Here is a 57,671-nt window from a genome sequence, read left to right as displayed (position 1 = left end):
ACGCGCCGAGGTGGGATGCCGAGGGGACGGTCCTGGTCACCGCCGACGACCGGGCGCTCGGCATGCTGGTGGCCCGGCATCTGGTGACGGAACGCGGCGCCGGACATGTGCTGTTGGCGGTCGAAGCCGGATCGGCCGGACCCGACGTACCCGAGCCCGATCCCCGGGTGCGCGTCGTCGAGTGCGCGCTGACCGACTTCGACGCCCTGTCCGCGCTGGCGGCCACCATCCCCACCGACCATCCGCTGACCGCGGTGGTGCACACGGCGGGCGCGGCGGAGGACGGGATGGTCGCCACGTCGGCCTCCGATCGGTTCGCCGCGGCCCTGCGTTCGCGAGCCGACGTCGCCTGGCATCTGCACCGCCTGACCCGCGACCTCGACCTGACCGCGTTCGTACTGTTCTCGTCGGCCGTCGGCATGCTGTTCCCGGCCGGTCAGGCCGCCGACGCGGCGGCGAACGCGGCGCTGGACGCGCTGGCCGTGCACCGGCGGGCCCTGGGGCTGCCGGCGGTGTCCGTGGCCTTCGGGCCGTGGGCGGCTCGCGACCGGGCAGCCGAGGTCGACCGGGCCCGGCTGCGCCGGCACGGACTCGACTCGATGTCCGTACCGGAAGGGCTGGCCCGCCTCGACGAGGCGCTGTCCGGCGCCGCGCCGTCGGTGGTCGCGGCCCGACTGGACACCGGTGTGGTGCGCTCGCAGGGCCGAGTGGAGGGCATCCCGGTGTTGTTGCGCGGCCTGGTCCGCGCCCCGATGCGGCAACTCGTCCGCGCCGACGGTGACTCGGTCGCCGGCGCGTTCGAGCGACGGGTGGCCCAACTGTTCGGCGAGGCACGCGATCGCATGCTCCTGGATCTGGTGCGGACGCACGTCGCCGCCGTGCTGGGACACGACTCGGCCGAGACGGTCGAGCCGGAACGGGCGTTCCAGGAGCTGGGGTTCGATTCGCTCGCGGCGGTGGAGCTGCGCAACCGCCTGGGGGTGGTCACCGGTCGTCGGCTCTCCACCACGCTGGCCTTCGACCACCCGACCTCGCGGGCCGTCGCCGACTACCTGGACGGGCTGATCAGCCCCGCCGCCGCAGCCGAGAGCGGAGCGCTGCTCGCCGAGCTCGATCGCCTGGAGGCGGCGCTGGCCGGAGCCGGGGCCGGAGCGGGGGCCCACCCCCGGGTCACCGCGCGCCTGGACGCCCTGGTGCGCAAGTGGCACGCCGCGCACGACGCCGCCGCTCTGGCGGAGTCGGACCCCGTACCGGAACCGGATTTTCACGCCGCCACGGACGACGAGTTGTTCGAGGCCCTGGACGACGAACTCGGCGGCCTCTGAGGCATCGGCCCACAAGATATCCGGGCACCCGCTCACCGCGAGCGGGTGCCCGTCGTCGCTTCGGCACCGGATTCCCCGGCTGTTGACACGCTCTCCGCATCTGCGTATAACATAAACACAAGCGTCTATGGCGTATACAGTTGCCCGATAGATCATGTGGAGAACCATCATGACCAGTCCCTCGGATGGGTCGCAGGCGACCCATATCAACGCACCCTTAATGAGTTCGTCGCGCAGATGGCTGGCTCTGGCGGTTCTGTGCGTCGCCGCGCTCGTCATCAGCGTCGACCTCACCGTCCTCCAGCTCGCCATCCCGTCCCTGACCAAGGAACTGGACCCGACTCCGACCGGCAGCCAGATCCTGTGGATCGCCGACATCTACGGCCTGGCGATGGCCGGTCTGCTGATCACCATGGGTGTCGTCGGGGACCGGATCGGGCGCAAGAAGCTGCTCGTGCTCGGTTCGGTCGGCTTCGCCGGCGCGTCCGCCCTGATCGCCTGGGCGCCGGACGCCAACTGGCTGATCGCCGGTCGCGCGCTGCTCGGTGTCGCGGGCGCCACGATCTACCCGACCACGCTGTCGATCATCCGGAGCATGTTCGCCGACCCGAAGGAACGGACCATCGCGGTCGGTATCTGGACCGGCATGGTCAGTGGCGGCACCGCGCTCGGGCCGATCATCGGCGGCCCGCTCCTGGACAACTTCTGGTGGGGTTCGGTCTTCCTGATCAACCTGCCGCTGATGGGGATCGTCTTCCTCGGCGGTCTGCTCCTGGTGCCGGAATCGCGCAATCCGCAGCCCGGCCGGCTCGACGTGCCGAGCGTGGTGCTCTCGGCGATGGGCATCCTCGGCGTCGTCTACGCGATCCAGGAGTCGGTGCGCGACGGCCTCGACGAGCCGCGCATCCTGATCGCGGGAGCCCTCGGTCTGATCGCGCTCGCCCTGTTCATCTGGCGGCAGACGCAGGTCGAGCACCCGATCATCGAGGTGTCGCTGTTCTCCAACCGGGCCTTCTCGGGGGCGTTCACCGCGAACACGTTCACCATGTTCGCGTCCGTCGGGTCGCTCCTGCTGGTGAGCCAGTACCTGCAGTTCGTGCACGACTGGTCGCCGATGAAGGCGGCCCTGGCGTTGCTGCCACCGGCTGTGATGGGCATGTTCGCAGCGCCGTTCGTCGGCCTGTTGATCCCCCGCCTCGGTCAGGGGCGTGTGGTGGCCCTCGGCCTGGGCCTGCTGGCGCTGGCGATGTTCCTGTACCAGTTGACCGACGTCGACGCGGGCTACTCCGCGTTGCTGATCCCGACGCTGGTCCACGGCGTGGCGGCGGCCTGCATCTTCGCCTGCACGGTGGAGATCATCATCAACAGCGCGCCCAAGGAGAAGTCGGGTATCGCCTCGGGCATCGCCACCACCGGCGGTGAACTGGGCGCGGCGATGGGCATGGCCGTCATCGGCACCATCCTGAACGCCGGTTACCGGCACACGGTCGACCTCCCGAGCGGCCTGAGCGCCAAGGACGCGTCCACCGCCGGGGACTCGGTCGGCGGGGCGATCGAGGTGGCCGCCAACCAGCCGCCCGCGATCGCCGCCGACCTCGTGTCGACCGGCAAGGACGCCTTCATGGACGGCATGCACTACGCGCTGTTGACCAACGGCGTCCTGCTCAGCGTGATCTGCGTCTTCACGCTGATCACCCTGCGGGGTCTGCCCCGGGTCTTCGCGCACGGTGACGAGGAAACTGCTGTGAGCGCGCCCGAAGCAAGCGGTTCCGCGGCTCACGCCTAGCCCCTGTCCGGCGAGTCTCGGCGGGTCCGCGCCGCCTGGTACCGCGCCTCGCCGCACCGGAGAATCGGCCGAACAGAACCACTGTGCGACTGCTTCTCCGGTGCGGCGAGGCACGGCACCGGACGACGCGGGCCGATCCGCCGGGATCCGCCGGCCAGGGCCTGGGAGTGCTGTGGCCGGCGAGCCGCCGACGGGTGAGGCCATCGGCGGCTCGGCCGATTCGGAATTCGACAGCGCACAGGCACGGATCGAGGAAGGGTCAATGCAGTGATGGTGGGTAGGCTGGTTCGTTTCGACGAGGCCCGCGGATACGGTTTCATCACGCCTCACACCGGCGGCAGCGATGTGTTCATGCACGCCAACGAGTTCCTCTCCGACAAGCAGTTCCTGAAGCCGGGGACGCTGGTCGAATTCGACACCGCCACCGGTGATCGTGGGCTGCGCGCCATCGCCGTGCGCACCATCGAAGGCCCGGTGCCGAACGCCGGCAGAGCTGCCCCCACGCCGGAGAAGTCGCCGGCCCGGACCCGGTCGGGCCGGGCCGAGCACGCGGGTACGGAACGCACCGTCACCACGTTCGAGTTCATGCACGAGGTGACCGAGGCGATCATCGAAGGCGCCCCCACCACCACAGCCCAACAAATCGCACAGATCCGCGAGTGCCTCGGCGAAGTCGCCCGAAACCATGGCTGGGTGCTCACCTGAGACCCCCGCGGTAACTGCGGGTGGTGTTCCGGATTAAGGGCCGGAAAGCCGAATGTAGGGGTCACACGCGGTGTCCCCGAACGGGCGTCCGGCGATAGGAAGGGACCTGGCCGACACTTCCTTCCGACAATGCGCGTCGGATGGGTGGCGGTTTTACCGGGACAGTTTTCGAAACAGCCGGCGGAGGCCCCAAAATGCAACGTGTACTGGACAAAGTCGTGGCGATCACCGGCGCGGCCCGCGGGCTCGGACGCAGCCACGCCGTGCGATTGGCCGAGGAGGGCGCCGACATCATCGCGCTCGACGTCTGCGCGGACGCCGCGACCGCCCAGTACGCGGGGGCGACCGTCTCCGATCTGGACGAGACGGTTCGCCTGATCGAGAAGACCGGCCGCCGCGCGGTGGCCAAGCGGGCCGACGTACGCGACCGCGAGGCGCTGCGGACGGCGCTCGACGAGGGCGTGGCCGAACTCGGCCGCCTGGACGTGGTGATCCCCAATGCCGGCATCAGTCCGCTCGGCGTGGACCTGCCGATCGCCGCCTTCACCGAGACCCTCGACGTCAACCTTGTGGGCGCGCTCAACACCGTGCACGCGGCGCTGCCGCACCTGGGCGAGGGCGCGTCGATCATCCTGATGGGTTCGGTGTCGGGGCTCATGCCCCGCTACGACGGCAACGCCGGTGTCGGCCCCGGCGCCGCGGGCTACAGCTTCTCCAAGCGGATCCTGGCCGAGTACGCCGAGTGGCTCTCGGTGCAACTGGCCCCCTCGGGGCGGCGGGTGAACGTGGTGCACCCGACCAACGTGGCCACCGAGCTGATCCAGAACGAGGCCGCCTACCGCACGTTCCGACCGGACCTGGAGGCCCCCACCCTGGCCGACGTCGAAGCGGTGATGCGGCCCATGCACGGCATGCCGATCGCCTACCTGGAACCCGTCGACATCTCGCACGCGGTCGTCTACTTCGCCTCGGACGAATCCCGGTACGTCACCGGCGCGCAGCTCAAGATCGACGGCGGCCTGATCGCCAAGCTCGGTGCCGGGTTCGATCCGCGGGGCTGAGCCTCGATCCGCCGGGGGCGTGCGCACGGTTGACGAACCGTGCGCACGCCCCATCGGCATGCGCGCGTGGGCCCGACCGACACGCAAAAATGATCTCGGGGTCGCAGGCCCGTCGCAGTGCTTCGGGCCCGCCGACCCCGAGATCATTTCGGTCGGGTCACTTCCCGAGTACGACCGGCAGCCGCTCGAAGCCGTGCAGGCCGATCGCGGTGCGGAACTCCGGCGTGCCGCTGACCTCGATGGTGGGGAACCGGCGAAGCAGCGCGGGGAAGACCACCTGGGCCTCCATGCGCGCGAGGTTGGCCCCCAGGCAGTAGTGCGCGCCGCCACCGAAGCTGACGTGTGCGCCGTCGGCGCGGGTCAGGTCCAGTCGGTCGGGGTCGGGGAACTGCTCGGGGTCGCGGTTGGCCCCGGCCGTCATCAGGAACAGCATCTTGCCCGGCGGGATGTGCAGGCCGCCCAGTTCGATCGGCTCCGCGGTGAGCCGGATGGTGCCCGAGATCGGCGTGCCGTGGCGCAGCAGTTCCTCGACCGCGCTCGGGGTGATGTCCGGGTTCTCCCGCCACAGCCGCAGCTGGTCCGGGTTCTCCAGCAGCGTGTACAGGCCCATGCTGATCAGGTTGGTGGTGGTCTCGAAGCCGGAGATGAACAAGAACGTGGCCAGCGCCATCAGATCCTCGTCGTCCAGCCGTCCGGCCTCGTGCTGGTCGACCAGCGCCGAGATCAGGTCCTCCCGTCGCACGGATCGCCGCTCGCGGATCAACTCGTCGAAGTATCCGCGCAGTTCGGTGACCGAGGCGTCCGCCTGGGCGAGGTCCTCGTCGCTGTAGTTGCCGCCGCCCCACACGCGCGTCCAGTCGTTGGCGAGCTTGTAGAAGAGCATGCCCTGGTTGGCCGGAACACCGAGCATCTCGGAGATCACCGCGACCGGGAACGGACTCGACAGGACCTCGACCAGGTCGACCGCGCTGCCGCCGCTCGCGTGCTCGGCCAGGTCGTCGAGATACCGGTCGGCCAGCTGCTCGATCGACGTGCGCATCGCCCGGATGGCGTTGGGCGTGAAGATCGCGGCGGCCACCTCGCGCAGCGCGGTGTGCTCCGGGGCGTCCAGGTTGACCAGGGCGCGCAGGAACAGCCGCAGTGATTCGTGTTCCTGCCAGTCCTGGCGCTGCATCGCCGCGGCGCGCACGCCATTGCGCATGCCGCCCATCTTGGCGGCCGCGGCCACCTCCTTGTACCCGGTCACGGCGTAGGCGCCGCCCAGGGTGGTGCTCTCGAATACCCGCCCGACCCGTCGAATGGTGTCGTAGAGCGGATACGGATCGGGGATCATCGGCGGTGTGGCCAGTCGCTGGATCGCGGCTTCCGCCTCCTGCACGGTGATATCCAAAGTCATCGCGAACTCCCATCTGGGCGGGAAGATTCTCCGCCGGGAACAGCCCCACGGAGCGAGTTCAGTGCCGCTGCGGGCCGGGAAGGTGATCCCGTGTGCCGGGGCAATGGGATGTGCCGCTCGCGCCGGCGAAATCGACATATGCGCGAATAGTGGTCGAGCCTCGGGGGCGGCGGATTCCCCGCGAAACGCTATGCCACGACGCGACCTGCCCGTACCCCTAGCCGCCCCTAAATCGGATTCGGGAACTCCCGTGGTGCACAGGCACGTTGACGTGGCGTGGCGGATCATCATCCGGCTGGTTTGTCCGGTAACGTGTGGCCCGCCGGCCGTCGCCGCAGGTGGGCGGTGTCTCGTCGAACCTGTTCGAGATTGCAATTTCGAATGGACTGCACTACCCGCTGTAGTTGTGAAAGGGCCGAGAAAGCCTAAATCTTATGTTCATGAGGATGACTATCCTTCCAGGTGCCTGCGGGTGGCTCGCGGATTGCGGCGGGGAGATGAGCGGATCTTTGCCGTAACCCTGTTGCATAACGAGGCATATGATTAGGCTGCGCGCAATAGTTGGGTCGATCGAGTGCTGGGAGTGGAGATGGCAGCGGGAAAGGACGGCGGATCACGGGGGCGAGCACGGAGCGTCGAGATGTTGTGGGGCGGCGAGCGGGAACGGCCCAGTCGCGGTCCCAAGCCCGGGCTGTCCACCGCGCGGATCGTCGAGGTCGCCATCGAGGTCGCCGACCGCGAGGGGCTGCCCGCCGTCTCCATGCAGCGGATCGCCAGCGAGTTCGGCTTCACCACCATGTCGCTGTACCGGTACCTGCCGGGCAAGGCGCAGCTGATCGACTTCATGATCGACGCGGCGATCGACGTGTCGCCGAGCCTGGACGACGTCGCCGACGACTGGCGGCCCAAGCTGGAGGAGTGGGCCCGAAGGCTGCGCGGTGTCTACCACAGACACCCGTGGATGTTCGAGCTCGCCGCCCCCGGCCCGATGGGCCCCAACCAGTTGAGCTGGCTGGAAGCCGCGGTCGACTCGCTGTCCGGGACCGGGCTCACCGGCGCGGAGAAGCTGGACGCCGTGTTCGCCCTGACCGGCCTGATCCGAAGCTGGATCTACCGCTCGGTCAGCAAGGAGGAGGAGCAGCAGCCGATCACCTCCGACATGGCCGAGCAGTGGGGCTCGGACGTGGGGGATCTGGTGCGCACGCACCACGACCGCTACCCGGCGCTGCTCGCGGCGATGTCCTCGGGGGCGTTCGATCCCGCCGAGGGGGACGGCGAGGAGTTCGGCCTGCGCTGTGTGCTCGACGGCATCGGCGTACTGATCAAGGAGCGAGCGGCCGCCGCCGCCGAGGCCAACGCCTGAGGTCTGTCCGCCGGCGCGCTTCCATCGGGATTCGCCGGGCCGGTCCTAAGACCCGACCTCGACCCGTGCCGGGCCGGCGGCCAGTTCGGCGAGCCTGCGGCGGTCCACCTTGCGGTTGGGGTTGAGCGGGAACGCGTCGAGATGGTGATAGTGCTTGGGAATCAGGCCGCTGGGCAGAGTGGTGCGCAGGTGCCGGGCGAGGACGGCGGGCGGGGTGGGGGCTCCGGTGTAGTACACGACCAGCTCCAGACCGGACTCGCTCGGCCTGGTCACGGTGGCCGCGTCGACCACCCCCGGACAGGTCCGGACGGCGTTGTCGACCTCGGCGAGTTCCACCCGCCACCCCTGGATCTGGACCTGGGCGTCCAGCCGGCCGAGGTAGGCGAGCTCCCCGTTGGCCAGGCGGCGGACCCGATCGCCGGTCCGATACCAGGTGCGCCCGTCGCGGCGGACGAAGCGCCCCCGGTCGTCGGCCGGATCCAGGTAGCCCGCCGTCGCCTGGGGGCCGGTGATGCACAACTCGCCTTCCGCCTCCCGGGGTTCACCGTCCTCGCCGAGCAGCACGTGGTCGTGCCGCTCGTGCACCGCGCCGATCGGCACGATGCCGTTGACGCTCAGCCCCAAAGACACCTCGGGCGACCAGCGGTGGCCGGTGACGGTGATGGTCAGCTCGGTCGGGCCGTACAGGTTCTCCACCACCGAACCCGGGGCGGCGGCCTGCCAGTCCGCGGTGTCTGCGCACAGCAGCGCCTCGCCCGCGAAGAAGCTCCAGCGCAATGACGGCAGCGCGCCGGGGGCGAGACCGCCCAGGCGGCGGACCATGGCGATGCCGCTGGGGGTGGAGAACCAGACGGTCATTTTCCGCTCGGCCACGAACGCGGGCAGGTCCAGGTACGCCTGCGCGGGCACCGCGTGCACGCTCGCGCCCGCGCCCCACGCGCAGAACAGGTCGAACGCGGCGCAGTCGAAGTTCAGCTCGGTGGCCTGGGAGAACACGTCCTCGGCGGTGAAGTCGTAGCGCCGGTCCATGAGTTCGAAGTAGTGATGCAGGGCGGCATGGGTGATCGGCACACCCTTGGGGCGACCGGTGGAGCCGGACGTGAACAGCGTGTACGCGACATCGGACGGGTCGGCCCACACCGGTTCGTCGAGCGCGTCGCGCGCGTGCACCGCGATCCGACGCGACCGTCCGTCGTCGGCGCAGGCCGGCGCGAGCACGGGCAGATCCGACTCGGCCCCGGCCAGCGCGGCAAGGCCCGCGCCGTCGGCGATCACCGCGCCCGCGCCGGACGCCGCCAGCATGTGCCGGGTGCGGCTCGCCGGGAAGTCCGGATGCAGCGGCACCACCGTGGCCCCGCTGTACAGCGCCGCCAGGATCCCCACATAGCTCTCGAAGCCCTTGTTCGCCAACACGGCCACCGCCCCCGGTGGCTTCGTCGTGCCGGCCGTCAGCGCCCCCGCCCACCGCAGCGCCTCCGCGTGGGCGCGCGCGTAGCCGACGGCGTCGGCGCCGACCCGGAACGCGGTCCCCTCCGGGGCGATGGCGAGCCCGCGCAGAAAGCGCGCGTGCAGTGCGTGCGCAGGTGCTTCGGACATGGTCTCTCCCAGGAAAGAGGGGTCGTTACGGGTTGGGGCGCCTTCGCGGGCCGACCTACGTTGTCGGCGAGGAAGACACCGGGACAGCAGTCCTCGAAACGTGGAGGTTCGCCGTGTGGGACGACCAGTTCGAAGCTATCGTGCGACGGTATGTACCGTTCCTCGGGCCGGACGAGCGGCTCGGCGGCGGGTCGGAACTGCGCGACCTCGGCCTCGACTCGATGGGCACCGTCGAGCTGTTGGCCGCCCTGGAACAGGCGTACGGCGCCCGATTCGTGGACGACGCGCTGAACATGGAGAACTTCGCCACTCCCGACGCGTTGTGGGCGACGCTGTCCAGAATGATCACGTCCGCCGCGTGAACGGGTGCTACGCGGCGGTGAGCCGGCGTCGGGGGCGCATGGCGGTCTGCGGCTTGAGCGGGACGACCTCGAAGCTTCGGGTCGTGCACGGCACCCGGCCCCACAGACTGTCCGGCCCGGCCACGTAGGCCTTGACCACCCCGGCCCGGCGCAGGGTGGCCACCGCGGTCGGCCAGCGGACCGCCCGGACGATGCCGTCCAGGAGCAGCGTGCGGACCTGCTCGCCGGTACGCAGCACGCTTCCGTCATGGTCGGAGACCACCGGCAGCTTCGGGTCGCGAAAACGCAGGTCCGCGAACACGGTCTCCTCGATGTGCCGGCGCAGCGGGCCGAACAGGCGCGAGTGCATCGGCGGACGCATGGTGGACAGCGGCAGGCCGCCCACCGCGCGTACCCGCTCGTTCAGTCGCTCCAGGCCGGCCTCGCGCACCGAGACCATGTGGAATTCCTCGTCGATGTGGCAGGCGATCTCGTGCCACTCGCCCCGTTCGTCCAACTCGCCCAGTACCTGGGCCAGTCGGTCGGCGGGGGTCCGGGCGAACGACTGGGTGACCACGTCGCCGTGCTCCCGGGCGAAGTACGTGTCCAGCTCGTGCCCCCACCGGGCGGTCAGCGACACGGCGTCGGCGAAGTCCAACGACCTCGAGTACACCGCCGCGGGTGTTCCGCCGAAGCTGGCGCCCAGGATCGCGTCCGGCCGCATGTCCAGCGCGTCCTCGGCCCAGTACGCCGGTGCCAGGCAGTTGATCAGAAACGCCACACGCGCGAACTCCGAGTAATCACCGGCGGCTTCGCGATATCTATCGACCAGCGAGTAGCCGAGCCGGTCGTCCGCCTCGGCCACCAGGGCGCGAGCGGCGGGATTGATCAGCATGAACTTCGCCACGTCGTCGAAGCGGCAGGGGCTGATGCCGGGAAACACGACCGCGGAACCGGCTTCGAGCTGAGATCCCATGTGTCTGTTTTCCAATCCATTCCGGAATTCGAGTTCGCTGGATACGGTGTCTCGACAAGTGTGTGCGACCCGCAGATATCGCTGTACCCCTAACTGCCCCTAACCTGCGGGAGTTCGCGTCCGGCAATCTTGCGACGGTCGCCCGGCCGTGTTAGGAAATGGGCTGGGAAGCCCTAGTCCGCGCGGCGCGAGCCGTCGGGAAGGAATGCGTGTGATTTCGAACGGGCGACGCGCGGCCCGCGCGCGCGAATCGGTGGACAACCTTTATTGGTTCATGCTCGCGGCGGCGAATTCGGCGCCCGATACCCCGGCCTTCGTGACCCGCGACGGCGAAGGCGGGGTACGGACGCTCTCCTACCGGGAGTTGCGGACCCGGGTCGACGATTTCGCCGCGGCACTGGCGGAACTCGGCCTGGACGTCGACGACCGAGTCGTGCTCGAAGCGAACGTCACACCGGACGCGGTGGCGATGCTCCTGGCCTGCTCCCTGCTCGGCCTGCCGTTCATCCCGGTCAGCCCCGAGACGCCGAGCGGACGGCTGCGGTCGATCCTGGACACCGCCGAGCCCGCGCTCTTCGCGCAGGCCGAGGACGGCGGCCGGGCGGACGTGCCGGCGACGGTGGGCACCGCGCGGTTCGGCGCCGGCGGGCTGCGGGTGGAGCGGGCGCCCCGTGCGCGCGTGCGACACCGCCGCGAGATCGTCGGCACCGACACCGCGTACATCATCTTCACCTCCGGCACCACGGGCCGCCCCAAGGGCGTGGTGATGAGCCACCGCTCGGTCGTCTCGCTCTACCGCGCCATCCTGGAACAGGGCCTGATCACCCCCGAGGACCGGATCGCCACCACCTCCCCGCTGCAATTCGACTTCGCCCTGTTCGACATCGGCCTGGCCCTGGGCACCGGCGCGGCCCTGGTGCCGGTACCGCGCGAGGAACTGAACTGGCCGCGGCGCTTCCTGGCGTTCCTCGGCGACACCGGCGCCACCCAGGTGCACGGCGTCCCCTCGATCTGGCGCCCCGTGCTGCGGCACGAGCCCGAACTGCTCGCCGGTCTCGACCGGGTGCGCGGCATCCTGTTCACGGGCGAGGACTTCCCGCTGCCGGAACTACGGCACCTACAGGGGTTGCTGCCGCACGCACGGATCGTCAACGGATACGGCGCCACCGAGTCGATGGCCTGCTCGTTCACCGAGGTGCCGCGGCCGATCCCGAGCGACCTGGAGCGGCTGTCCATCGGCTTCCCGCTCCCCGGGTTCGACGTGAGCCTGCTCGACGAGCACGGGCGACCGGTCGAGGAGATCGGCGTCGCCGGACAGATCCACCTGCGCGCGCCCTCGATGTTCAGCGGCTACTGGGACGACCCGGAGGCCACCGCGCGCGTCCTGGTGTCCGACCCGCTCGACCCGCGCTCGGGACGCACCGTGCTGCGCAGCGGCGACCTCGCCTACCGCGGTGAGGACGGCGAACTGTACTTCGCCGGCCGCGTCGACGCCCAGGTCCAGATCCGCGGGAACCGCGTCGAACCGGGCGAGGTGGAACGCCGGCTGCTGGAATTCCCGGGCATCTCGGCCGCGGTCGCGCTGCTGGTACCGCGTCCCGGAAACGACCCGGTGCTGCACGCGTTCGTCGTCGTCGAACCCGGCGGCGCGGACTTCGACAAGGCGAAAGCGCGCGCATTCTGTGCGGATACGCTGCCCGGCTACATGATCCCGGCAAACATCGTCGCGGTCGACGATATTCCGCTGACCGTGAACGGAAAAGTGGATCGCGCCGATCTCGCGACCCGGGTGGCCGGCCCGTTCTGAGCGGCGGTCCCCGCGATCGCCCGAATTCCCCGGTTTTGTTGGAACGACCTGCGGGACGAGCCGGATCCGCCAGACCGGATCGGCCGCCGTCAGAATAGGTGTGGAGTGCTCGGATGACTGAGTCCTGGAACGCTGCGACGATTTCGGGCGGCGAACTCGCCCGACGGTTGGCCGAATTGTCCAGGCCCGAGCAGACCGGCGTACTGCTCGACCTGGTCCGCGAGCACACGCTCGCGGTGCTGCGCAAGATCCGGCCCGAGGACGGTGACTCCCCGCCGGGGCCCGGCGATTCGGTGGGTCCCGACCGACCCTTTCGGGAACTGGGCCTCGACTCGCTCGGCCTGGTCGAATTGCACGCCCGGCTGGTCGGGGCGACCGGCCTGGAGCTGTTGGTGACGGTCGGCTTCGACCATCCGACGCCGGCCGAGCTCGCGCGACACCTGCGCGCCCGACTCCTGGGCATCGCCGAGGACGATCCCGAACCCGCGCCCACCGCACGGGCCGACGACGAGCCGATCGCGATCGTCGGCATCGGCTGCCGCTTCCCCGGGGACGTGGCCTCGCCGCAGGACCTGTGGCGCCTGGTGGCGGACGGCCGGCACGTGATCGCCCCCTTCCCGAACGATCGGGGCTGGGACCTGGACGCGCTGTACGACCCGGACCCGGACACTCCCGGGACGAGTTACGTACGGCAGGCCGGATTCCTGCCCGACGCCGCCGAGTTCGACGCCGAATTCTTCGGGATCAGCCCGCGCGAGGCCACCGCGATGGACCCACAACAGCGGGTGCTCCTGGAGACCTGCTGGGAGGCCCTGGAACGGGCCGGGATCGACGCGGGTCCGCTGCGCGGCACCCGATCCGGAGTATTCATCGGGGTCGAGCCACACGAGTACGGACCGCGCGTGCACGAGGCGCCGGACGGCCTGGACGGCCACCTGATGACCGGTACCGCGCCGAGTATCGTATCCGGGCGGATCGCCTACACGCTGGGCCTGGAGGGCCCCGCGCTGACGGTCGACACCGCGTGCTCCGGCTCGTTGGCGGCGCTGCACCTGGCCGTGCAGTCGCTGCGCCGGGGCGAGTGCACGCTCGCCCTCGCCGGCGGGGTCACCGTGATCACCAGCCCGGGCACGTTCACCACGTTCAGCCGGCAGCGCGGCCTGGCCCCCGACGGGCGGTGCAAGGCGTTCGCCGCCGCGGCCGACGGCACCAACTTCGCCGAGGGCGCGGGCGTTCTGGTACTGGAACGGCTCGCCGACGCCCGCCGGCAGGGACACCGGGTGCTCGCGATCGTGCGCGGGTCCGCGCTGAACCAGGACGGCGCCAGCAACGGCCTGACCGCGCCCAACGGCCGGGCCCAGCAACGGGTGATCCGCCAGGCGCTCGCCGACGCCGGCCTGACCGCGGACCAGGTCGACGTGGTCGAGGCGCACGGCACCGGCACCACCCTGGGCGACCCGATCGAGGCGCAGGCGGTGATCGCCACCTACGGCCGGGACCACTCGCCGGAGCAACCACTGTGGCTCGGTTCGATCAAGACGAACATCGGCCACACCGGTGCCGCCGCCGGCGCGGCCGGGGTGATCAAGATCGTCGAGGCGATCCGGCACGGCGAACTACCGCGCACCCTGCACGTGGACGAGCCCTCGCCGCACATCGACTGGTCCGGCGAGACGGTGCGCCTGCTCACCGAAGCGCAGCCGTGGCCGGCGACGGCCGACCGACCCCGCCGGGCCGGTGTCTCGTCCTTCGGGGTCAGTGGCACCAACGCGCACGTGATCATCGAGGAGGCGCCGCGCACCGACGCCGGCGAGCCCGCGGTCGAACCCGACGCGCACCGGATCGACCCGGTCCTGCTCTCCGCCGGCAACGAGCCGGCCCTGCGCGCCCAGGCCGGTCGCCTGCTCGACCTGCTCGACTCCGCCGACGCGCCCACACCGCGCGACGTGGCGTACTCGAGCGCCGTGACCCGAACCGCCCTCGAACACCGCGTGGCGATCGTGGCCCGCGACCGCGAGGAACTGCTGGCCGCACTGCGGGCGATCGGCGAGGACCAGGCCGCGCCCGGCATCCGACGCGGCACGGCGACGGCCGGAAGGCTGGCCTTCCTGTTCACCGGGCAGGGCAGCCAACGCCTGGCGATGGGACGGGAGTTGTACGACACCTTCCCGGTCTTCGCGAGCGCATTGGACGAGGTCGCCGACTATCTCGACATCCAACTCGAACCGCCGCTGCACGATGTGCTGTTCGCCGCGCCGGACACACCCGAAGCCGCCCTCCTGGCGCAGACCGCGTACGCGCAGACCGCGCTGTTCGCGGTCGAGGTGGCGCTGTACCGACTCCTCGAATCCTGGGGCGTGGTCCCCGACTATCTGGCCGGACACTCGATCGGCGAACTGGGCGCGGCCCATGTGGCCGGCGCGATGTCCCTGGAGGACGCCGCCCTGCTGGTCGCGGCGCGCGGCCGACTGATGCAGGAACTGCCGTCGACGGGCACGATGGTCGCGATCGAGGCAAGCGAGGACGAGGTCACGCCGCTGCTCACCGATCGGGTGAGCCTGGCCGCGATCAACGGCCCCGACTCGGTGGTGATCTCCGGTGACGAGGACGAAGTCGCGGCGGTCGTGGCCCGATTCACCGGCCGCCGGACCAAGCGCCTGCGCACCTCGCACGCCTTCCACTCGCCGCTCATGGCGCCGATGCTCGACGAGTTCCGGCGGATCGCCGAGGCGATGACCTATCGGACGCCGGCCATCCCCGTCGTGTCCGGCATCACCGGGCACCCGTTCACCCCCGACGCGGCGTACTGGGTGCGGCACGTGCTCGAACCCGTGCGTTTCGGCGACACCGTTCGCCGGCTCGGCGCCGAGGGCGTGACCACGTTCCTGGAGCTGGGCCCGGACCCGGTACTGTCCGCGCTCGGACCGGCCTGCCTGCCCGCCGACGGCCCGGACACGCTCTTCGTACCGCTCCTGCGGGCGGGGCGGTCGGAGGAACACGAATGCGTCGCCGCCGTGGCCGCCGCCCACGTGCGCGGTACACCGGTCGACTGGGCGGCGTACTGGGCCGGCCGCGGCGCCCGCCGGGTGGAACTGCCCACGTACGCCTTCCAGCGCCGTCGGTACTGGCTGGACGGGACCGCCCCCGCGGATGTCCGCGCGGCCGGTCTGGGCAACCCCGAACACCCGCTTCTGGGCGCCGTGGTGAGCCTGGCCGGCTCCGACGGCGTGGTGCTCGCGGGCCGGCTCTCCACCCAGACCCAGCCCTGGCTGGCCGACCACGTCATCTCCGGCGTCGTGCTGCTGCCCGGAACCGCGTTCGTGGAACTGGCGATCCGGGCCGGCGTCGAGATCGGCTGCGCCACCGTCGACGAACTCACCCTGGAGGTGCCCCTCGCGCTGCCGGATAGCGCGAGCGTTGCCCTGCAGATCACCGTCGGCGGGGCGGACGACACCGGCCGGCGGCCGGTCGAGGTGCACGCGCGCGCCGACGACGGCGACGACTGGACCCGACACGCGAGCGGCATGCTGGCGCCGGCCGCCGGCGCCGAGCCGGCCGCGGCCGCGTTCGACCTGGTGGCGTGGCCGCCGGCCGGCGCCCAGCCGATCGACATCACCGACCTCTATCGCGAAGAGGCCCGAGACGGCTACGAGTTCGGACCGATGTTCCGCAACCTGCGCGCGGTGTGGCGGCGCGGTGAGGACGTGTTCGCCGAGGTCGCGTTCGCCGACGGGGAGCGCTCGCGCGCCGACCGCTTCGGCCTGCACCCCGCGCTGCTGGACTCCGCGCTCCAGGCCATGGCGTTCGCCGACGACCGCGCCGACGGCGGCGAGACCCGCCTGCCGTTCGCCTGGACCGGCGTGTCCCTGCACGCCGCGGGCGCCGCGGCGCTGCGGGTCAGGATCACCGCGACCGGACCGAACGCGGTCTCGGCGTCGATCGCCGACGCGGACGGCGACCCCGTGGCCACCGTACGCTCGATCGCGGTCCGCGCCGTCGACATCGGGCAGCTGCAACGCGCCCGGGCGTCCCGGGACGACGCGCTGCTGCACGTGCGCTGGACACCTCTGGCGCCCGCGCCGCCCGCCTCCCGGGGAACCCGGGCCGTGCTGGGGACCGACCACCGCGACCTCGCCGCACTCGGCGCCGCGATCGCCGCCGGCGCCCCGGTGCCGGACGCGGTGGTCGTACACCTCGAACCGGCCGAGGGCGCACCGCCCGTCGCCGCCCGCGCCGCCACCATCCGACTCCTGGACCTGCTGCGCGACTGGTCCGGCGACGAACGCTTCGCCGAGTCCCGCCTCGTGCTGGTCACCACGGGCGCAGTGGCCACCGGCCCCGACGACAAGCCCGCCGATCCCGCCCTGGCCCCGCTGTGGGGTCTGGTGCGCTCGGCCGAGGCCGAACACCCGGGCCGGTTCGTACTCGCGGACCTGGACGGTGCCGCCACGTTGCCGGAGCTGCCCGCCGGCGAACCCGAACTGGCGCTGCGTGGCGAAACCGTCCTGGTACCGCGACTCGCCCGCGTCCCGGAGAGCCCGCAGGCCACGCGCTGGCCCGTACCCGGCACGGTCCTGATCACCGGCGGCACCGGCGGCCTGGCCGGCCACCTGGCGCGCCACCTGGTGACCGAACACGGTGTACGCCGACTGCTCCTGGCCGGTCGACGCGGACCGCAGGCACCGGGCGCGGACCGGCTCCGGGCCGAACTGACCGAACTGGGCGCCGAGGTCACCATCGCCGCCTGCGACGTGGGCGAACGCAGCGCGCTGGCCGAACTGCTCGCCGCCATACCCGCCGAGCACCCGCTGACCGCCGTGGTGCACACCGCCGGTGTGATCGCCGACAACCTGATCGGCGCACTGACCGCCGACGACGTCGACACGGTCTTTCGGCCCAAGGTCGACGGGGCCTGGCACCTGCACGAACTCACCCGCGCACTGGACCTGTCCGCGTTCGTCCTGTTCTCCTCCGGCGCGGGCGTCCTGGAGGCTCCCGGGCAGGCCAACTACGCGGCGGCGAACGTCTTCCTGGACGCCCTGGCCGAACAACGCCGAGCGGCCGGCCTGCCCGCGACCTCGCTGGCCTGGGGCCTGTGGGGCGGCACCGACGGCATGGGCGGACGCCTGGACGACACCACGCTGCGCCGCGCCGAACGCTCCGGCCTGGTCACCCTGTCCGTGGCGGAGAACCTCGCCCTGTTCGACCGCGCCCTCGGTACCGACCGAGCGACGCTGCTGCCGCTGCGGATCGACCCGGTGGCGCTGCGCAACCGCCCCGGCGGGGTACAGGCGCTGCTGCGTGAACTGGTACCCGCCACCGTCCGCAGAGCGAGCGCCGGCCGCGCCACGGGCGCCGGCGCCCTGGCCCGCCGGCTGGCCGAACTCCCGGACGGCGAACGGCATCCGTACGTACTGGACGTGGTCCGCACCCAGGTCGCCGCCGTCCTCGGACACGAGGGCGCGGCGTCGATCGACCCGGACCGGGCCTTCACCACGATCGGCTTCGACTCGCTCGCCGCCGTCGAACTGCGCAACGCGCTCGGCACCGCGACCGGGCTGCGCCTGCCCGCCACCTTGACGTTCGACTATCCGACGCCCAGGGCGCTGGCCGACTTCATCCGGTCAAAGGCGACGAACACCGAGTCCGCGGTGAACACTTTCGCGCGTGCCTCGGTCGGCGTCGACGAACCGATCGCCATCGTGGGCATGGCCTGCCGGTTCCCCGGCGGCGTCGGCTCGCCGGAGGACCTGTGGCAGTTGGTCGCTTCGGGACGCGACGGCATCACCCGCTTCCCGAGCGATCGGGACTGGGACGTGGACGACCTCTACGACCCGGAACCGGGCAAGCCCGGCAAGAGCTACGTCCGCGAAGGCGGATTCCTGCACGAGGCGGCCGACTTCGACCCCGCGCTGTTCGGCATCAGCCCGCGCGAGGCGCTGGCCATGGACCCGCAGCACCGGCTGCTCCTGGAGACCACCTGGGAGGCCGTGGAACGGGCGGGCATCGACGCCACGACGCTGCGCGGCAGCCGTACCGGCGTGTTCGCCGGCGTGATGTACCACGATTGGGCCACCCGTCTGGCCGAGGCGCCCGACGAACTGGCCGGCTACCTCGGCATCGGCAGCGCGGGGAGCATGGCCTCCGGCCGACTCGCCTACACGCTGGGCCTGGAAGGTCCGGCGATGACGGTGGACACCGCGTGCTCGTCGTCGCTGGTGACCCTGCACCTGGCCGCGCAGGCGTTGCGGTCGGGGGAGTGCTCGTTGGCGCTGGCCGGCGGGGTGACCGTGATGTCCACGCCCAAGACGTTCGTCGACTTCAGCGCGCAACGCGGCCTCGCGGCCGACGCCCGCTCCAAGTCCTTCTCCGCCGCCGCCGATGGCACCAGTTGGAGCGAAGGCGTGGGAATGCTCCTGGTGGAGCGGTTGTCCGACGCCCTGCGCAACGGGCATCCGGTGTTGGCGGTGGTGCGGGGTTCGGCGGTGAATCAGGACGGCGCGTCGAACGGGTTGACCGCGCCCAACGGCCCGGCACAACAACGGGTGATTCGGCAGGCGCTGGCGGGTGCGGGGTTGTCCGTCGGTGATGTCGACGCGGTGGAGGCGCACGGGACCGGTACCCGGTTGGGCGATCCGATCGAGGCACAGGCGCTGCTGGCGACCTATGGACAGGATCGTCCCGAGGATCGGCCGTTGTGGTTGGGGTCGATCAAGTCGAACATCGGCCACGCGCAGGCCGCCGCGGGTGTGGCCGGAATCATCAAGATGGTGGAGGCGATGCGGCACGGCGTGTTGCCGATGACGCTGCATGTGGACGAGCCGACACCGGAGGTGGATTGGTCCGCCGGCGCGGTCGCGTTGTTGACCGAGTCGCGGGCGTGGCCGGAGGTGGGTCGGCCGCGGCGGGCGGCGGTGTCGTCCTTCGGGGTCAGCGGCACCAACGCGCACGTGATCCTGGAGCAGCCGCCCCAGGCGCCGGCTGCCGCACCCGAACCGCCGCACACCGGCCCGGTGCCGTGGGTGCTCTCCGGTCGAACCGAGGAGGCGCTGCGGGCCCAGGCGCGTCGGCTGTGGTCGCACATCGGGCCGGACGAGGACGGGTTCGCCGCCGTCGGCCGGGCCCTGGCCACGACCCGGGCGGCGTTCGAGCACCGCGCGGTGGTCTCGGGGATCGATCGACCCGAATTCCTGCGCGGGTTGGCGGCGTTGGCCGAAGGCACGCCATCACCCGGCGTGCTGCGCGGCACCGTGCACGTCGGCGGCACGGCCTTCCTGTTCACCGGCCAGGGCAGCCAACGGCTGGGCATGGGACGGGAGGCCGCCCGGGCGTTCCCGGTCTTCCGCGCCGCACTGGACACCGTGTGCACCGAATTGGACCGCTGGACCGAGCGTCCGATACGCGAGGTGATGTGGGGTGACAAGGCGGGTCTCGACGACACCGCCCAGGCGCAACCGGCGCTGTTCGCGGTCGAGGTGGCCCTGTACCGCCTGTTCGAGTCCTGGGGTATCCGGCCGGACGTGGTGATGGGCCACTCGGTGGGCGAGCTGAGCGCGGCCCACGTCGCGGGTGTCCTGTCGCTGCCCGACGCGGCACGATTGGTGGCCGCACGCGGCCGGTTGATGCAGGCTCTGCCGGCGGGCGGGGCGATGGTCGCGGTCGAGGCGGATCCGGACGAAGTCGCTCCGTGGTTGACCGGCCCGGTCGATCTCGCGGCGGTCAACGGGCCGAAGTCCGTGGTGGTCTCCGGCGAAGAGGCCGCCGTCACCAGGTTCGTCGCCGAGTTCGGTGCCCGGTTCGGTACGCGCCGGAGCAAGCGGCTGCGCACCTCGCACGCGTTCCACTCGGCGCTGATGGAACCCATGCTGGAGGAGTTTCGCGAGGTGGCGCAGGGCGTTTCGTACGCGTCGCCGGTGATTCCGCTGGTGTCCAATGTCACCGGCGGCAGTGCCGATGTCACCTATGCCGAGTACTGGGTCGGCCACGTGCGCGAGGCGGTGCGCTTCGCCGACGGCGTGCGCGCGCTGACCGCGCGCGGCGTGACCCGGTTCGTCGAACTCGGCCCGGACGGTGTGCTGTCCGCGATGGTGCGGGAGAACGTGGCCGAGGAGGGTGCCGCCCCCGTGGTGCTCCCCGTGCTGCGCAAGGGCCGCTCCGAGTTGTCGACGCTGTTGGCCGCCGTGGGCGAACTGCACGTGAGTGGCGCGCCGGTGGACTGGGACGCGTTCTTCGCCGGTCACGGTGCCCGCCGAGTCGCGCTGCCGACCTACGCGTTCCAGCGGGAGCGGTACTGGCTGACGCCGGCGGCCGGGGTCGGCGATGTGACGTCCGCCGGCGTGGACGCGGCGGACCACCCGCTGCTGGGCGCGATGATGGCCCTGCCGGAGTCCGACGGCGTGCTGTTCACCGGCCGACTCTCCGCGGCCAACCAGACCTGGCTGGCCGACCATGTGATCCTCGGCCGAGTGGTGGTGTCCGGGTCGGCGCTGGTGGAGTTGGCGATCCGGGCCGGCGACGAGGTCGATTGCGCGATCGTGGAGGAACTGACCCTGGCGGCGGCGTTGGTGCTGCCCGAGGAGGGCGGCGTCCGGGTCCGGGTACAGGTCGGCGGACCGGACGAGAGCGGTCGACGGGTGCTGACCGTGCACTCGCGGGCCGAGGACGCGGTCGACGCTGCGTGGACACGGCACGCCGAGGGTGTCCTGCGTCCGGCCGCGATCGCGGAGCCGCCGGCCGCCGACCCGCAGCCGTGGCCGCCGGTGGGCGCCACGGCGCTCGATGTCTCGGGTTGCTATGCGGAATTGGCCGCCCGGGGCTACGGGTACGGGCCCACCTACCAGGGGTTGCGCGCGGCCTGGCGGCGCGGCGAGGAAGTGTTCGCCGAAGTCGCGCTACCCGAGTCGGTACACGGCGAGGCCGGTCGCTACGGTCTGCATCCCGCTCTCCTGGACGCCGCGTTGCACGCCGAGGCGTTGGCCGAGGAGGGCGGCGCCACCCTGCTGCCCTACTCCTGGAACGGGGTCCGGCTGCACGCCGCGGGCGCCGCGTCGCTGCGGGTCCGGCTACGACGGGTGCAAGGCGCCGAGGTCTCCTCGATCGAGGTGTCCGACCATGACGGCCGGCCCGTACTGTCGGTGGAGTCGCTGGTCGCGCGGCCGGTGTCGGCCGAGCAGTTGGCCGGCCGATCCGCGCTCGACGGCTCGTTGTTCCGGATGGCCTGGGAGCCGATCGGCCCGGCCGACTCGTTCCTGGGCGCGCCGTCGTTCGTGTCGGTGGGCACGGATCTGCCCGGTTCGTACGAGAGCCTGGCCGCGCTGGGCGAGGCCGTCGCGGCCGGCACCCTGACCGGGCTCGACACGGTGCTGCTTCCGTGCGCGCCGCATTCCCCGGACGAACGGGCCGAGGTGCCCGACGCGGTACGAGCGCTCACCTCGCGGGTACTCGTCGCCGTGCAGGACTGGTTGGCCGACGAGCGGTTCGGGCAGGCCCGGCTGGTGGTGTCGACCCAGGGCGCCATGGCCCTGGACGGCGAGGCCGTCACCGATCCGGTCGGCGCCGCGGTGTGGGGCCTGGTGCGGGCCGCGCAGGCGGAGAGCCCGGATCGGCTGGTCCTGGTCGACGCGGACGGCCCGGGCGCGGTGGCCCGGGTACTGCCCGCGATCCTGGCCGCCGGGGAGCCGCAGGCCCTGATCCGCGACGGCCGGGGTTACGTGGCGCGTTTGCGTACCGCCGCCTCCGGCGCGGGCCTGGTGCCACCCGCGGGAGCCTGGCGCCTGGAAGCCGCCGGCACGACCCTGGACCAACTGGCCCTGGTGGCCTCGGACGAGCCCGACGCCGCCTTGGCGACCGGCCAGGTCCGGGTCGCGGTGCGCGCGGCCGGCGTCAACTTCCGCGACGTGTTGGTCGCGCTCGGGATGTACCCGGGCGGCGGCCGGATCGGTGGCGAAGGCGCCGGGGTGGTCGTGGAGGTCGGCGCCGGCGTCGACGGGCTGCGCCCGGGCGACCCGGTCATGGGCATCTTCGAGAACGCCTTCGGGCCGGTCGCGGTGACCGACCATCGGCTGCTCGCCCGGATCCCGGACGGCTGGTCGTTCGAGCAGGCGGCCACCGTGCCCCTGGTGTTCCTCACCGCCTGGTACGGACTGGTCGACCTGGCCGACACCCGCGCAGGCGCGCGGGTACTCGTGCACGCGGCGACCGGCGGCGTGGGGATGGCCGCCCTCCAGGTGGCCCGACACCTGGGCGCCGAGGTGTTCGGCACCGCCTCACGCGGCAAGTGGGACACGCTGGCGGCCCTGGGTCTGGACGGCGCGCACATCGCCGACTCGCGCACGCTCGACTTCGAGGAGCAGTTCCTCGACGCCACCGACGGCGCGGGCATGCACGTCGTACTGAACGCGCTGGCCCGGGAGTTCGTGGACGCCTCGCTGCGCCTGCTGCCGAACGGCGGGCACTTCGTGGAGATGGGCAAGACCGACCTGCGCGACCCCGACAAGGTTGCCGCGGATCACCCGGACGTCAGCTATCAGGCGTACGACGTGATGGACGCCGGACCCGACCGGATCCAGGCGATGCTGGTCGAGTTGACCGCGTTGTTCGCGACCGGGGCGCTGCGCCCGCTCCCGGTCCGGAGCTGGGACGTGCGTCGGGCGCCGGAGGCGTTCCGGTTCCTGAGCCAGGCCCGGCACGTCGGCAAGCTCGCGCTGACCATGCCGCGGCGACCGGACCCCGAGGGCACGGTCCTGGTCACCGGCGGCACGGGCGCCCTCGGCGCCCTGGTGGCCCGGCACCTGATCACCCGTCATGGCGCTCGGCGGCTGCTTCTGGTCGGTCGGCGCGGTTTGGCCGCGCCCGGTGCCGAGGAGTTGGTGGCGGAACTGCGCGCGCTCGGGGCGGAGGTACGGGTGGTCGCCTGCGACGTGTCCGATCGCCCGGCGCTGGCCGACCTGTTGGCCGAGGTTCCCGCGGCGCACCCGTTGACAGCGGTGATCCACACGGCGGGCGTGCTCGACGACGGGGTCTTCGCTGCGCTGACTCCGGAGCGGATGGACACCGTCCTGCGTCCCAAGGTGGACGCGGCCTGGCACCTGCACGAACTCACCCGGGACGCGGACCTGGCGGCATTCGTGTTGTTCTCCTCGGCTGCGGGGGTGCTCGACGGTGTCGGGCAGGGCAACTACGCGGCGGCCAACGTGTTCCTGGACGCGTTGGCCCGGCATCGGCGCGACCTGGGCCTGCCCGGTCAGTCGCTGGCCTGGGGGCTGTGGGCGAGCGAGGGCGGCATGGGCGGCGGGCTGGGCGAGGCCGACCTGGCGCGGATGGCGAACAAGGGCGCCAGGGCACTGACTCCGGACCAGGGCCTCGCGCTGCTGGACGCTGCCGCCATGTTCGACGAGGCCACCGTCGTACCGGTGCCACTGGACGTGCGAGTGCTCGCCGCGAACGGGGAACTGCCGCTGCTGTTCCAGGGTTTGGTCCGCGGCCCGGCGCGGCGAACCGTACGGGCGGCGACCGACGCGACGAACGCGCCGAGCCTGCCCGAACGGCTGGCCGCGCTGCCCGCCGACGAGCGCGGCGCGGCCGTCCTGGAGCTGGTCCGGGAACAGGCCGCGGTGGTGATCGGTCATTCCGGGGCGGGGGCGATCGCACCCGAACGGCCCTTCAAGGACCTCGGGTTCGACTCGCTCACCACGATCGAGCTGCGCAACCGGCTCGGCGCGGCGACCGGACTGCGGTTGCCGGCGACGCTGGTGTTCGACTACCCGGATCCGCACGCGCTGGCTCGCTACCTGCTGTCCGAACTCGTCCCCGACGCGGAGCCGTTGCCAGCCGCCGATCAAGAGGAGGCGTCCGTGCGCGAGGCGTTGGCGACGATCCCGCTCGGTCGGTTGCGCGAGACGGGTCTGTTGTCCGCGCTGCTGGCGCTCGCCGAGGCCGGTGACGGGGCCAGCGCCCCGGATCAGCCGGTCGAGGAGGATCGCGGCGCGGCGTTGCAAAGCATGGATGTGGCCGACCTGTTGCGGGCGGCTCGCCGGAGCAATTCCGGCTGACCGACCCGATATTTCGACGTACGCCCCCCGATCGCCGATCGATCGGGGGGCGCACGCATCGGGTGACCCCTACCGCTTCACGAAGCCCAACGAAAACGCCGCCGATTCCGTGGTTCGGAATCGGCGGCGCTCTCGGTTGGCTTCTTTGCGGTGGTGCGTCGGCGAGAGAGCGGGACCGCTCCGCATTCGCCGAAGTACTCAGGAGAGAATTTCGCGCGCGATCGCCTCGACGTAGTCGGTGATGGTGACGTCCCGATCCAGGTAGGGGATCAGCGCGCGGGTCCGCTCGTACAGCTCGCGGGTTTCGGAGGACAGGCCCTCCGCGCCGCGGATGTCCACGGCCTGGCAGGCACAGAGCAGCTCGAAGGCCACCACGTAGGTGGCATTGGTGAGCACCTCGCGGGCCTTGCGCGCGGCGACGAATCCGAAGGAGACGATGTCCTGGAAGTCCGCCGTCGTGGTCAGCGACTGGATCGACATCGGCACGGCCAGTGCGCGGGTCTCCGCGGTCACCGAGGCCGTCATGAACTGACCGCCCATCAGCCCCAACCGCAGCCCCGGCTCCTCGCGGCACAGGAACGGGGGCAGGCCGTTGCTGTTGCTCGCGTCCATGAAGCGGTCGACGCGGCGGTTCGACAGGTTCGTCAGCGTCGCCAGTGCGATCACCAGGTGGTCCATGGCCATGGCCACGTACTGACCATGGAAGTGCCCGTTGTGGAAGACGTCGTCCTCGTCGGGCAGCACGAGCGGGTTGTCGTTGGACGAGTTCAACTCGTCCGCCAGAGTGCCCGCGATGGTGTTCATGCTGTCCAGCACCGGGCCCAGGATCTGCGGCGTGCAGCGGATCGAGTACGCGTCCTCGATCGGTTCGGAGCCCTTCTTGACGATCGTGCCCATCTCGCTCGCGAGCACGTCCTCGGTGTCCTGCTCGTTTCGGGCGAGCCCCGAGTCGGCTAGCAACTCCCAAAGCTTTGCCGCCACTTCCCGCTGTCCCAGGTGCGGCTTGAGCTGGTGCACACGCGGGTCGAACGGCTTGGTCATGCCGCGCAGCCCCTCGATCGACAGGGCCGACACCCGGAGGTAGACGTCGAGCAGCCGGCGGGCCCGCTGGTAGACCAGGCTGCCCAGGCCGACCATGCCGGACGTACCGTTGATCAGCGCCAGGCCCTCCTTGAAGCTGAGCTTCATCGGCTCCAAGCCGGCCCGGCGCAGCGCCTCGGCGCCGGACAGCGTCTCGCCGTCCAGCCGCGCCTTCCACTGACCGGCGCAGACGAGTGCGATCGAGGCGAGCGGACCGAGGTCGCCGCTGGTGCCGAGCGAGCCCTTCTCCGGTACGCACGGCACGACCCCGGAGTTGTACACCGCGATCAGCTTGTCGAAGTTCTCCTCGGAGATCGCGGAATTCCCGCGCGCGAGGGAAACGATGCGGGAGAGCATGATCGCGCGTACGGAGTGGTCGTCCAGGTGCGCACCGACGTTGGTGGCCACCGCGTTGATCAGGTTCTCCTGCAACTCCTGCGCCATCGAGACCGGCACGAGCCGATCGACGAATCCGCCCATGCTGGTGTTGACCCCGTAGACCACACGCCCGGCGTCCACGAAGGAAACCAACGTTTCCCGGGACCGACGGACCCGCTTGCGGACATCGTCGTCCACGGCCACGGGAATCGAGTTCCGTACGGCCGACTCGATTTCCTCTAGGCTGACCCGCCGGCCGGCGGTGAGCGTGAATGTCACGGTGTCGAACCCCATTCTTGAAATCGACTGGATTCGGGGCGCGAAGGCGCCGAATACATTTCATTGATGTCATGGGGCCGAAGGGCGGGCCAGGGGAGTGGACCCCTAAGTGCCGCAGGTCTGCCCCTAGGTTCAACTCCCGTGTACGAAAAGGCGATTGGTGTCGTGCCCGAACCGCGCGGAGCGCGCTTCGGATAGGGGGACATCGGCTGCGTTTAGGGGTACGCGGCCCTGGCACCGCGTCACGGGGCACGGATTCAATGAGGCGTATATCCGAATCGCCGATGTGCCCGACACCGAACACCACGGATGAGAGAGATCACGACGACATGAGCCTTCTCGACCAGCGGAATCCGTTCTTCGCCCACCCGCACCTGGCGGGCTCGATCTGGCCCGAACCGGTTCGGGACTCGTTCCGGGATCGGGTCGCCGCGGTGGCGGGGGTCGGATCCACCGGGATGGGCATGGGCGGCTACGAGCTCGAACCGCTCCTGGCCACCGAGTCGGAGGCGACGATCCTGGGCATACTCAAGGAGTATGGCGTCGTGGTCGGCGAGCTCGAGCTCTTGCTCGGCTGGCACGCCGATGGCGAGGAGGGCGCGAACGCGCGCGCGTCCGAGGAGCAACTGTTCGCCTGGGCGGACCTGTTCGGGGCCACTCGGGTGAAGACGTCGGCGGTGTTCTTCCCGCCGGCCGAGTTGGCGCCGATCGAGCAGATCACCGAGCGCTTCGCCGCGCTGTGCGACCGGGCCGCCGCCCGCGGGCTGACCATGGAGCTGGAACCCTTCGCCGTATTCCCCGCGTTCCACTACGGAGTCGCGGCCGAGGTGGTCATCGCCGCGGACCGACCCAACGGCGGCCTCCTGATCGACGCGTGGCACCTGTCCCGTGACCCGCACGGCTTCGCCGCCCTGGACCGGGTCGAGGCCCGGCACATCACCGGCGTGGAGCTGTGCGACGGTGCCGCCGAGCCGAACGGCAGTCTGCAGGAGGACTGCGTGAACAGCCGGCTCCTGCCCGGCGAGGGCGACTTCGACCTGGTGCGCATCGTGCGCACCCTGGCGGACAAGGGCGTCGACGTCCCGCTGTCGGTGGAGGTGCTGTCCGAGGACCTGCGCAAGGCGACCCCGGAGGAGAACGCGACCCGGACGACCGCGGCGGTCCGGGCCCTGTTGGACGCCGCACGCACGGCGTAGAGGGGATCCGACGGTGAACATTCCCGACCTGACCGGCCGCACCGCCGTGGTCACCGGTGCGAACAGCGGCATCGGCCTGCCCACCGCGCTCGAACTGGCCCTGCGCGGCGCCCATGTGTTCGTCGCCTGCCGCAGCCCCGAACGGGGCAACGCGGCCGTCGCACAGATTCGCAGCCGCGCCTCGTCCACCCGCGTCGAGTACGTACCGTTGGACCTGGCCGACCTGTCCTCGGTCCGAGACCTGGCGAAGTCGCTGGTCGACCGGCTCGACCGGATCGACCTCCTGGTCAACAACGCCGGGGTCGGGATGATCTCGCGCCAGGTCACCACCGACGGGTTCGAGAAGCAGTTCGGCACCAACCATCTCGGCCACTTCGCGTTGACCGGACTGCTTCTGCCGCTTCTGCTGGCCGGCCCGGGCGCGCGGGTCGTGACGGTCTCCAGCGACAACCACGCCGAAGGCGAGATCGACTTCGACGACCTCCAGGCGGAGCGCAAGTACGGACGGAACTCGAGCTACGCGCGGTCCAAGCTGGCCAACCTGCTCTTCACCCTGGAACTGCAACGTCGCGCCGACGGAGCCGGTGTCGACCTGCTCAGTCTGGCCTGCGACCCGGGTACCACGGCGACCAACATCGGTGCCCTGCCCCGCGTGATGAGCCTGATGATGCGGCTGTTCCTCCAGTCCGCCGACAAGGGCGCGATCCCGTCGCTGTTCGCGGCGACCTCGCCCGAGGCGCGCGGCGGGGAGTTCTACGGGCCCGGCCCGAAGCGGATGACCCCGTCCCCGAAGGCCCTCGACGAGGCCGTGGCCACGCGCTTGTGGGACGTATCGGAAAACCTCACCGGCGTGCGCTTCGCGGCGCTCGATCACTTCGCGCCCTGAGGTGGCGGTCACGAGCGCCGGCCGGGCCTGGGAAGGCCCGGCCGGCGCTCGTGGACCGACCCGATCAACCGGCGGCGGCCGGGACCCGCGAGTCGGGTCGCGGATCGGCGGCGGGGAAGAGCACGCGTTCCGCCAACAGGCCGAAGACCAGGCCGAACGTGGTCCAGATGACGGTGTGGATGCCGAGCGAGGCCACCCGGAAGCGCCATACCACGACGGCCGAGAACTCGGCCGGGATCTCGTTCACCGTGGGCATCGCCCACATCACGACGCCGACCGCGACCACGAACGCCGCGACCGCGAGCGGGACGGCGTTCTCGACCCCAAGACGCGGGGTCAGCCGTCGGGCGAGCAGTACCGAGGCCGCCGCCGACAGTACGGACAGCGCGAGCATGCCGAAGTACAGCGCGGTGCGTCGCCCGATGGTGTCCGGGTCGCCGACCGCCGGCGGGTTCGCCGGGTACTTCAGGAACGGCACCACGATCACCGTCACGAACCCGAGCAGCGCCAGCAGCCCGGCCGTCGCACGGGGTCCGAACGGCCCGATCCTGCCGTACGCGAAGGCGAAGACGAGCGCGAACAGGCCGCCGATCGCGATCCCGTACACCCCCACGCCGGTCAGCATGCCGATCGTGCTCTGCACGCCCCGACTGACGATCTCCTCTTCGGGATGGTCGCCGTGCGCGCTCGCCTCGTGTTCCTCGAAGGCGATCGCGTTGCGGACCTCCGGCTCACCGAAGACCCACGCGAACACCCACGCCAAAACCCCGGCGAGCACGCCGGTGAGCATGCCGCGGATCAACAGATTTCGCACCATGCGTGATGTCGACTTCCTGTGTGGCGACCCGCCTCGTCGACGGGTCGCTACCTGTTCTTCCGGACGTGCCGCGCGGTGGACCGCGCAGCCGTCAGTGGCAGGGGAAGCCGAGCAGGTGTCGTCCGTCGTGCACGAACTCGTGCACACCCGATCCGGAGAAGAGCGCGACCGCGCCCTGCTCGGAGGCGACGAAGTAGATGAGGAACAGCAGGAACGCCCCGGCGAACGCGGCCCAGGGCAGGATCGCCTTGACCGGAATCGTGATCGGTGTGACGGCGGGACGGGGAACGGCGGCCTGAGCCACGGAATCCTCCTTCGGGGCAACGCGCCCGGATACGGGGTGCGTCGCGGGAGGGTCTGACTCACGGCCGCCGGGTCCCGCTCGCGCGGGGTCGGTGGCTCGATCACAGTGGCGCGCCCGTGCCGGAGTCACACCGGCTTCCTCGTCGCGACGCGAGGTCGATCGGAATCTAGGGGCCGGCCGCCGATGGGTCAACGGGTGCGGGCCGTCGGACGAGATCTTTTGTGCAAGTCTTGAACCGGAAGGATCGGGCGGATCGGGCGGAGTGGATCGTGACGAACGGGGTGGAGCGGGCGAAGCGGGTGGGACGCGTCCGGCCGGTCGGGCGTCGTGACGCCAAGGGCACATCGTGAGTACCCGGGTCACCCTGCTGTGCCACGCCGCCACCGTCGCCACCGGGCGGGCCGCCTTCCCGATGGACGAGCCGCCCACCGCGCACGGCCGGGCGGCGGCCGAGCGGTTGGCGCCGGTGGCCGGCGGGAAGCCGGCTCGGACGGTGCGTGGGCCGGAGTTGCGCTGCGCGGACACCTCGGTCGCTCTCGGCCTGGCGGACGCGCTGGTCGAGCCGGCGCTGCGCGACTGCGATCACGGGAACTGGGCGGGCCGGACGCTGGACCAGGTGCTGGCCGCGGACCCGGCGGGGGTGGCCGCGTGGCTTGCCGAGCCGGAAGCGACCCCGCACGGCGGCGAGTCGCTGGCCTCGGTGCTGGCCCGGTCCGCGGGTTGGCTCGACGAGCAGGCACGGGCCGGGCACGGGCGGGTGGTCGCGATCACCCATCCGATCGTCGCACGCGCCGTCGCGGTGCACGCGCTCCGCGCACCGGCGAGCGTGTTCTGGCACCTGGACGCCGGCCCGCTGGCCCGGGTCGACCTCACCCGCAACGGTCCCCGCTGGGCACTGCGCGGATTCGGCACTCCGGGTTCGTGACGGTCGAGGGGTTCGTGACGGCCGAACCGAAAGGGCGGTGCGAAGTTCGAACCCGCCGGCCCGCCGTCCCCGTTCACGGTGGCCAACACCGCCGGGTGAGCCGCATCGAGAAGCCTGCGGGCGGTGTCGCCCGGAGAAATCGTCATGTTCGGGATCCTCTGACGCGCTCCCACTCGGGCCTGTGGGATCACGGTCGGATCACGGTCTTGCCGAGGGGGCGGCCGGTGATCTGGTCGCGGAGCACGGCGGGGAGTTCGGGGAGGGTGATCTCTTCGGTGATCAGGCGTTCCAGGGGCAGGTTCGGGAGGGTGATCAGGGCGGCGGCGAAGTCGGCGGGAGTGGTGCCGTAGCTGCCGGCCACCGTGACCGGGCGGCCGAACCACGTGGTGTGGACCGCGTGTTCGTGCCGGCGCACGCGGTCCAGGTCGACGGGCAGGCCCGGGAGTTCGTCGCCGGGCGCGGTGCCGCCGTAGAGCAGGGCCAGGCCGGCCGGGACGAGTACGTGCAGGGCCTCGGCCAGGATGTCGGGGCGGACGAAGCTGGTCGCGATCACCGCCGCGTCGAATGCCGAGGCCGGCAGCGTGGCGATGGCGCGCACCTCGAAGCCCCGGTCCTGAAGGAACTTCGCGCGGTCGGCGCTGCGATTGGCCAACGTGACGTCCGCGCCCGCCAGTTCGGCCAGCCGGGCGATGAGCAGTCCCGCCGCGCCCGCGCCGAAGACGACCACCCGGCGGCCGGCCGGCGGCACGCCCAGGTGCCCGGCCAGCGCCGCGACGCAGTGCCCGGCGCAGGCGAGCGGTTCGGCGAACACGGCCTGCCGGGCCGAAATTCGGTCCGGGATCCGGGGGAGTGCGGTGAGCAGCCGGTCGGCCGGCCCGGCCGCGTACATCTCGGTCGCGAAGCCGGTGGTGCGGGCGAGTCGGACGTTGGGATCCAGGGCCACCCGAAGGCCGGTGGGCAGTCGATCCGCGAGGGTGGATTCGGCGATCAGGCCCACGAGTTCGTGGCCGAACTGGCTGGGACCGTGCCGCTCGCGGGCCACCTCCTTGAGGTCGGAGCGGCACAGGCCGGCCAGTTCGACCCGGATCAGCACCCGATGCTCACCGGCCGGCGGGTCCGGCCGGTCGAGCCGCAGACAGGGGCCGTCCGGGCCCAACTCGACCCTCATTCCGGCAAGTCCGATGGGGCGGCGGCTCGGTTCGCCGTGCCGGACTCGGGCGGTCGAACCGGTGAATTCGGCGCCCCCGCGGCCGGCCGGGTCGCCCACGTCCCGGGGACCGCACGTGCTTCCGGGACCGACCGCGCTCCCGGGACCCCGGAGACCTCCGGTGCCGCCCCTGTTGCCCGGGCCGCCCGTGCCACCGCGGTCCCGGGCGCCTCCGGCGCCGGAGGCGTCCGTGTCGTCCGCGTCCGCAACATCTCCAGTGCCTCGCCGAACCCGTCCGCGATCAGGTGTGCGTCCGTCGGAGTCAGGATCAGCGGTGGGCGCAACTCGATCACGTTGCCCAGGCCGTGTTCGGATACGCGGGTGAGGATGCCCCGCGTGTGCAGGTGGCGCTGGAACGCCTGGGCCAGCTCCGGGGCCTTCGCGCCGTCCGGGCGGACCAGTTCCACGCCGATCATCAGCCCCGGCCCGCGCACGTCGCCGAGTACGGGATGCTCGCGCTGGAGCGCCCGCAGGCGCTCGCTCAGGATCGCACCGACCCGGCGTACGTTGGCCAGGAACCCGGGTCGGCGGACGATCTCCAACGTCTTGACCGCCGCCGCGGCGGCAAGTGTGTGGCCGCCGTAGGTGAAGCCGTGCAGCGACCGGTCCCAGTCGGCCATGCGCTCCTCGGTCAGGATCGCCGCGAGCGGCAGACCGCTGCCGGTCAGGCCCTTGGCGACGGTCATCATGTGCGGGGTGACCCCGAAGTGGTCCGCCGCGAACATCTCGCCCGTGCGGCCGAACGCGGTCTGGATCTCGTCGAAGATCAACACGATCCCGTGCTCGTCGCACAGCGCCCGCAGCGCCTGGAAATACCCGGGTGGCGGCACGATGTTGCCACCCATCCCGCTGATCGGCTCGATCAACACACACGCGACGCTGCCGGAACTCGCGTATGTGATGAAGTCCTCGATCCGCTCCACGCACAACATTCCGCAGGTGTCCGGGGTCTGCCGATAGAAGCAGCGGAAGCAGTACGCATCGGGCACGTGCAGAGCCCCGGCCGCATGCACCGGGAAGGGCGCGCGCATTCGGCTGCTGCCGTTGAGCGCGGTGGCCGCGATGGTCTGCCCGACGTGACCCCGGAACGGCACGATCACATCACGGCGCCCGGTGTGGTGCCGGGCGATCTTGATCGCGCCCTCGTTCGCCGTCGACCCGCCGCTGCTGCGCAGGTTCACCCGGGTCAGACCGGCCGGCGCGAGCGCGACCAGATCGCACATCAGTCGGTCGGTGGGCTCGGTGCGGAACGACGAGGAGGCGAAGACCAGTTCCTCGGTCTGCTCACGTACGGCCGCCATCACTTCGGGGTGGTTGTGCCCGAGTACCAGGTTGAACGTCCCGGACACGCAGTCCAGATACTCGCGCCCGGTGGAATCCCACGAGCGAATGCCCTCGCCGCGCACCAACACCGCGTTGCCCAACTGGTATTGCGCGACCTGGACCGCCCCGGCCGACGGCCCGTCCACCGGCTCAGTCATCGCGGTGGTCCGCGTCCAGCCAGGCCAACTGGGTGCGGACCCACGCCTCCAGGGTCCACGGCTCGGCCACCCGCCGCCGCCGCTCGGCCGCCGCCTTGCGCTCGGCGGCCGGCGCGGTCAACGCGGCGACCAGCGCCTCGGCCTGCTCGACCAGGTCGAAGGGGTTGACCGTGCGACAGACCGGGGCCAGGATCTCGGCCGCACCGCACATCTCGGACAGGATCACGTCCGCATCCCGCTCGTTGACCAGCGGCGCCTCGAAGGTGCTCAGATTCTGGCCGTCCACCGTCGAGTTGAACATCAGCACGTCGGCTCGACGGAAGCAGCCGATGGTGTGTTCGACCTCGTTGTCGCAGTGCAGCCGCACGGTGTCCGGGCCCAGTTCGGCGTTCGCCTCGGCGATCGCGTACTCCACGCGCCGCAGGTAGTCGGCGTTCGCCTCGACGTAGAGCCGATTGGGATTCATCCTGATCAGCAACTTGGAGGAGCGCACCGACGGTTCCAGGCGATGGGCCGATACGAAGGCCCGCACCGCACGTTCGGCGTTCTTCATCGGGTCGGTCCGGCCGCTGTGCACGACCAGTGGTGCGTCACCCGCCCACTCGGCGATCCCCTCCGGGAGACGCGGCCGGTCCGCCTCCAGGGCGAGCGGACTGTAGCCGAGCGGCATCGTGCGCACCCCGGTGCGCCGGCCGCGCCACCGCACCACGCCCGCGTCGCGGTCCACCTGCGCGTCCGGTAGCAGATCCGCCACGCAGTCCAGGAAGTTGCGGCACCACCGCTCCGCGAAGAAGCCGATGGTGGTGGCGGGCAACATGCCCTCCAGGATGCCGACCCGCATCGCCTTGGGCAGGATCCGCCAATAGTCCGGGGACGGCCACGGGATGTGCACGAACAGCAAGATCGGCGCGTTCGTCCGTACGGCCCGCAACCTGGCCGGAACGCCGACGAGTTGGTAGTCGTGCACCAGGTAGGCCGGGTCCGCGACGTCGGCCGAGTCGGCGAGCAGAGCACCGGCGAAGTCCTCGGTGAACCGGGCGAACCGGTCCAGCGCGGCGTAGGTCTCGGTGCCGAAGGTCGGCGTCTTCCACTTGTCCCAGCCGTAGTTGTTCGCGGCCCACATCAGCTGTGCGGTGAAGAAGTTCTGCACCACATCGAAGGTGTCCCGATCGTGCCGGAGCAGGCGGACCCGGATGTCACGGCCCGAACGCAGCCGCAGGTCCAGGCCGTCCGGATTCTCCCGGGCCGCTCGATGGTCGTCGTCGGTGTCCGCGCTGGCGATCCAGGTGACGTCGAGCACGCCCGCCTGCTCGGCGACCACGTTTCCCGTACCACCCGGGGCGAGCCATGGTCGCAGCGTGCCGCGATCGGGATCCGGGGCGAAACTGACGGCGGCGCGCTTGCTGGCCAGGAACAGATGACGGTCCATCAGGGCTGGTCCCTTCCGAAGACGGCTGAGGCGTCGAAGGCGGCTGAGGCGTCGAGGGCGGCTGGGGCGTCGGGGACGGTCGGGGTCCGTGGCGGGGCGGGCAGGCCCGCCGGCGCGGCGATCAGCGCGGCGTCCGCGGCGAAGACGTCCACCGGGGCCAGCCCGCGCAGTTCGGGCAGGTGGGCGGCGCGCTCACTGTGCAGGCACGCGTTGCGCGGGCGGCACGCGTACGCCGTGTCCCCCTGCGGTACGGCGGTCACCAGCGCGGGGTCGACGCCGTAGGTCGTCGCGATGTGCCGGGCCCAGCGGACCCGGGAGAGCCGACGCGGACCACCCAGATGCACGACGCCGGTGTGCGCCGAGTCGAGCAGCGCGGTGGTCCACGCGGCGACGTCGTCGATCAGCACCGGCGTGTTCCAGTGCTCGTCCGGTACCGCGACCGGGGCACCCACGGCCAGGCGTTCGGCGCACGTGGTGAAGAAGTTCGGCCGCAGACCGGCCCGGTCCCAGCCGTACACCAGGCTGACTCGCAGCACGAGCGTGTCGCCGCCGGCCAGATAGGCGGCCTCGGCGGCCAGCTTCGCGCGGCCGTAGGCGTTGGCCGGCTCGGTCGGATCGGACTCGGTACAGCTGTCCGCGTGTCCGGCGAACACGTTGTCCGTGGAGATCAGCACGGTCCGCGCGGGCCGGCCGGCGAGCGCGGACACCACATGCCGGGCGCCCGCCGCGTGTACGGCCGCCGCTCCGGCCGGATCGGCTTCGCACCAGGTGATGTCCGAGGGCCCGTGCGCGGCCACCACCGCGTCCGGGCGGACCGCGTCGACGACGGTACGCACCTGGCGCGGATCGGCGACGTCCACCGGAAGCCAGCGCAATCCTCGGCTCTCCGGGGTGCGCGGGCGGCGCCGAGAGCCGAGCACGACACCGTGGCCGAGGCGGGTCAACCGGGTGCCCACGTGTCCGGCTATGTATCCCGACCCGAACACCAGGACTCGGGTCATCGGAAAACCCCCTTCAGGTGCGGCCTGTTGGGCCGATCGGGTCGGTGTGGACCGGTCGACGCGCCCGGCCCGTGCGATCCCTTGGTCGAACTTCCCTCGCCCGACGCACCGTTGCCATCTACCGAACGGTCCTGCCGCCCCGGATGATCCCGGTCGCCCGCGCGATCGGCCCGGCCCGCCGGATCCTGCGCGGGATGTACCGCCGGGTCCACCGTCGGATCCGTACCCGGGTCGTTTGGACCGGACTCCGGATCGTCCGTCCCCTCGGCGGGCAGCAACCGCAGCGACTGACTGCCCGTCACCACCACGACGCCGCACAGCGCGACGATGCCCAGGACGGTGCCCAGACCCAGGTGCCCGGCCAACGTGCCGACCAGTGGCGGAGCACCCAGGAAGCCCGCATAGGACACCGTGGTGACCAGCGAGATCGCCTGTGGGCGACGCTTCGGGCCGACCGCGCGTCCGGTCGCCGCGAGCAGTGTCGGGACGACCGGGGCCAACCCGACGCCGGCGAGCGCGAACCCGGCGAGCGTGCTCGCGGTGGACCAGGCCGCCGCCGCGAGGGCGAGCCCGAGCCCACCCAACACGCCGCCGCCGAGCACCAGCGCACGGTCGCCGACCCGTTCGCCGCGCCACTGGGCGAGCATGCGACCGGCGGACAGGCCCGCCATGTAGGCGGCCGGCCCGCACGCGGCGAGGAAGGAACCCGCGCCGAGGTCGTCCGTCAGATGGATCGCGCCCCACTGCTCGACGGTGTTCTCCATCAGCAGCACCGTGCCGCCGACCGCGCCGACCACGAGCAGGGCGAACAGCAGCCGGCCGTGCGCGCGGTCGGTCCGAGCGGCCGGCCCGGGATCCTGCTCCTGCCACCGGCGCCGATCGATCGCCAGGACCGCGCTGAGCGCGACCAGCACGGCGATCACCACCAGGATCGCCCGCGCGGACGCACCCAGATGCAGGGCCAGGCCGACCGCCGGGGCGGCGAGCACCATCGCCAGCGGGGTGGCCGCCTGGACCTTGTTGAACAGGCGCTCGCCGGTGAGCGCCTCGCGTGCGGCCGTGGTGGCGTTCAGCGCCACCTCGATCGCGCCGCTGGCCGCGCCGATCAGGAGCAGTGCGGCGGCGAACGTCCATCGGGATCCGGCCATCGCGACGGCGAGGGTGCCCAGCGCGAACGCGGCGGTCACCAACGGCAGCGTGCGCGGCCCGAGTCGCCGGGCGAGCGGCCCGGTGAGCAACATCGCGGGTACCGCCGCGACCGGAACCGCGAACAGCGCCAGGCCCAGTTGCCGGTCGTCCAGCGCGAGTTCGTCCTTGAGCGTGGGGATCAGCGCGGCCCAGCCACCCCAGAACAGCCCCCAACTCGTCGCCGGAGCCACCAGCCCGAGCACACCGCCGCCGTGCCGCATCGACGCTCCGTCCGTATCGGGTGACCCAGAGTGTCGTCCACCGTACTGCGCCCTCACCGTCCTCGGCCGGCCTCCCGCACCGGTAGCGTGAGCCGGAACATCGGATTTCGACGGACCGCGGAGGCTTTCGACTGTGGGGTACCGGGTCGGCGGATACTGGGCGATCGACGCCGGCGGCACGCGCACCACGGCCATGGTGCTCGACACGATCCGGTACACCCGGGAGTCGGTGAACCCCGCGTCGGCCGGACCGGCGGCCGAGGAGACGCTGGTCCGACTGCTCTCCCGGATCGCCTCGGACCTGGGCGGTGTGTCGACCGGCTGGTTCGCGAGTTCGACGATCACCATGGACACCGCGCCGGGGGCGATCGACCGGCTGGCCGCGATCGCGCGCGAACGGGGCTTTCGGGGTCGACTCGTGATCTCCGGCGACGTTCCGCCGCTGCTCCTGGCGCCGCCGCTGTCCGGGCGCGGCGTCGTGGTGGTGTCCGGTACCGGCTCGGCCTGCGTGGCGAGTGCCGGACCGGACGCGGGACCACCCGTCGTGATCGGCGGGTGCGAATATCTGGGCAGCGACGAGGGCAGCGCGTACGCGCTCGGCGAGGCGGGCCTGCGGGCCGCGGTGCGCGGGGCGGACGGGCGCGGGCGGCCGACCACGCTGTTCGCCGCCTCGGGTCCGCGCGAACTCGCCCGTCGGCTGGCCGCCGGGCCGTTTCCCAAGGCCGCGGTGGCCGCACTCGCCCCCGAGGTGTGCGTGGCTTGGCAGGCGGGTGACGCGGTGGCGGGCGAGGTGGTGCGAGGCGGCCTAGACGAGTTGGTCACGGGTGTGCGCGCCGCCCGGGACGCGGCCGGGCTGACCGGGACGTGGCGGGCCGTGCTCAACGGGGGCGTGTTCCGCGGGTGTCCGCCGTACGCCGCCGAGTTGAGCCGACGGATCGTCACCGAGCTCGGCGCGGCCGAACCGCCCACCGTGATCGCCGATCCGGTGGCCGCGATATATGCCGCGTTGCTTGCGAACCAGGGTTCACCGCCCGAGAGTTGGGCACATATCCGCAACCTCTGACGTGCCGAGGCGCAGCCGAGCGAGGGGGATCGCCGATGACCGGGCAACCGAACGAACGGGCGGCCGGGCGGGCGCCGATTCGGCTCGGGTTGTGTCTGGCCGCCTTGGCGCCCGCGGGTCTGAGCGGGGCGTTGCGGGTGGCTCGGGACGCGGGAGCGGGCGTGGTGGACCTGCCCGCGGACGGCCACTTCGCGCTGGTGGAGCGCGGGCGGCACGCCGATCCCGGGCTGCATCGCGAGGTGCGTGCGCGGTGCGCGGCGGCCGGGGTCGAGGTGGGCTGTGTGAGCAACAGCCGGGACACCCAGTTGGTGCTGGGACCACATGGGCCGCACACCGATCCGGTGCTCGCCGGGACCGCCGAGGCCAAGCGGGCCCACGGGCTGCGCGCCGCGCTCGACACGGTGCGGCTGGCCGCCGGTCTGGGCGCGCCGCTGGTGCGGTTGATGCTGGGCGTGCCCGATCTGGCGCGCTGGTTGTCCTGGTCGGGAAGCGCGGTGAGTTGGCAGGACAACGTGCACGCGTGGGCGCTCGCCGCGCGGCCGATCCTGGACCTCGCGGACGCACTGGGCGTGCGGGTCGTGTTCGAGCCGCACCCGAAGCAGGTCGCGTACGACCCGGCCAGTGCGAGAGCACTGCTCTCGGCGGTGAGCGATGTTCGTCTGTGTCTCGACCCGGCCAACCTCGCCGCGACCGGGCACGATCCGGTGGCGGCCGTGCGCGGCTGGGGCGAGCGGCTCGCGGCCGTGCACGCGAAGGACCTCCAGCGCTGGTCCGGTGCCGAAGCGCCACGCGGCGCGGGCTGGTCGCGTTATGGACCCGGCCCGGCGATCCGCTTCCGCGCGCTCGGCGCCGGCGAACTGCCATGGCCGGCCATCGTGGCCGCGCTGCTCGACGACGACTACCGGGGAGTGATCTACGTGGAACACGAGGACGCCCTACTGCCCACGGAGCAGGGCATCGCCACGTCGCTCGCGCTGCTGCGCACGTTGGTTCCCGCCGGGCAGGCGCAGGGGCGGACCTGGTGACGCTCGACGGAGTACGCGGCGCCCTGCTCGCGGGTGGTCTGGGCGAGCGCATGGGCCCGCTCACCGCCGATGTGTGCAAACCCCTGGTGCCGTATGCCGCGTCCTGTCGGCTGGTGGACTTCAGCGTGGCCAACGCGGTCCGCTCCGGCCTGCCCGAACTGGTCCTGCTCTCCCAGCACCGGGAATCCGACCTGGTCCGCCACCTGGTCACGCACTGGGACGAACGCCCGGGCACCCGACTGCACTTCGGTCCGCACGACGCTCTGGCCCGAAGCGGCCCGGGCGCGATCCTGCCCGCCCGCCCCGCCGAACGCGGCACCGCCGACGCACTGCTCGCCAACGCGGAGTACCTGTTCGCCCCGGGCGCGAGCGACCTGTTGGTGCAACACGCGGATCACGTCTACGTGTTCGACTACGCGCCGCTGGTTGCCGCACACCGGGCGGCGGACGCCGACTGCACGATCGGCGTGCAGCGCATCGAGCGTCGCTACGTGCACCTGTTCGGGATGGTCGAGACCGATGCCGACCTTCGGGTCCGGGCCCTGGTCGAAAAGCCCGCGCGACCGACGTCGGACCTGGTGTTCACCGCGTTCTGCGTGTTCCGGATCGACGCGCTGCGCGAAATCCTGGCCGAGTTGGCCGCGCTCGGCGAGGACGGCTGGCAGCACGACATCAGCCGCGACGTGCTGCCCGCGATGATCGCCCGGGGCCGCCGGGTCACGGCGTATCGGGTGCCCGACTACTGGGCCGACATCGGCACGGTCGAGCGCTACCGCACCGAGCAACTGCGGTTGCCGGACCGACCGCACCCGATCCCGGCCGAGGCGCTCCCGCGCACTCTGGCGGGTCTGTCGGACGGCTTCCCGAAGTACGTCGCCGGAAGTCTGCTGGGCGCCGGGATACCGCCGGGGGCGCGGGTGGAGCGCAGCGTCGTGCACCCCGGCTGCCGGATCGAGTCGGGCGCGACCGTACTGCGCTCGGTGGTGCTGCCGGGCGCCACGGTCCCCGCCGGAAGTACCGTTCGGGACGCCATCGTCACCCCGCGCGGCATTCTCGCGTCGGCCGCGCCCGCCGACCCGCCGCCCGAGGCATCCCCCGACCCGTTTCCCGACCCCGTCAGGAGAACGCACGGTCCAACTCTTTCGCCGTGATGAACGACGTATGCGTGCCCGCGGTCCGTACGGCGTGCGCGCCCGCCCGGGTGCCGGCGGCGGCGCAGTCCGCCCAGTCGCGGCCGGCCAGGTAGGCGTACAGGAAGCCCGAGACGTAGCTGTCCCCGGCGCCGTTGGTGTCCACCACCTCGTCGACCCGCATGGCCAGCGCCGGCACGTGCCGCATCGGCTGGTCCGGCAGCACCAGGTAGCTGCCCCGACCGCCCGCCATCGCGACCACGATCTCGGCCCGGCCCCGGGCGAGCACGTCCCGCGCGGCCTCCTCGACCCGGTCGCCGAGCCGGTTCGTGGAGGTGAACACCAGGTCGGCCCCGTACGCGAAGTCCGCCCGGGCGGGATCCTTGCCGTCCCAGCCGTGCAGGTCGGTCGAGGTGGACACGCCGGCCTCGATCGCGTCGGCCAGTGCGGGGCGGGACCAGCCGCCTATCGACACGTGGGCGTGCCGGGTGCGGGCGAGCGCGGGGCGGTACAGCTCGGGGTCGACGACCAGATCCGCGGGCAGGCGGCTGTCGTGCAGTGAGAGTCGTTCGCCGTCCGGGCCGACCAGGTTGACGCTGCGCGGGGTGCCGCTGGGGTGGGAGACATGCGCGAAGGACAGGCCCTGTTCGGCGTAGTGGGCGAGCACGAAGTCCGCCTCCGGGTCGGCGCCGAGCACGGCCGCGAAGTGGGTGCGCAGGCCCAGTGCCCGACAGCCCAGCGCCACCCCGTTGCCGGTGTGCGCGACGTACTGCCGGATCGGTGGCACCTTGAAGTCGCTTATCGGCAGGGGTAGTTCGGGCACCCGGACGATGATGTCCACGCCGACTCCGCCGACCACGAACACATCCAGCTCAGTCATCGGTGCCTCCGTGGGTGCGTGCGAACGGGACCTCGGCGGTGGGGCGGACCACGAGCGCGGCGTGGATCTCCTCGTCGCTCACGTCGTCGGTGATCACCGTCTCGCCGAGCGCGGTGGGCAGCACGAACCGCAGCCGGCCGTCCCGGATCTTGCGGATCTGGCCGAGTGCCTCGACGGTGGTCGCCGGGTCGAGCCGGGCGGGTAATCCGGCCAGCGTGGTGGGCAATCGCACCCGGTCGAGCAGCCCGCTCACCCGCGCGCACAGGGCCGGGTCGAGCAGCCCGCGTCGTTCGGCGATCCGGGCCGCGCAGGCCATCCCGAATGCGACCGCCTCGCCGTGCAGGACCGGACCGTAGCCGGTCGCGGTCTCCACGGCGTGGCCGATGGTGTGCCCGAAGTTCAGTGGCCGGCGAAGGTCGCGCTCATAGGGGTCGCGGGCGATCAACCGGCACTTGAGCACGCTGGAGGCATGCACGAGGGCGGCGGTGGGCACGGGTTCGACGGCCAGGATGGCCGCATGCCGGCGCTCGATCGACTCGAACAACTCCGGGGAGGCGATGATCCCGGTCTTGATCGCCTCGGCGAGCCCGGCGCGCAATCCGCGACCGTCCTGGGTGCTCAGGTACCCGACGTTCGAGACCACCGCCCTGGGTTGGTAGAACGCGCCGATCAGGTTCTTGGCGGACGGATGGTCGATGGCCACCTTGCCGCCGAGCGCGGCGTCCACATGGGCGAGCAGGGTCGTGGGCACGTTGATGTACGGGATGCCGCGCATGTACGCGCTGGCCACCCAGCCGACCGTGTCCATCACCACGCCACCGCCGACCGCGAGCAGGATGTCGCGGCGGGCGAGCGAGGTGCCGGCCAGCCAGTCCAGCAGGGTGCTCGCGGTGCGCAGGCTCTTGCTCGCCTCGCCGGCCGGGAACGAGGTGTGGACCACGTCCAGTCCGGACGCGGTCAGCCGTTCGGCGAGCCGGCGCGCGTGCAGTGTGTACACGGTGTCGTCCGTGATCAGGGCGACCCGTCGACCGTCGATCTCGGCGCACAGCCGCGCGAGCGCGGTGGCCTCGTCGAGGCACACGTGGACCGGATACGTGTCGAGCCGCCGGGCGTAGGCCATGATCGGATCGACCGGCCCGCGTGGCAGCGCCAGTTGTTCGGACACTCGGACGTATTCGGTCATATATTCACACCCCGGCGGCTCAACGAAGACGTCGCAGACAATCCGGATATTCGCTGCCGAAATAATTACGGCGCGCGCTACGAAAAGTCAACAAGGACTCACCCAGAGTGTGTCCGCGCGGTTATAGCAGACCGCCCGACGCTATTCCCGACATTCGCCGACGCCGAAAACTTCGCCCGGAAACGGCCTACGCGGCGGGTTGTGCGGGGTCCTGCGCCCCGGCCGTCGCGGGCGCCGTCTCGATGATCTGCTCGACGTTTTCGTGCCCCCACACACCCAGCGGCAGCAGCGCCTCGTTGAGCGACTGCCCCAGCGGGGTCAGCGAGTAGACCACCTTGGGCGGGACCTCGCGAAACACCTCGCGGTGCACGATCCCCCGGGCCTCCATCTCGCGCAACTGCTGGATCAGCATCTTCTCGCTGATCCCGGGCACCGCCCGGCGCAACTCGCCGAAGCGCCGCTCCTCGACGTGCAGCGCCCAAAGGATCAATGCCTTCCACTTGCCGCCGATGACATCCATGGCGGCGTCCAGGCCGCACTGATAGCGCCGAGCCATGCGCGTCTCCCGTTCCTGGCGAGCCCTGTCGATCCCCGCCGATCCATCCTTACCGACAGGTAAGTACTGCTCCATATTGTCCGTACGCATTCGGTCGAAAGCAAAGCATTCCTCGGCGCGACCGTGTCGAGGGTGCGGAACCGGGGTGCGGCTGCGCGAGCATGGCGGGATGAGTGAGTCTGTCGTGTCGCGGGTTTTCGAGGTCAGTACCGGGCGGCGGGAGCGGGTGTACGACCTGAGCGGTATGTGTGCGCGGTTCCTGCGGGAGGTGGCCGGCGGGCGGGACGGACTGCTCAATGTGTTCGTGCCGCACGCCACCGCCGGGGTGGCGGTGTTGGAGACCGGGGCCGGCAGTGACGACGACCTGCTCGCGTTGTTGGCGGATCTGCTGCCGGCCGACGACCGGTGGCGGCATCGGCACGGCAGTCCCGGACACGGGCGCGATCACGTGCTGCCCGCACTGGTCCCGCCGCACGCGACGCTGCCGGTGATCGGCGGCGAACTCGCGCTGGGGACGTGGCAGTCGGTCACGATGGTGGACACCAATCGGGACAACCCGGACCGGACGGTGCGGCTGACCTTTATGGGCTGAGGTGGCCGGCGCACCGTTTTCGGCCACCGCGCGCGATGCGTGGTCGGTCCGGCCGCCCGGGGAAACGATCCGGCCAATCTGTCGAGTGTGCGCATGGATCTCCGCGCCGATGGATATTTCTCGTATCGGCTCGATCACGCTCCGTTTTCCCGTCGGCCACCCGCTTTCCACCCGGAAATGCGAAGCGGTATTCCGCTTTCGGTGGGCCGGCTGCCGGGCACCGCCGACAGGGGGAACATCCATATGCCGAAAATGCCGACCAGGGCGGTCGACGGAAGTCGGATCGACGGATTCACCGAGTGCGGATACCTGTTGTTACCGGGCTTCCTGCCCGACGATCTGGTATCACGGCTCGAAGCCGAGGTGGACCACTGGGTGGACTCCGGATCGCGCGAGCGAGCGATCGCCGCCTGTGTGGATCCGAGCCGACCGGGTCCGCCGCCGGTGGTCGAGATCGAACTCGCCGCGCACGGCGAACTGGCGGCCCACCCGCCGCTGTTGGCTCTGGTCGGGGCGCTGATGGGCACCGACTTCGTGTTCCACCACCTGCACAGCGACCGGCGCCCGGCGGGTGCGGACGGCAAGGCATGGCACCACGACTACGAACAGGCCCCGCAGCGCGATCGTACGTACACGATGATCCACGCGCTGCACTACCTCGGCGGACTGGACGCCTCCGTCGGTGGATTGGCGGTACTCCCGGGCTCGCACCGCGAGGTCGCGGACAAGGACGCGAGGGCCCATCTGGGATGCCGCGAACTGCCCGGCGAGGTGCTGATCGACGAGCTGCCGCCCGGCTCCACGGTGCTCGTGCACTCGGCCCTGTTCCACGCCCGCCGCCCGGGCCCGGCCTTCGGCGGAAGGCCGCGCTACATGGTGGACGGCTCGTACGGGCAGTGCGGCACCCGCTGGCCACCGGTGAAGCCGTACTGGCGACACGTGCTCGGTCGGGCCCGGGAACTGGACCTCGATCGTGGACACTGGCCCGAACTCTTCGCGGAACGCCACTTCACGCGCTACTCGGGCTGAGGGCCGGCCGCCTGTTCCGCCTGTTCCCCCCGCTCCGTCCGGTCGTTCGGTGGTCGTCCACCGCCGGGCCGCCCACCTGCCCATCACTCGAATGGATCCGATTCTTGAAGGTTCTCGAAACCGTGCCGTTCGACGTCGTCTTCGACCGATTCCGGCACGACCACCCGGTCGACGGCGGCCATCCGGAGAACAGCAACGCCGAGGGCGAGGAATTGCTGCGCCTCGCGGACGCGTTGCCCGGTGGATGGCTGCGGATCGAACTGGATCGGGCGGCGCTGCTGGGCATCATCCTGCCGTGGCACCTGGGCGAGGGCGGCGCTTTCGAACTGGTGCCGCCGCGCGGACTCACCCTGGCCGCGGCGGTGCGCCGGCTGCGCTCGACCCGCGGGCGGTACACGCACAGCAATCCGGTCTGCGCGGCCAAACTCGCGTGGCAGCGGGACGCGCCGATGACGCCGTTGTACCTGTGCACCCGCGCGGTGGAGACAGTCGACTACGCGGGTCTGGCGGTGCGGCAGGGAATCGTGCACCTGGACGGGCTGCATCGGATGATCGCGTGGGAACTGTACGGCCGATTGGCGGGCGGAACCCGGATCGAGGCGTATCTGGCCGGAGCCGGTCGCGAGTTCGGCATCGCGGCGGGGCGCGGATCCGCACCCCGATCGGGCGAGGTCGTCGGGTCCGGGTCAGCCGCGGCCGACATACGGCATCGCACTGGGGATGACGGTCACCGACTGGACGTTCACCCCGATCGGCAACGCGGCCATCGCGACCACCATGTCCGCGACGTGTCCGACGTCCATGGTGGGCTCGACCCGCAGCGAACCGTCGGCCTGCCGGACGGCCGGCTGCGGCCGGTCGATCGGCGTGACGTTGCCGATGTCGATCTGCCCGCAGGCGATGTCGTGCGGCCGACCGTCCAGGGACAGCGACCTGGTCAGCCCGGTGACGGCGTGCTTGGCGGCGGTGAAGGCGATCGAATCCGGGCGTGGGACGTGCGCCGAGGGGGCGCCGTTGTTGATGATCCGGCCGCCGCGCGGAGATTGCTCCTTCATGATCCGGAACGCGGCCCGGGCGCACAGGAATCCGCCGGTGGCGATCGAGTCGAGCACCCGGCGCCAGTCCCCGAGTTCGACGTCCTCGGTGGGCACGTAGGGCATCGTGTCGGCGGCGTTGTTGAAGAGCAGGTCGAGCCGGCCGAACCGCTCCACGACGGTGGCGAACAGTCGGTCGACCGCGTCGGGGTCGGTGATGTCGGCGGGCACCGGCAGGGCGAAGCGGGCGCGATCTCCGGCCAGCGCGGCGGTCTCCTCCAGGTTGACCTCGCGTCGACCGGCCAGAGCGACCGACCAACCCCGATCGATCAGGGCGAGTGCGCACGCGCGGCCCACGCCGCTGCCCGCTCCGGTGACGACGGCGACCTTCTCGATCATGGGTGACCCCTCGGAATTGATACGGCCGGTCCGTTCGCATTCACCGCGACGGTACGGAGAAAAACCCTGCGTAGTGACCATGACGGGTGTCAAGAGCGAAGGTGGCGTATTCCGTGATCTCGGCCGAGTCGACCGAAACCAGTCGGGTCCTTTTCGATCGGGCCCGACGTTCGCTGGCGGGCGGGACCGCCTCCTCCGCACGCGTGACGAGCACCGGTCCATTTCCCTATCCGCTCTATATCGCGCGCGGCAAGGACGCGCACATTTGGGACGTGGACGGGAACGAGTATGTCGACTACCTGATTTCGTACGGCTGCGCGGTGATCGGGCACGCCAATCCGGCGATCGGCGCGGCGGTGGCGGACGTCATGGCGAGCGGCACGATGTTCGGCGCGGGCACCGTCGCGGAGATCGAACTGGCGGAAACCATGGGGAGGATGATCCCGTGCGCCGACCTGGTCCGGTTCGCCAACTCCGGATCGGAGGCGATTCAGGGTGCGGTTCGGGCCGCGCGCGGCTTCACCGGCCGGGACAAGGTGCTCAAGTTCGAGGGCCATTACCACGGGTGGGCGGACTCGCTCGCGGTTTCGAACCGGCCCACCGCTGCCGAGGCCGGACCGTACGCCCGGCCGCACGCGCGCCCGCACTCCCCGGGGGTGCCGGCCGGCGTGGTCGCAGACGTGGTGATCTGTCCGTGGAACGACGCGGTGGTGCTGCGCGAGATCCTGGACGCGCATCGCGGCGAACTGGCCGCGGTGATCTGCGAGCCCATCGTGGCCAACAACGCGTGCACCATGCCGGTGCCCGGCTACCTGGATACGCTGCGCGAGGAGTGCACCAGACGCGGGATCGTGCTGATCTTCGACGAGGTGTGCACCGGCTTTCGGACCGGACCGGGCGGTGCCCAGGGGCTGTTCGGTGTGCTTCCGGATCTTGCCGTGTACGCGAAGGCGTTGGGCGGCGGCCTGCCCATCGCGGCGTTCGCCGGACGCCGCGACATCATGGAGGAGATCGGTGCGAACCGGGTCAAACACGGTGGTACGTACAACGGTTCGCCGCTGTGTGCGGCCGGCGCGCTGGTTACGCTGGGCGAACTCGCCGATCCGGCGGTGATCGCGCGCATCGACGCGGCCGGGAACCGGGTGATGGAGGCGATCCGACGGGCCGCCAGGGACAGGGCGATTCCGTGTGCCGTGCAGGGGGTCGGGGCGATGTTCCAGGTGGTCTTCTCGGCCGACGGCACGGCGCCGCGCAACTACCGGGACCTGGCGGCGAGCGACGACGCGCGCTACGCGCTGTTCCGACACGCCCTGTTGGAGCGCGGAGTACACGTCAACGCGGTCGGTTCGGCATGCTGGTTCGTGTCCGCGGCGCTCACCGACGACGACGTCTCGGCCGCGTGCGCCGCGGTGGACGCGGCGTTCGTACTGCTCGCGGGGGTGTGAGGGGCCGGCAGCCGGCGTACGGGTGGGGCGCCTTCGGCTGTTCGGGGGTCCGTCGGGTGTCGTACGCGCGGGTCGCCCACAGCTCGGCCGGGGCCATGACTAGCCTTACGTACCCGTCCTGATGATCGGGACGGCGTCCCCCACACAGGTAAGGATTCGCCGATGGGTTTGAGGAGTCTGCTGCGCAACGTCTTTCGTTCGCGGCCGTCCCGCGAGGCGGCGGAGACACCCGAGACGAGCGACGTGGCCGCCGCACCGACCGACCTCAGGATCGCGCCGACCGAGTCCCCGGTCGGCGCGCCCGAGCCGGTCGCCGAATCGGAACCGGAGCCACGCGCCGAGGCGACGACGCGTGACGAACCGGAGGTGAGCCCGGCGCCGGAGAGTGCGCCGGCGACGGAGGTCGCGCCGGAGCCGGTCGCGGTCGACGAGCCGGACACGGTCGAGAAGCCGGACACGGTCGAGAAGCCGGTCGCGGTGGAGGAGGCGGTCGCCGTCGTCGAACCGGTCGCCGTCCCCGAGCCGGCGGTGCTGCCGGAGCAGGTGGTGGTGCCGGAGCCGGTGGTGCCGGAGCAGGCCGCCCTTTCGGAGCCGGCCGATGCGGAGCCGGCCGTTCTGTCCGAGCCGGTCGTCATTCCCGAGCCGGTCGTCATCCCGGAGCCGGTCGTCATTCCCGAGTCCCGGGCGGAGCACGACGCCTCCGGGTCGGCGCCGACCTCGATTCCCGTACCGGCACAGGCGATCGCGACACCCGCCGAGGCCGAGCAGGACGAGACCGCGACCGTGGTCGAGCCGGCCGCCGAGGCGCCGGAGCCGGCGATCGAGGTGGAGGCGGAGCCGTTCGTGGTCGCCGAGGCCGCCCCGGTTCCGACCACCGTCGCCGTGGTGCCGCCCGCTCGGGTCGAAGACGTCGCGCCCGGCCTCGGGGCCCGTGCGGAGACCGCCGCGGCGGCCGTGGCCAAGTGCGGCCTCGCCGGCCGCAGCGTCGCGGTCTACCTCGTCCTGGACCGCTCCGGGTCGATGCGCTCCTACTACAAGGACGGCACCGTCCAGCACCTCGCGGACCAGACGCTCGCGCTGTCCGCGCAGCTCGGCGAGGCCGTCGTACCGCTGGTGTTCTTCTCCACGGACATCGACGGCGTCGCCGACCTCGATCCCGGCAACCACGTGGGTCGGATCGAGGAACTGCACGGTTCCTACGGGCACATGGGCCGCACCAACTACCACTCGGCGATCGCCAAGGTGGTCGAGCACTACCGTGCGTCCGGCAGCGCCGACCCGGCGCTGGTGATCTTCCAGACCGACGGCGCGCCGACCAGCCGCCCCGCCGCCGCGAAGGCGCTGTGCGAGGTGGCCGGGCTGCCGATCTTCTGGCAGTTCATCGGCTTCGGCGACCCCGAGGCCAAGGGCTTCGACTTCCTTCGCAAGCTGGACGAACTGACCGTGCCGGAGCAGCGCGTGGTCGACAACGCGGGCTTCTTCCACGCCGGACAGGACCCGAGGCTGCTCGCGGACGCGGAACTGTACGACCAACTCCTCCTGGAGTTCCCGGAATGGCTGAACGAGGCGGTCGCGGCGGGCGTGCTGCCGGCTGACCCGATCGACGCGCTGGTGTAGTCGCATGCGGGATCACGCCCGACGGTCGGCCGACCGCCGGGCGTCCCGCGTGCGACCGCGCTTTTGGCACGTGCAGCCACCTTCGGAGGCCGTCGGACGTCCGTGCGCGGCGGGCCGATCCGCCCGGGCCGCGATGCCGGCACCGCCTCGCCGGTGCTTCACGGCCGACGCGAATCGGCCCACCGCCCGGTGCGTCGACCGGCCACAGCGCCGGCGGCGTTCAGCGACCCAGTGCGGAGATGTCCGCGGTCGCGTCGCCGGCCCGGACCGCCGACGTGGCGACCTCCGCCGCCGCCCGGGCGACCGGCAGCGGCGTGCCGGTCACATCGCCGACGAGGACGAGGTCCTTGGCCAGTGCCGCCACGGTGAAATCCGCGTCCGCGTAGGCGGCTTGGTCCAGGCGCTCGCGCTTGCGCCCCACCAGGCCGCCGATCGCGCTCGCCGTCAGTACGTCGAGCACGTCCGCGCGGGCCAGGCCCAGGGCGGCGCCGAGTCGTACCGCGTCGTGCAATCCGGCCGCCGCGACGCCCAGGCCCAGATTGGCCACCAGCTTGAGCGCGGTCGCGGCGCCGACCGGCCCCACGTGCCGCCGCTCGCCCGCGTGCGACCACGCGAGCAACACCGGCTCGGCCGCCGCGACGTCCGCCGGCTCGCCGGCGGTCAACACGATCAGCGTGCCCGCGCGGACCGCCGGCACCGAACCCAGGACCGGCGCCTCCAGGTAGCGCAACCCGGCCGCGTGCGCCGCCGCCGCGAGCTCGCGCGACTGTTCGGGGGCCAGGGTCGTCGCGTTGATCACGAGCGTGCCGGGCGCCGCGCCGGCCGCGATGCCGTTCGGCCCGAGCAGGACCGCCTCGGCGGCCGGCCCGTCGAAGACGAACAGCACGACGGCGTCGACGTCACGCGCCGCCTCGGCCGCACTCGCGGCCTGGACCGTGCCGGCCACCGTACGCGGTGTCCGGTTCCAGACCGTCACCTCGTGCCCGGCCGCCACCAGCGCCTCGGCGCCGGCCGTGCCCATCCGGCCCAGGCCGCAGACGGCGACTCTCATTCGCCGGCCCCGTTCGTGTCGCCGTTCGTGTCGTCGACCAATGCGAACGCCTCGACCTCCAGGAGCAGATCGGGCAGGAACAGGGCGCCCACCTGGACCGCGGAACTCGCGGGCGGGCGGGTCATGTCGACGAACTCGTCGCGGGCCGCGCGCACCGCCGGCAGATGCCCGACATCGGTGAGGAAATAGGTCAGCTTGATCACGTCGTCGAACGTGGCACCCGCCGCCGCCAGGCAGCGCCGCAGGTTCTCGAACACCTGTCGGGCCTGCGCGCCCGGGTCGCCCTTGCCGACCAGGTTCCCGTCCTCGTCGAAGGCGACCTGCCCGGAGACCGCGACCAGCCGGCCGGTGCCGGTGACCACGTTGGTGTAGCCGTTGCCCGGTCGCACGCCCTCGGGCGCCGGGATGTGGGTCAGCCGATTCGATGTCGTCATGGCGCCCATCCTCACCCGTGCACCGCCCATCCCGCCAGCGCATCTTCCGCAGGGCGGCCATGCCTGCCGAGCATGGCTGAAGCCACACCCTAGAGTCACCGCTCATGGACCTGCTCGCCCTGCGTTCCTTCGTCGAAGTGTGCCGACACGGCTCGATCAGCGCTGCCGCACACACCCTCGGATACACCCAGTCCGCGCTCTCCCGCCAGGTGGCGGGCCTGGAGGCGCGCCTGGGCACCACGCTGCTCGACCGGCACGCGCGCGGAGTGCGCACCACGGCGGCCGGCGACGTGCTGCGCGAGCACGCGACCGCGATTCTGGCCCGGGTCGAGCGGGCCGAGGAGGAGGTGCGAGCCGCCCGCGATCGGGTCGGCACCCGGGTCCGGGTGGGTGCGGTGCCCACCGCCGCGGTGTCGCTGCTGCCGGACGCGCTCACCGCGTTCACGACCGAACTTCCCGGCGTGCGGGTCACCTTCGCCGAGGACTTCTCGCCCGGGCTGATCCCGCGCCTGCTGGACGGCGAGTTCGACGTGGCCGTGGTCACCGACTACCCGCCGGGTCTGCCCGCGCACCCGGGGCTGCGGCTGACCCATGTGCTCGACGACGAACTGCGCGCCGTCCTGCCGGCCGGCCACCGCCTGGCCGACCGGGAGGTGCTGGATCTGGCCGAACTCGCCGAGGAGACCTGGGTGGAGGACTACGAGGGCGCCGCGGCGGTGCTCACCGGGGCCTGCGCGCGCGCCGGTTTCACGCCGCGGATCGACATCGAGTGCGGCGGTTGGCTGGGCAAACAGGCGTTCGTGGCGGCCGGGTTCGGCGTGATGCTCGCGCCCGGGTTGCTGACCCGGGCGATCCACCCGCGGCTGACCCTGCATCGGCTGAGCGACCCGCCGCGGCGCAGCGTGTACGCGGCCCGTCCGCAACGCCCGGATCCGGCGGGTGCGGACGTGGTGGACCGCTTCGTCGCCGCGCTCGTCCGCATGGCCGCCGAACAAGATCGTTAAGCCTGCGACGGCCCGTTTCACCAGATCGAGCGAGAACCGATCCGTCGCCCGCTCCGAAGGGTTCGCGCGACCTAGCGTGTGCCCTGGCGAAAGGGGCGCACCGATGCCACAACCCTTCGAACTCCCGCAGTTCTACGTGCCGTATCCCGCGCGACTGAACCCTCACCTGGAGGGCGCACGCGAGCATTCCAAGACCTGGGCCCGCCGGATGCGGATGATCGAGGGCTCGAACATCTGGGACGAGCGCGACTTCGACTCACACGACTACGCGCTGCTGTGCGCGTACACCCATCCCGACTGCACCGGGCCGCAGTTGGACCTGGTCACCGACTGGTACGTGTGGGTCTTCTTCTTCGACGACCACTTCCTGGACATCTTCAAACGCACCCACGACATGGCCGGCGCCAAGGCGTACCTCGAACGCCTGCGCGCGTTCATGCCGGTCGATTCCACCGCCGAGATCCCCGCGCCGACCAACCAGGTCGAGGAGGGCCTGGCCGACCTGTGGACGCGGACCGTGCCGAGCATGTCGCAGGACTGGCGGGAGCGGTTCGCCGAGAGCACCCAGGCGCTGCTGGAGGAGTCGATGTGGGAACTGGCCAACATCAACGAGGGCCGGATCGCCAACCCCGTCGAATACATCGAGATGCGCCGCAAGGTCGGCGGCGCGCCGTGGTCGGCCAACCTGGTGGAGTACGCGGCGAACGCCGAGGTGCCCGCGGTGATCGCGGCCTCGCGGCCGCTGCGGGTGCTCAAGGACACCTTCGCCGACGGGGTACACCTGCGCAACGACGTGTTCTCGTACCAGCGTGAGGTGGAGAACGAGGGCGAGAACGCGAACGCGATCCTGGTCTTCGAGAAGTTCCTCGGCTGCACCACACAGGAGGCGGCCGAGGCGGTCAACGAACTGCTCACCTCGCGCCTGCACCAGTTCGAGCACACCACTTTCACCGAACTCCCGCCGCTGTTCCTCGAACACGGCCTCGATCCGCAGTCCTGCCTGGACGTGATGGCGTACGTCAAGGGACTCCAGGACTGGCAGTCCGGCGGCCACGAGTGGCACATGCGCTCCAGCCGATACATGAACGGGGCCGGTGCGGGCGGCGGTTCCACCGGTGGGCCCGCGGTGCCGACGGTGACCGGGGTCCTGGCCGGACCACTGGGGCTGGGCACCTCCGCCGCGCGGATCCTGCCCGGGCTGGTGGCCGGGTTGCACAACGGGCTGCGCGCCTTCACGCACGTGCCGTTCCAACCGGTCGAGCCGTACGACATCCCCGACTTCCATCTGCCGTTCGCGCCACGGCTGAACCGGCACCTGGACACCTCGCGGGAGAACCTGGTCGAGTGGGCCGCGCGGACGGGCATCACCCGCGAGGGCATCTGGGACGAGGACGCGTTGCGTCGATTCGACCTGCCGCTGTGCGCGGCGGGCATCGCACCGGACGCGACACTGGACCAACTCGACCTGGCCTCGGGATGGTTGGCCTGGGGCACCTACGGCGACGACTACTACCCGATCGTGTTCGGGCGTTCGCTCGACCAGGCCGGCGCCAAGGTGTACACCGAGCGGCTCAAGACGCTGATGCCGGTCGACGGCGAGCCGGCGCCGGTACCCGCGGACGCGATCGAGCGCTCGCTGACGGATCTGTGGACGCGCACCGCCGGGCCGATGCCACCCGCGTCGCGCCGCCGGTTCCGGCGCACCATCGAGGAGATGATGGACAGTTGGCTGTGGGAGCTGTCCAACACGGCGCTCAATCGCATCCCGGACCCGGTCGACTACATCGAGATGCGCCGTCGCACCTTCGGCTCCGACCTGACCAAGAGCCTGTCCCGGCTCTCCCACGCCGAGGTGGTGCCGGACCAGGCGTACCGCTCGCGCGCCGTACAGGCGATGGAGAACTCGGCCGCCGACTTCGGCTGGATGATCAACGACGTGTTCTCCTACCGCAAGGAGATCGAGGTCGAGGGGGAGTTGCACAACCTGCTGCTGGTGGTGCAGAACTTCTTCGGTTGCGACTTCGCCCAGGCGTTGGTGATCGTGAACGACCTGATGACCTCCAGGATGCGTGAGTTCGAGCGAGTGGTCGCCGTGGAACTCCCGGCGATGTACGAGGACTTGGCTCTGGACCCGGCGGCCAGGGCGGCACTGGACGGGTACGCGGCGGCGCTCGGCGACTGGAACGCGGCGATCCTGAAGTGGCATCAGGAGTGCGATCGCTACGCGGACCCGAAGCCGCTGGTGCCGTTTCCCCGGCAGGTGGCCGGAACCGCACCCGGGCACGCGGCCCGCCGCGGGCCCGCGAATGTGCCGGCGGCGCGGGTCGGGGCCGAGCCGCCGGCGGTGCCCCGCGTGCGGTACGGGCCGCGCGGGCTCGGCACCTCGGCCGCCCGGTCGGCCGGCGTCCGCGCGGGAATCGCGGTGCGGTGACGTGTGGCGGGTGGGCCGGCCCGCGGCCCACCCGTGCTCACGCGCCGGACGGGCTGAATTCGGCCCGTCCGGCGTTCGCGGGCGACGACTCGGCCATCAGGTGGTCCACCAGCGCCAACAGCACGTCCCGTCCCGACGAGCGCACGCGCACATCACACGGCAGGATCGGCACGTCCGGGCCGAGGTCGAGGGCGTCGCGCACCTCCTCGACCGTGTACTCCACCGCCGTGTCGAAGCGGTTGATCGCGACCACGAACGGGATGCCCCGGCGCTCGAAGAAGTCGATGCTTCCGAAGCCGGCGTCCAGGCGTCGGGTGTCCACCAGCACGATCGCCCCCAGCGTGCCGATCGCCAGGTCCTCCCACAACGACCAGAACCGCTCCTGACCGGGCGCGCCGAACAGGTACAGGACCAGGTCCTCGGACAGCGTGATCCGACCGAAGTCGAGCGCGACCGTGGTGCGCGACTTGGCCTCGACGCCCGCGAGGTCGTCCACGCCCACACCGACCTCGGTCATCACTTCCTCGGTGTGCAGCGGCGGTACCTCGCTGACCGTGCCGACCAGGGTGGTCTTGCCGACCCCGAACCCGCCCGCGATCAGGATCTTGACCGCCGCCGCATGCTCGGGCAGCCGGTCAGAGCCGAAGGAGACCATCACGTACCTTCTTCAACAGGGCGGGATCGGGGGTTCGGGCCAGGGCCAGCGGGGCGCGCACGGTCACCAGGCCGTCGCGGAGCAGGTCGTCGACGAGCACCTTGGTGATACTCACCGGGAGATCGATCAGCGCGGCCACCTCGGCGACCGCCTGTGGCTCCCGGCACAGTTCCAGGATCTGTTGATGCTCGGGCTGCCGGCCGCGCCCGTCCCGAGCCTTGCGACGCGCGACCGAGGACGGATCGTCCGGGGCCTGGGCGCGGCCCGCGGGCTCCTCCGGCGCGACCGTGGTGACCAGCGTGATCAGGGTCAGATCCGCGTCGCGCACGGCCTTGGTGCGGCCGCGGGTGAGCGTGTACGGCCGTACCAGCGGGCCGGCGTCCTCGTCCCAGGGCTGCTCCCACCGGGACGTCATGCCCGACCGCCCGCCGGATCGCCGGCCTCACCACCGCGTGGCCGAGTTCCGAGATACTCGCCGACCTTCTTCACCAGCATGTTCATCTCGAACGCGACCACCCCCACGTCCGCGCTCTGTTCGGCCAGCACGGCCAGATGCGCGCCCTTGCCGGCGGCGGTGAGGAAGAGGAAGGCGTCGTCCATCTCGACCAGCGTCTGGCGTACCGAGCCGCCCGCGAAACCCCGCCCGATGCTGCGCGCCAGGCTCTGCAACCCGGCCGCCGCGGCGGCCAACTGCTCGGCGTCGTCGCGCGGGATGGTCTCGGACCGGCTCATCAGCAGCCCGTCCTCGGACAGCACGATCGCGTGCCGAGTCTGATGAACGCGCTTGACCAGGTCGGTCAACAACCAGTCCAGGCGACTGTCGGTTGCGGTGGTGGCCGTGCCGCCGGCGAGATCGTGCGTGTTCGTCATGACGGTTCCCCAGGGTGCGTGGTGCTTCCGGCGGCGGGGTTCGGGCCCGGTTCGGGCTCGGTCCCGGTTCCGGGTTCGGTCTCGAGCGCGGACTCGTCGCCGTCCGCACTCGGTTCGGATGCCTCGCGTGCTCGTTGACTCGCGAACCGGAACGAGGACAAGGTAGCCGCAGCTTCGCGCGGTGAGGAGGGCTTCGACCCGGTTCGTGGATCGCTCTCGCTTCCGGTAGCCGACTCGGTACGCAGCGGCATCGGCAGATTGCGCTGCCGGACCCGACGCGGCAGGGCGCGTCGGCCGTCTGCGGTGGTCTCTTCGGCGGCGGCGGGGGTGGGCGCCGCGGGCCGGGCGGGTTCGGGCGCGGCCGGGACCCGGTCCAGCGATCGCACCACCGGTTCGGGGTGTTGCCGACCGGGTGAGTGCGACTCGGTGTCGTCCTCGGACGGGTGCACCGATCCGGCCGCCGGGTCCGGGGCGGATGCCGATTCGGCCCCGGCCTGCGACCCCGGCTCCGCCGCGAGCGCGTGCTCGAACGGCTCCGCGGTCCGGTCCGGTTCGCCGGCCGTACCCGAACTTCGGGTGATCAACTCCTCGGGCAGGAACACGATCGCCAGCGTGCCGCCGTACGGCGACGGCCGCAGCGTCACCTCCACCCCGAGCCGATCGGCGAGTTGGGCGACCACGAACAGGCCCATCCGCACGTCCTCGGCGAGCGCGATCACGTCGAAGCTGACCGGGACGGCCAACTGTCGGTTGGTCGCCTCGTACTCGTCCGCCGACATGCCCAGACCGCGATCCTCGATCTCGATCGCGAGGCCCTTGGCCACCGAGACCGCTCGCACGTGCACGGGCGTGTCCGGCGGCGAGAAGGTCGTGGCGTTCTCCACGAGTTCGGCCAGCAGGTGGATCAACCCACCCACGGCCGGCCCCGACAGTTGCAGGTCGCGGTCGGAATACACCTCGACCCGGTGATAGTCCTCCACCTCGCCGACCGCGCCGCGCACCACGTCGACGATGCGCACCGGGCGACTCCAGCGCCGGCCCGGCCGGTTGCCGGTGAGCACCACAAGGTTCTCCTCGTAGCGGCGCAGGCGGGTGGCCAGGTGGTCGATGGTGAACAACTCGCGCAACAACTCGGGGTCCTGGTGGCGGCGCTCCATCGCGTCCAGCTCACCGATCTGACGGTTCACCAGGGACTGGGTGCGCAACGCCGTGTTGACGAACACCTTGGCAAAACCTTCGCGCTGGCGCGCCAGTTGTACCGCGCCGTCGAGCGCGGCTCGCTGCGTGGTGTTGAACGCCGAGGCCACCTGGCCGATCTCGTCCGGACCCGCCGGCACGTCCGGCGCCTCGACCGCGAGGTCCACCCGTTCGCCGCGCTGCAACCGATCGATGATCACCGGCAGTCGCTGCGAGCCCAGTTCCACCGTGGCATCGCGCAGCCGGGACAACCGCAGCCGTACCGAACGGGTCACCCGCCAACAGAGCAGGGCGCCGATCAGCACGAAGCCCAGGCCGATCGCGCTCAACAGATACACCTGGTTCCAGGTGTCCGAGATGGCCTCCTCACCGGCCGCGAAGAGCTGATCGATCCGGGCGAAGTCGAAGGCCGAGTTGGGCAGCGCGAGCTGGTCGGACGTCTCGCGCCACTTGGCCAGCTCGGCCGGCAGGGCGACCCCGGATCCGGCCGCGGCCCGCTGATCCCGGGGGGCGTCGACCGCCGCGATGATCGCGTCCTCCATCGCGATCAGGTTCCGCCAGGCCGGGCCTTCGGTGAGCGCCAGGTAGGTGGGACGCAGCGCGGCGGGCAGGAACGGCTCGACCTCGTCCTCCAGGGTGTGCCGACGCACGCCCACGTTCTGCACGAACGCGGCGAAGTCCGGCTGGGTCAACCGACCGCCGGGCTGCGCGAACGTGACCATCGTGTCCTCCTGCGCCAGCGCCTCCCCGGCCCGGAACTGGATGACCACGAACTGGCCCGTGAGGGTGACATCGGTGTCCGAAGTCTGGGCCAACGCCTGGATCATGGAGATCTGGTTGGCGACCTGCTCCGTGTAGTAGCCCAACCACCGATCCCGCCCGGCCGCGCCGGTCGTGTCCACCTGGCGGCGGACGTCGGCGAGTTGGGCCAACTGCGGCGCCACCTCGTGGGCCCGGCGCACCACGTGCCCCGGTGTCTCCCGCGCGCCGCTGTTCGCGAAGGCGACGAACTCCCGTACCACCTCGTCGGTCTTGACCCGCTGCGCCCGCAGCGCCTCGGTCGTCGCCGGAGCCGGCTTGGCCATCCACGCCGCGGTCAGCCGCCGCTCCAGTTGAAGGTTCACCATCGCGTTGTACGTGGGCGTACCCGCCCGCTCGTCCACCGAGATCTCGTTGTCCAGGTTGTTCGCGTGGTCGACCAGGCGGTAGGTGGCGATGCCCCACAGCGCGACCATGGCCACCGAGGGCACCACGGTCAGCAAGACCAGCAGGGTTCGG

The 57,671-nt window shown here is 71.4% G+C and carries 41 protein-coding genes and 1 pseudogene (2 of these 42 running past the window's edge); 21 read left to right on the top strand and 21 right to left on the bottom strand.

Annotated features, from left to right (window positions below):
• The 4 genes from A3IC_RS0110600 to A3IC_RS0110585 form a co-directional block, all read left to right on the top strand.
• Positions 1-1,325, top strand: partial view of a KR domain-containing protein gene (locus tag A3IC_RS0110600; protein ID WP_158695893.1) — the final stretch only. The gene continues 1,747 nt to the left of window position 1, outside the view; only the last 1,325 of its 3,072 coding nucleotides appear in the window; its start codon lies off the left edge, out of view; its stop codon occupies positions 1,323-1,325.
• Positions 1,326-1,545: 220 nt separating this feature from the next.
• On the top strand, positions 1,546-3,111 hold the full coding sequence (locus tag A3IC_RS0110595) for an MFS transporter (RefSeq protein ID WP_020550035.1): 1,566 nt from the start codon (positions 1,546-1,548) through the stop codon (positions 3,109-3,111).
• A 270-nt stretch (positions 3,112-3,381) separates the two neighbouring features.
• Complete coding sequence (locus A3IC_RS0110590; protein WP_020550034.1) at positions 3,382-3,816, top strand: cold shock domain-containing protein; 435 nt, start codon at positions 3,382-3,384, stop codon at positions 3,814-3,816.
• A 194-nt stretch (positions 3,817-4,010) separates the two neighbouring features.
• Positions 4,011-4,877 (top strand): mycofactocin-coupled SDR family oxidoreductase, encoded by an 867-nt coding sequence (locus A3IC_RS0110585; RefSeq protein WP_020550033.1) that lies wholly within the window; start codon positions 4,011-4,013, stop codon positions 4,875-4,877.
• Between the two features lie 157 nt (positions 4,878-5,034).
• On the opposite strand, the gene A3IC_RS0110580 is transcribed toward A3IC_RS0110585, so the two are convergent.
• On the bottom strand, positions 5,035-6,273 hold the full coding sequence (locus A3IC_RS0110580) for a cytochrome P450 (protein ID WP_020550032.1): 1,239 nt from the start codon (positions 6,271-6,273) through the stop codon (positions 5,035-5,037).
• 589 nt (positions 6,274-6,862) lie between these two features.
• Here A3IC_RS0110580 and A3IC_RS0110575 point away from each other — a divergent pair.
• On the top strand, positions 6,863-7,636 hold the full coding sequence (locus tag A3IC_RS0110575) for a TetR/AcrR family transcriptional regulator (protein ID WP_040876432.1): 774 nt from the start codon (positions 6,863-6,865) through the stop codon (positions 7,634-7,636).
• A gap of 45 nt (positions 7,637-7,681) precedes the next feature.
• Here the strand turns inward: A3IC_RS0110575 and A3IC_RS0110570 are convergent, their stop codons facing one another.
• The gene (locus A3IC_RS0110570) at positions 7,682-9,232 is read right to left on the bottom strand and encodes an AMP-binding protein (RefSeq protein WP_020550030.1); all 1,551 of its coding nucleotides are present in this window, start codon (positions 9,230-9,232) and stop codon (positions 7,682-7,684) included.
• 140 nt (positions 9,233-9,372) lie between these two features.
• On the opposite strand from A3IC_RS0110570, the gene A3IC_RS0110565 reads away from it, so the two are divergent.
• Positions 9,373-9,594 (top strand): acyl carrier protein, encoded by a 222-nt coding sequence (locus A3IC_RS0110565; RefSeq protein WP_425387324.1) that lies wholly within the window; start codon positions 9,373-9,375, stop codon positions 9,592-9,594.
• 7 nt (positions 9,595-9,601) lie between these two features.
• On the opposite strand, the gene A3IC_RS0110560 is transcribed toward A3IC_RS0110565, so the two are convergent.
• Positions 9,602-10,549 (bottom strand): ACP S-malonyltransferase, encoded by a 948-nt coding sequence (locus A3IC_RS0110560; protein ID WP_020550028.1) that lies wholly within the window; start codon positions 10,547-10,549, stop codon positions 9,602-9,604.
• Positions 10,550-10,754: 205 nt separating this feature from the next.
• Between A3IC_RS0110560 and A3IC_RS0110555 the strand changes: the two genes are divergently transcribed.
• The gene (locus A3IC_RS0110555) at positions 10,755-12,356 is read left to right on the top strand and encodes an AMP-binding protein (RefSeq protein ID WP_026218104.1); all 1,602 of its coding nucleotides are present in this window, start codon (positions 10,755-10,757) and stop codon (positions 12,354-12,356) included.
• A gap of 113 nt (positions 12,357-12,469) precedes the next feature.
• The gene (locus A3IC_RS0110550) at positions 12,470-24,406 is read left to right on the top strand and encodes a type I polyketide synthase (RefSeq protein ID WP_020550026.1); all 11,937 of its coding nucleotides are present in this window, start codon (positions 12,470-12,472) and stop codon (positions 24,404-24,406) included.
• 198 nt (positions 24,407-24,604) lie between these two features.
• Here the strand turns inward: A3IC_RS0110550 and A3IC_RS0110545 are convergent, their stop codons facing one another.
• Positions 24,605-26,158: a phenylalanine aminomutase (D-beta-phenylalanine forming) gene (locus A3IC_RS0110545; RefSeq protein ID WP_020550025.1), complete on the bottom strand. Its 1,554-nt coding sequence runs from the start codon at positions 26,156-26,158 to the stop codon at positions 24,605-24,607.
• Positions 26,159-26,472: 314 nt separating this feature from the next.
• Between A3IC_RS0110545 and A3IC_RS0110540 the strand changes: the two genes are divergently transcribed.
• Entirely contained in the window at positions 26,473-27,339 is an 867-nt protein-coding gene (locus tag A3IC_RS0110540) for a sugar phosphate isomerase/epimerase family protein (protein ID WP_020550024.1), read from the top strand.
• Positions 27,340-27,352: 13 nt separating this feature from the next.
• The gene (locus A3IC_RS0110535; RefSeq protein ID WP_020550023.1) at positions 27,353-28,225 is read left to right on the top strand and encodes an oxidoreductase; all 873 of its coding nucleotides are present in this window, start codon (positions 27,353-27,355) and stop codon (positions 28,223-28,225) included.
• A 64-nt stretch (positions 28,226-28,289) separates the two neighbouring features.
• Here the strand turns inward: A3IC_RS0110535 and A3IC_RS0110530 are convergent, their stop codons facing one another.
• Both A3IC_RS0110530 and A3IC_RS70765 read right to left on the bottom strand, forming a co-directional pair.
• Entirely contained in the window at positions 28,290-29,042 is a 753-nt protein-coding gene (locus A3IC_RS0110530) for a CbtA family protein (protein WP_020550022.1), read from the bottom strand.
• A gap of 91 nt (positions 29,043-29,133) precedes the next feature.
• On the bottom strand, positions 29,134-29,346 hold the full coding sequence (locus A3IC_RS70765) for a CbtB domain-containing protein (protein WP_020550021.1): 213 nt from the start codon (positions 29,344-29,346) through the stop codon (positions 29,134-29,136).
• Between the two features lie 346 nt (positions 29,347-29,692).
• Here A3IC_RS70765 and A3IC_RS0110515 point away from each other — a divergent pair, with 346 nt between their 5' ends.
• The gene (locus tag A3IC_RS0110515) at positions 29,693-30,271 is read left to right on the top strand and encodes a histidine phosphatase family protein (protein WP_020550020.1); all 579 of its coding nucleotides are present in this window, start codon (positions 29,693-29,695) and stop codon (positions 30,269-30,271) included.
• 187 nt (positions 30,272-30,458) lie between these two features.
• On the opposite strand, the gene A3IC_RS0110510 is transcribed toward A3IC_RS0110515, so the two are convergent.
• Genes A3IC_RS0110510 through A3IC_RS53570 form a run of 5 tightly spaced genes read right to left on the bottom strand, consistent with a single transcriptional unit; the run spans position 30,459 to position 36,798 of the window.
• Positions 30,459-31,439, bottom strand: a complete 981-nt coding sequence (locus A3IC_RS0110510) for an alcohol dehydrogenase catalytic domain-containing protein (RefSeq protein WP_026218102.1) — start codon at positions 31,437-31,439, stop codon at positions 30,459-30,461.
• Positions 31,436-32,959, bottom strand: coding sequence for an aspartate aminotransferase family protein (locus A3IC_RS0110505; protein WP_020550018.1), 1,524 nt, complete (start codon positions 32,957-32,959; stop codon positions 31,436-31,438). Before A3IC_RS0110505 ends, A3IC_RS0110510 begins: the two co-directional genes overlap by 4 nt.
• The gene (locus tag A3IC_RS0110500; protein ID WP_020550017.1) at positions 32,952-34,388 is read right to left on the bottom strand and encodes a trehalose-6-phosphate synthase; all 1,437 of its coding nucleotides are present in this window, start codon (positions 34,386-34,388) and stop codon (positions 32,952-32,954) included. The genes A3IC_RS0110505 and A3IC_RS0110500 overlap by 8 nt, the downstream gene beginning before the upstream one ends.
• Positions 34,388-35,389, bottom strand: coding sequence for an SDR family oxidoreductase (locus A3IC_RS53575; RefSeq protein WP_020550016.1), 1,002 nt, complete (start codon positions 35,387-35,389; stop codon positions 34,388-34,390). The genes A3IC_RS0110500 and A3IC_RS53575 overlap by 1 nt, the downstream gene beginning before the upstream one ends.
• Positions 35,386-36,798: an MFS transporter gene (locus tag A3IC_RS53570; RefSeq protein ID WP_020550015.1), complete on the bottom strand. Its 1,413-nt coding sequence runs from the start codon at positions 36,796-36,798 to the stop codon at positions 35,386-35,388. The genes A3IC_RS53575 and A3IC_RS53570 overlap by 4 nt, the downstream gene beginning before the upstream one ends.
• Before the next feature lie 133 nt (positions 36,799-36,931).
• On the opposite strand from A3IC_RS53570, the gene A3IC_RS62070 reads away from it, so the two are divergent.
• From A3IC_RS62070 to A3IC_RS0110475, 3 genes are read left to right on the top strand one after another with little or no spacing between them, the layout of a single operon-like run.
• Entirely contained in the window at positions 36,932-37,861 is a 930-nt protein-coding gene (locus A3IC_RS62070; RefSeq protein WP_020550014.1) for a BadF/BadG/BcrA/BcrD ATPase family protein, read from the top strand.
• Between the two features lie 35 nt (positions 37,862-37,896).
• A complete protein-coding gene (locus A3IC_RS70025) occupies positions 37,897-38,886 on the top strand; it encodes a sugar phosphate isomerase/epimerase family protein (protein ID WP_020550013.1) in 990 nt (329 codons plus the stop codon).
• Positions 38,883-40,037 carry a sugar phosphate nucleotidyltransferase gene (locus tag A3IC_RS0110475; RefSeq protein ID WP_020550012.1) on the top strand — a complete coding sequence of 385 codons (1,155 nt, stop codon included), beginning with the start codon at positions 38,883-38,885 and terminating at the stop codon, positions 40,035-40,037. The genes A3IC_RS70025 and A3IC_RS0110475 overlap by 4 nt, the downstream gene beginning before the upstream one ends.
• Here the strand turns inward: A3IC_RS0110475 and A3IC_RS0110470 are convergent.
• The 3 genes from A3IC_RS0110470 to A3IC_RS53560 all read right to left on the bottom strand — a co-directional run bounded on the left by A3IC_RS0110470 (position 40,003) and on the right by A3IC_RS53560 (position 42,635).
• Positions 40,003-40,896 (bottom strand): carbohydrate kinase family protein, encoded by an 894-nt coding sequence (locus tag A3IC_RS0110470; RefSeq protein WP_026218100.1) that lies wholly within the window; start codon positions 40,894-40,896, stop codon positions 40,003-40,005. The two genes, A3IC_RS0110475 and A3IC_RS0110470, sit on opposite strands and share 35 nt — an antisense overlap.
• On the bottom strand, positions 40,889-42,079 hold the full coding sequence (aroB, locus tag A3IC_RS0110465; RefSeq protein ID WP_020550010.1) for a 3-dehydroquinate synthase: 1,191 nt from the start codon (positions 42,077-42,079) through the stop codon (positions 40,889-40,891). The genes A3IC_RS0110470 and aroB overlap by 8 nt, the downstream gene beginning before the upstream one ends.
• A 187-nt stretch (positions 42,080-42,266) precedes the next feature.
• Positions 42,267-42,635, bottom strand: a complete 369-nt coding sequence (locus A3IC_RS53560; RefSeq protein WP_020550009.1) for a winged helix-turn-helix transcriptional regulator — start codon at positions 42,633-42,635, stop codon at positions 42,267-42,269.
• A 169-nt stretch (positions 42,636-42,804) separates the two neighbouring features.
• Between A3IC_RS53560 and A3IC_RS0110455 the strand changes: the two genes are divergently transcribed.
• The 3 genes and pseudogenes from A3IC_RS0110455 to A3IC_RS70760 form a co-directional block, all read left to right on the top strand.
• Positions 42,805-43,227, top strand: coding sequence for a YjbQ family protein (locus tag A3IC_RS0110455; RefSeq protein ID WP_026218099.1), 423 nt, complete (start codon positions 42,805-42,807; stop codon positions 43,225-43,227).
• Between the two features lie 243 nt (positions 43,228-43,470).
• Positions 43,471-44,256: a phytanoyl-CoA dioxygenase family protein gene (locus A3IC_RS0110450; protein WP_245599199.1), complete on the top strand. Its 786-nt coding sequence runs from the start codon at positions 43,471-43,473 to the stop codon at positions 44,254-44,256.
• A gap of 122 nt (positions 44,257-44,378) precedes the next feature.
• Positions 44,379-44,819, top strand: a pseudogene (locus A3IC_RS70760) (DUF6309 family protein); the annotation flags it as partial.
• A gap of 123 nt (positions 44,820-44,942) precedes the next feature.
• On the opposite strand, the gene A3IC_RS0110440 reads toward A3IC_RS70760, so the two are convergent.
• The gene (locus A3IC_RS0110440; protein ID WP_020550005.1) at positions 44,943-45,689 is read right to left on the bottom strand and encodes an SDR family oxidoreductase; all 747 of its coding nucleotides are present in this window, start codon (positions 45,687-45,689) and stop codon (positions 44,943-44,945) included.
• An 86-nt stretch (positions 45,690-45,775) separates the two neighbouring features.
• On the opposite strand from A3IC_RS0110440, the gene A3IC_RS0110435 reads away from it, so the two are divergent.
• Together A3IC_RS0110435 and A3IC_RS63845 are read left to right on the top strand one after the other, a co-directional pair.
• Positions 45,776-47,134, top strand: a complete 1,359-nt coding sequence (locus tag A3IC_RS0110435; RefSeq protein ID WP_321184100.1) for an aspartate aminotransferase family protein — start codon at positions 45,776-45,778, stop codon at positions 47,132-47,134.
• Between the two features lie 162 nt (positions 47,135-47,296).
• The gene (locus tag A3IC_RS63845; RefSeq protein ID WP_020550003.1) at positions 47,297-48,751 is read left to right on the top strand and encodes a VWA domain-containing protein; all 1,455 of its coding nucleotides are present in this window, start codon (positions 47,297-47,299) and stop codon (positions 48,749-48,751) included.
• Positions 48,752-48,971: 220 nt separating this feature from the next.
• Here A3IC_RS63845 and A3IC_RS0110425 read toward each other — a convergent pair whose 3' ends face one another.
• The gene (locus A3IC_RS0110425) at positions 48,972-49,802 is read right to left on the bottom strand and encodes an NAD(P)-dependent oxidoreductase (protein ID WP_020550002.1); all 831 of its coding nucleotides are present in this window, start codon (positions 49,800-49,802) and stop codon (positions 48,972-48,974) included.
• Entirely contained in the window at positions 49,799-50,236 is a 438-nt protein-coding gene (locus A3IC_RS53555; protein WP_040876383.1) for a RidA family protein, read from the bottom strand. The genes A3IC_RS0110425 and A3IC_RS53555 overlap by 4 nt, the downstream gene beginning before the upstream one ends.
• A gap of 104 nt (positions 50,237-50,340) precedes the next feature.
• Here A3IC_RS53555 and A3IC_RS0110415 point away from each other — a divergent pair, with 104 nt between their 5' ends.
• A complete protein-coding gene (locus A3IC_RS0110415; protein WP_020550000.1) occupies positions 50,341-51,240 on the top strand; it encodes a LysR family transcriptional regulator in 900 nt (299 codons plus the stop codon).
• A gap of 103 nt (positions 51,241-51,343) precedes the next feature.
• Positions 51,344-53,671: a terpene synthase family protein gene (locus A3IC_RS0110410; RefSeq protein ID WP_040876382.1), complete on the top strand. Its 2,328-nt coding sequence runs from the start codon at positions 51,344-51,346 to the stop codon at positions 53,669-53,671.
• 37 nt (positions 53,672-53,708) lie between these two features.
• Here A3IC_RS0110410 and A3IC_RS0110405 read toward each other — a convergent pair whose 3' ends face one another.
• The 4 genes in view from A3IC_RS0110405 to A3IC_RS53550 are tightly spaced (each overlapping or abutting the next) and all read right to left on the bottom strand, a layout consistent with a single transcriptional unit that may run on beyond the window.
• On the bottom strand, positions 53,709-54,326 hold the full coding sequence (locus tag A3IC_RS0110405) for a GTP-binding protein (RefSeq protein ID WP_020549998.1): 618 nt from the start codon (positions 54,324-54,326) through the stop codon (positions 53,709-53,711).
• On the bottom strand, positions 54,307-54,741 hold the full coding sequence (locus tag A3IC_RS0110400; RefSeq protein ID WP_020549997.1) for a DUF742 domain-containing protein: 435 nt from the start codon (positions 54,739-54,741) through the stop codon (positions 54,307-54,309). The genes A3IC_RS0110405 and A3IC_RS0110400 overlap by 20 nt, the downstream gene beginning before the upstream one ends.
• Positions 54,738-55,196 (bottom strand): roadblock/LC7 domain-containing protein, encoded by a 459-nt coding sequence (locus A3IC_RS0110395; RefSeq protein WP_020549996.1) that lies wholly within the window; start codon positions 55,194-55,196, stop codon positions 54,738-54,740. The genes A3IC_RS0110400 and A3IC_RS0110395 overlap by 4 nt, the downstream gene beginning before the upstream one ends.
• Positions 55,193-57,671, bottom strand: partial view of a sensor histidine kinase gene (locus A3IC_RS53550; protein WP_158695891.1) — the 3' portion only. 77 nt of this gene lie beyond the right edge of the window; 2,479 of the gene's 2,556 nt are visible here — the last part of the coding sequence; the start codon falls outside the window, past its right edge — the gene reads right to left on this strand; it ends in the stop codon at positions 55,193-55,195. The genes A3IC_RS0110395 and A3IC_RS53550 overlap by 4 nt, the downstream gene beginning before the upstream one ends.

This window comes from Embleya scabrispora DSM 41855, from assembly GCF_000372745.1.
In the GTDB taxonomy this organism is placed as follows: Bacteria; Actinomycetota; Actinomycetes; order Streptomycetales; family Streptomycetaceae; genus Embleya; species Embleya scabrispora.
Note: the sequence above shows the minus strand (reverse complement) of the source record. Positions and strands in the feature narration are given on the sequence as shown.

Excerpts from the sequence above, each read along its gene's own strand:
- A3IC_RS0110585 (WP_020550033.1), top strand. The coding sequence starts at position 4,011 with ATGCAACGTGTACTGGACAAAGTCGTGGCGATCACCGGCGCGGCCCGC.
- A3IC_RS0110540 (WP_020550024.1), top strand. The coding sequence starts at position 26,473 with ATGAGCCTTCTCGACCAGCGGAATCCGTTCTTCGCCCACCCGCACCTG.
- A3IC_RS0110405 (WP_020549998.1), bottom strand. The coding sequence starts at position 54,326 with ATGGTCTCCTTCGGCTCTGACCGGCTGCCCGAGCATGCGGCGGCGGTC.
- A3IC_RS53560 (WP_020550009.1), bottom strand. The coding sequence starts at position 42,635 with ATGGCTCGGCGCTATCAGTGCGGCCTGGACGCCGCCATGGATGTCATC.
- A3IC_RS0110510 (WP_026218102.1), bottom strand. The coding sequence starts at position 31,439 with ATGAGGGTCGAGTTGGGCCCGGACGGCCCCTGTCTGCGGCTCGACCGG.
- A3IC_RS0110580 (WP_020550032.1), bottom strand. The coding sequence starts at position 6,273 with ATGACTTTGGATATCACCGTGCAGGAGGCGGAAGCCGCGATCCAGCGA.
- A3IC_RS0110470 (WP_026218100.1), bottom strand. The coding sequence starts at position 40,896 with ATGACTGAGCTGGATGTGTTCGTGGTCGGCGGAGTCGGCGTGGACATC.
- A3IC_RS0110395 (WP_020549996.1), bottom strand. The coding sequence starts at position 55,196 with ATGACGAACACGCACGATCTCGCCGGCGGCACGGCCACCACCGCAACC.
- A3IC_RS0110590 (WP_020550034.1), top strand. The coding sequence starts at position 3,382 with ATGGTGGGTAGGCTGGTTCGTTTCGACGAGGCCCGCGGATACGGTTTC.
- A3IC_RS0110550 (WP_020550026.1), top strand. The coding sequence starts at position 12,470 with ATGACTGAGTCCTGGAACGCTGCGACGATTTCGGGCGGCGAACTCGCC.
- A3IC_RS0110450 (WP_245599199.1), top strand. The coding sequence starts at position 43,471 with ATGCCGAAAATGCCGACCAGGGCGGTCGACGGAAGTCGGATCGACGGA.
- A3IC_RS53575 (WP_020550016.1), bottom strand. The coding sequence starts at position 35,389 with ATGACCCGAGTCCTGGTGTTCGGGTCGGGATACATAGCCGGACACGTG.
- A3IC_RS0110505 (WP_020550018.1), bottom strand. The coding sequence starts at position 32,959 with ATGACTGAGCCGGTGGACGGGCCGTCGGCCGGGGCGGTCCAGGTCGCG.
- A3IC_RS0110570 (WP_020550030.1), bottom strand. The coding sequence starts at position 9,232 with ATGTCCGAAGCACCTGCGCACGCACTGCACGCGCGCTTTCTGCGCGGG.
- A3IC_RS0110400 (WP_020549997.1), bottom strand. The coding sequence starts at position 54,741 with ATGACGTCCCGGTGGGAGCAGCCCTGGGACGAGGACGCCGGCCCGCTG.
- A3IC_RS53555 (WP_040876383.1), bottom strand. The coding sequence starts at position 50,236 with ATGACGACATCGAATCGGCTGACCCACATCCCGGCGCCCGAGGGCGTG.
- A3IC_RS0110555 (WP_026218104.1), top strand. The coding sequence starts at position 10,755 with ATGCGTGTGATTTCGAACGGGCGACGCGCGGCCCGCGCGCGCGAATCG.
- A3IC_RS0110425 (WP_020550002.1), bottom strand. The coding sequence starts at position 49,802 with ATGAGAGTCGCCGTCTGCGGCCTGGGCCGGATGGGCACGGCCGGCGCC.
- A3IC_RS63845 (WP_020550003.1), top strand. The coding sequence starts at position 47,297 with ATGGGTTTGAGGAGTCTGCTGCGCAACGTCTTTCGTTCGCGGCCGTCC.
- A3IC_RS0110500 (WP_020550017.1), bottom strand. The coding sequence starts at position 34,388 with ATGGACCGTCATCTGTTCCTGGCCAGCAAGCGCGCCGCCGTCAGTTTC.
- A3IC_RS0110530 (WP_020550022.1), bottom strand. The coding sequence starts at position 29,042 with ATGGTGCGAAATCTGTTGATCCGCGGCATGCTCACCGGCGTGCTCGCC.
- A3IC_RS70025 (WP_020550013.1), top strand. The coding sequence starts at position 37,897 with ATGACCGGGCAACCGAACGAACGGGCGGCCGGGCGGGCGCCGATTCGG.
- A3IC_RS0110575 (WP_040876432.1), top strand. The coding sequence starts at position 6,863 with ATGGCAGCGGGAAAGGACGGCGGATCACGGGGGCGAGCACGGAGCGTC.
- A3IC_RS0110595 (WP_020550035.1), top strand. The coding sequence starts at position 1,546 with ATGAGTTCGTCGCGCAGATGGCTGGCTCTGGCGGTTCTGTGCGTCGCC.
- A3IC_RS0110455 (WP_026218099.1), top strand. The coding sequence starts at position 42,805 with ATGAGTGAGTCTGTCGTGTCGCGGGTTTTCGAGGTCAGTACCGGGCGG.
- A3IC_RS0110440 (WP_020550005.1), bottom strand. The coding sequence starts at position 45,689 with ATGATCGAGAAGGTCGCCGTCGTCACCGGAGCGGGCAGCGGCGTGGGC.
- A3IC_RS0110545 (WP_020550025.1), bottom strand. The coding sequence starts at position 26,158 with ATGGGGTTCGACACCGTGACATTCACGCTCACCGCCGGCCGGCGGGTC.
- aroB (WP_020550010.1), bottom strand. The coding sequence starts at position 42,079 with ATGACCGAATACGTCCGAGTGTCCGAACAACTGGCGCTGCCACGCGGG.
- A3IC_RS53570 (WP_020550015.1), bottom strand. The coding sequence starts at position 36,798 with ATGCGGCACGGCGGCGGTGTGCTCGGGCTGGTGGCTCCGGCGACGAGT.
- A3IC_RS0110410 (WP_040876382.1), top strand. The coding sequence starts at position 51,344 with ATGCCACAACCCTTCGAACTCCCGCAGTTCTACGTGCCGTATCCCGCG.
- A3IC_RS0110415 (WP_020550000.1), top strand. The coding sequence starts at position 50,341 with ATGGACCTGCTCGCCCTGCGTTCCTTCGTCGAAGTGTGCCGACACGGC.
- A3IC_RS0110560 (WP_020550028.1), bottom strand. The coding sequence starts at position 10,549 with ATGGGATCTCAGCTCGAAGCCGGTTCCGCGGTCGTGTTTCCCGGCATC.